Source organism: Actinomadura sp. B10D3, from assembly GCF_039871695.1.
In the GTDB taxonomy this organism is placed as follows: domain Bacteria; phylum Actinomycetota; class Actinomycetes; order Streptosporangiales; family Streptosporangiaceae; genus Spirillospora; species Spirillospora madurae.
Genome location: NZ_JBDPLY010000022.1, coordinates 113,171 through 154,822, shown reverse-complemented (window position 1 = coordinate 154,822; position 41,652 = coordinate 113,171). Strand labels below are relative to the sequence as shown.

The following is a 41,652-nucleotide window of genomic DNA, read 5'->3' as shown; positions in this document are numbered from 1 at the left end:
TTGCCCGCGACCTCCTCGCCGAACATCAACCAGGACTGTTCACCCTGAACCACAGCGAACACTGAAATTCGCCCCATCACCCAGCACAACACACAGACCAGCCGACCACTCTCAAAACTCCCTCTCAGCGCTCTCGCAGGGGACCTCGTGACCTTCGTCGTCTCACGCATCGTCCAAGGTGCGGCTGGTGCCGCGGTCATCGCGACGACGCTCGGTCTGATCGCTCAGGCGTACCCGAAGGGTCAGGCTCGTGTGCGGGCGACCGGTCTGTGGGGCGTGATGGTCGGCGCCGGGATCGCCGCCGGCCCCGTGATAGCGGGCGCGCTCTCGGCGTGGCGGTGGAACGCGTGCTACTGGCTCATTGCCCTCTCCGACGCTGGTCTCGCGATAGCGGGTGCACGCGGCTTGCACGAGTCCCGCGCGGAGGCCAAGCCCGGCGCTGACGTTCTGGGCGCGGCGGTGTGGACGGTCGCCTTGCTTGCGGCGATGACGGCACTGACCGAGAGCCGCAACGGCTGGACCGGGTCGCTCGTCGTCGTCCCCGCCGGTGTGAGCGCCGTGTGCCTCGCCGGCTTCGTCGTCCGGCAGCGCCGGGCGGCTCAGCCCTTGCTGGCCTTGCACCTTCTGCGTAGCCGGGGGTTTCTGGTGGCGACGTCCGGCGCGCTCGTCACCGGCATGTCGGTCATCGCGCTGATGAGCTATTTGCCGGCCCTGCTGCAGTCAGAGCTGGCGATGACCCCGCTGTCAGCGGCGCTGGTGCTGCTGGCGTGGTCGGCGACTTCGGCTGTGGCGGCTCTGCACATGAGCCGGCGGCCCCGCGCCATGGGTGCCACCCGCCAGCTGGTTCTCGGCCTGGTCGCCTGCGCGGCGGGGATGGCCGCACTGATGGGAACGCTGGGCTCCGGCCGGTGGGAATGGACCGCTCCCGGCCTGGTCGTCGCCGGCGTGGGCAGCGGGCTGGTCAACGCGGCCCTCCCCCGCCTCGCCGTCGACAGTGTTTCCGCAGCGCATGCCGCGATGGGCTCGGGCATCAACAACACCGCCCGCTACCTGGGGTCCGCGATCGGGTTCGCTCTCCTTGTGGGTGTGGTCGACCCCGGTGAGGCGCGGGACGCATCGCTCAACGTCAACGGCGGTGTCGTACTGGCGGTCGGCCTGGCGCTGGCCGGAGCCATGGGCATCCTGGGACTGGACCGGATGCGTTACCGACGCCACTGTGAGACGACCAGCACCGGGTCATGAGGGCAGAACGGTCGTTCGCCCCGGGCGCAGCCGCCCTCAGCGCGGCGCAGCCGACGTGAGCAGCCGCTCGACGGCCCGGGATCTGGTTCCAGCATGGCCGGCGCCGTCGTGTAGCAGACCCCATATATGTAGACAAGTCTTGTTTACGAGAAAATTCTACGCCACGGTGATGAAAGCTCGCCTCGCCTCGGTCGGTCCACTCTCGGACTCCTCCTCTGGCGTCCGAAGGCAACCCGCCGTCCAGAAGGCCCTCATGAAGAAATCGAAGTTCACCGGCGCGGCCGCTCGGTCGGTGACCGCTACCGCGGCCCGCTCAGCTGCTCATTCGCACTCCGCGCCCACCACGACGACACGTCGCCATCACGTTCTCTCCTACGTCAAGGAAGCAGTCACCGGCGACATGCCCCGGTGCCGCACTCAGCTGGACGTCAGTCCTCTTGCCGCTTTCCTCGACACCGCGCTGCGCGGCGTGAGCATGGTGGTCTTCGCGAGCAACCCGCTGACCGGGGTAGTCCTGCTGGCGGCGGTCACCCTCGCGTCGGCGTGGCTGGGCGTGACGGTCATGGTGGGAGTGTTCGCCGCGACCGCTGCAGCCAAGGCCCTTCGCCTGGAGCGCGACTCGTGCCGCCAGGGATTCTTCGGCTACAACGGGGCGATCACCGGCGCCGGGCTCGGCACGTTCCTGGCTCCGGAGTGGGACCTCGCCGCTCTGGCGCTGGTCGCGGTCGCCGCCGCGCTCACCGCCCCGGTCATGGCGGTGCTCCTCAGGGCGATGACGGACGTCTGGGGCGTCAGGCCCCTCACGCTGCCGTTCAACCTGGTCATGCTCGGATTCGTCGCCGCACTGGTCTCGGTCGAGCGCGGGCATGCCGGCCTCCTCATCGGTCACTCCTCCAAGCCAGTCGCGACAGCCGTCGACAGCACCCTGCGGTCGACGCCCGACGGTGGTGAGCTCGGCCTGGTGACGGGCGTCGCCGAAGCCGTCATCCACGGTGCCGGTCAGCTGTTCTTCCTGCCCGGCACCATGAGTGGCCTACTGGTCCTGCTGAGCCTGGCGCTGTGCTCCAGGCTGCTGGCATCGCTCGCGGTCCTCGGGTCGGTGACCGCTGTGGCGAGCGCGCAGGTAATCGGAGTCGACGGGTTCCTCACGCACTTCGGCCTGGTCGGGATGAACGGGCTTCTGGTGTGCCTGGCGGTGGGCGGCGTCTGCCTGCGGCCATCGGTCAGGTCGGTGGCTCTCGGTGTCGCGGGCGCAGCGCTCTCGCCGCTCGGGCTCGTCGCGCTCGCACCGCTCGTGGCGCTCTTCGGCATGCCCACCGCCATGTCCCTGCCGTTCTGCCTGATCGTCCCAGTACTGCTCCTGCTGCACGAGACGTCTCCCGCCCTGAAGCGAGCTTGAAATTCCCGTCGTGGCGCGCCTCTCGCGGCACGTACAAGAAGAAAGAAACGATGATGACGACCTCTGCGCTACCCGTCTCCCCGTCCCTGGGCGACCTCGTCTCTGCCTTTGCGGCGGGCACGGCGTCGCCCGTTGACTTCCTCGAGGGGGCGCTTGCGCGCATCGATCGCGACAACGGTCGGCTGCACGCCTTCGAGCACGTCGCGCGCGAGTCGGCTCGTGCCGAGGCACGTGCCTCGGCGGAGCGTTTCAGTCGCGGCGCGCACCGCGGCCCCCTCGACGGCATCCCGGTCGGCGTGAAGGATGTGCTGGCCGTGCGCGGCATGCCCCTCGGAGCCGGGTCGCCGACGTTGAAAGGGCAGATCGCATCCGCAGACTCCGCCGTGGTGGGCCGACTGCGACGAGCCGGCGCGGTGATCGTGGGGATCAACTCCTGCGATGAGTACGCCCTCAGCACGGTGGGCGCGTCGGCGGTCAACCCTGTTGATCCTGGACGGATCGCAGGCGGCTCCAGCGGTGGGTCGGCCGTGGCCGTGGCGGCGGGCATGTGCCCGGTCTCGATCGGCACCGACACCGGCGGCAGCATCCGGATCCCGGCCGCCTGCTGCGGCGTCGTGGGCTACAAGCCCTCCCGGGGCGTCCTCGACACCGAGGGCCTCATTCCGATGGCGGCGTCACTCGACCATCTGGGGGTGACCGCGCGCACCGCCGCGGACACAGCGATCGTCTACCGAACCCTCGCGAGCGGAACCGAGCACCGGCTCGAGAAAGTCGGTGGACTACGCCTGGGCGTCCCTCAGAACCTGGTCGGTGTCGCCGACGCCGAGGTGCAGGAGTCGTTCGCTGCGTTCCTGAGCAGGCTGGAGAACCTTGGGGTCCATGCGGTGCCGGTCGAACTTCCCTCGGTCGACACGGTTCGCGCGATCCACCACACCGTCGTGCCGGTGGAACTGGCCGCCTACCACCATGAGTCCAACCCGCACCTGGACCGATGTGGAGAGGTGCTGCGGATGGTGGTCGGGCTGGCGGACGGCATCAGCGGCGTCGACTATTTCCGTGCCCGCTCGGCGCGAGCCGATCTCGCGGCGCAAGTCGACTCGGCATTGGCAGGCGTCGACGCCCTTGTCATGCCGACCCTTCCCGTTCCGGTTCCCTCGACCGCTGCTCATGAGCTGACGGTTGACTCGCAGCTTGTCGATATCACTTCAGCGCTCGTTTCGTTCACAGCGCTGTTCAACCACACCGGCCACCCGGTCGCATCGCTCCCGGTTCCGGGAGCCGGCGCTGCCGCAGCGTCGGGAGCACAGATCGTCGGGCCGCTCGGCTCCGATGACGGCCTTCTCAGCATCGTCGTGGCGTTGGAGGACGCACTTCGCTGATGCCGGTCGGCGACCTTCGCCCCGGAGGGCCGCTGCAACGTTCGCAAGCGGCGAGGCGACCGAGGGCGGCTTGCCCGCGTTCTTCCTGGTCACGATCTTTGGCTTGGCGGCGATCGCCCGCGCCGGGGCGATCAGCGCGGTGTCAGCCGCCTATGTCTGGGCGGTCGGCCGCAACGGCGCTCAGCCGTCGGTCAGGCGCTGGAACGGGTCGGCGTGGAAGCTGCAGGGACGGCCCAGCCGTCCCCTAGAACGGCTGGGCCGAGTTCCATGTGTGGCGGCGCTGTCGGCGACGAACGTGTGGGCGGCCGGCGGGGTCGAGTACAGCTGCCGAGCGCTCGTGATCGAGGCGCATGCGGGCGGAGCGTCAACACCAGCATTGGGCGGCGCCGCCCTCCGGCCGGTTCGATGCGGCCCCTTCGTGCTCTCGCGCGTGGGCGCCGACCGTGCCACGGATGGCGTTGTCGATCCGGTAAATGTCGTCGACGAGGCTTTCCCAGTCTCGGTTGCCGTCCTCGTCCCACTGGAAGGGAAGCCGCCGCGGTTCCGAGTCGGCGGGCGCTTCGACGGCGGCCTCCAGTACGGTGCGCAGGATGTCGCGCTGCTGGTCGGTCCGGCCCGGCCGGCCCATGGGGCAGCCGAGGGGGAAGTCGAGGAACGTCGCGCGCGGCGGCTTCATCGCGAGTGCCGGCTTCAGCAGGGTCGTGGCGCTGATCGTGGGAAGCCCGAGCCTTTCGATCGCCCGGGCCAGAACGGCCGCGGACACATGGCATTGCGGGCAGAACGGCACGACCAGCACGAAGTCGGTCTGCATCCGCTGGAATTCCGCGACGATCTTCGGGGCGGTGACTTCCGCCAGTTCCGTGTACCTGCTGATCGAGCCGACGATCGACACCGCGTTCTCGGCATACTCGCCGATCATCCCCCAGGCTTCGAGTTCGAGCATGCGGTCCCGGGGATAGGCCACGTTCGGGTCGGCCTGCGCGAAAGCCCGCACGGGGGTCTTGTGCCCGAAGAGGACGGTGTCGAGATCGCGCTCACGGGGCAGGAGGCGGTAGGACAAGTCGTTCGTCTCGGCCATCGGCTCCTGGTCGGGGAAGTAGGCGCCGCAGGTGACGAGCAGCCCGACGGTGGCCGTTTCCAGCTCCACGGTCAAGGGGGCCAGCGCAGGCGGTGGAAGCTCGGGCGTCTCCAGCGGGCCGATGCCCAGGACGTCGGTGAGAAGGCGGTCCACATCGTAGCCCGCCTGTTCGGTGTTCAGGTTCGTGCCCATGGTTCGGCTCCTTCGGACTGCTCGTGCCGGTCAGCTGACGGTTCTCTGATCGAAGTCGCTTCTTTTCAGGTCGGCTGGATCGCCGGGTGTGCCCCAGCCGCGCGCCCGCACGGCCCCCGTGAGGGCTTCGAGCGCCGCCGGGTTCACCAGACCGTCGTGACCGGTCACGGACTCGGCGGCGGCGCCCATGAGGATCCGCTTGGTCGGGAGCTCCAGCTTCTTTCCCGATGACGTGCGCGGCAGATCGGCGACGGCGATGATGTCGTCGGGCACGTGGCGGGGCGAGCAGCCGTCGCGGATCGCCGTGGCGATCCGCGTGCGCAGCGAATCGTCGAGCCGTGTGCCGTCTGCCAGGACGGCGAACAGCAGGATCACGCCGGACGTGCCCGTATGGGGCAGGTCGATGGCCATCGAGTCGGCGATCTGGCCGAGTGGACGCAGTGCCTGGTAGATCTCGGCGGTACCGATCCGGACGCCGCCGCGGTTGATCGTCGCGTCGCTGCGTCCGCTGATGATGCCCGTGTTCCGTTCGGTGAGTCTCAGCCAGTCACCGTGCGTCCAGACGCCAGGGAAGCGTGTGAAGTAGGAGTCACGCAGGCGCCGTCCAGACGGATCGTCCCAGAACGCGATCGGCATCGACGGCATCGGCTGGGCGACGACGAGCTCACCGACCTCGCCGGTCCGCGCCGTGCCGTCTTCGGCGTAGGAACGCAGGTCCACGCCGAGTGCGGGCGGACCGATCTCCCCTCGGTACACCGGCACCGTGGGCGCCGGGCCGAGGAAGGGCGTGACGATGTCCGTCCCCCCGCTCATGGAGAACAGCCAGGTGCTGGACGGAAAGGTCTCGTAGACCCAGTCGTAGGACTCGGGAGCCAGGGGCGAACCGGTCGATCCGATGGCCCGGAGCGCGGACAGATCTCGCCCCTCGGGCGGACGGATTCCCGATCGCATGCAGGCGTCCAGGTAGGCGGGGCTCGTCCCGAAGATGGTGATACCGGTGCTCTCCGCCAGATCCCAGAGGACCTCCCCACCGGGATGGCCGTCGTAGAGCACCACCGACGCGTCCGCGAGGAGGGCGCCGGCGAGGATGTTCCACATCACCCACCCCGTCGTGGTGTACCAGAAGACGCGGTCGTGGGGACGGACACCGAGCTGGAGCACCATGGTCTTGAGGAGTTCCAGCAGCACGCCGCCCTGACCGTGCACGATCGCCTTGGGCGGTCCGGTCGTGCCGGAGCTGTAGAGCACCCACAGCGGGTGGTCGAACGGGACGGTCTCGAACTCCGGGACCGCGTCGTCCGGGCCGATGAACTCCGGGTCCCAGCCGGTGCCGTCGAGATACCCGAGCCGGACGTGGGCGGCGCCGACCCGGTGGGCGATCCGCCGGCTTCTGGCGTCCCGGTCGATGACGTTTCCCTTGTGGCGGTAGCCGTCGGCGGCGAGCAGCACGACCGGTTCGGTCTGGGCGAACCGTGCGATGACCGCCTCGGCGCCGAACTCGGGGGCGGCGGCCGTCCAGACCGCCCCGAGCGCGGTCGTCGCGAGGAACGCGGCCAGCGTTTCGGGGGCGTTGGGCAGGTACGCGGCGACCCGGTCCCCGGGGCGGACGCCGAGGCGCCGCAGCCCGGCCTGGACCCGGCCGGTCTCGCGGTAGAGATCGGCCCAGGTCCAGGCGCCGCCCGGACGAGACTCGGATGCGTGGCGGACCGCGACCTTGCCCGGGTCGCGCCCGGCGAACACGTGCTCGGCGAACGAGAGGCGCCCGCCCGGGAACCATCGCGCTCCCGGCATGGCCCTCGAACCGAGCACCTGGGCTGGACGCTCGGCCCAGCGCACACCGAGGAAGTCCGCCGCAATCGTCCAGAAGCCCTCCAGATCCCGCACCGACCAGCGCCACAGGTCCTGATACTCCGGGCCTTGCCCGGCGGCACGGGCGAATCGGGCGATCGCGCTTTCGCTCAGCTGCTCCGCCGTCGGCGTCCACATCGGCGTGCCCGGCACCGGGCTCATTTGATCACCAGGCCGCTCAGCGGTGCCCCGGACGCCCCGGTCAGCGGCAGCGGCGCGGCCACGAACAGGAACTCGTACGCGCCATCCGCGGCACAATGCTCCGACAGCCGCTCCAGATCGAAGATCTCGCCCAGGGCGAGGCCCATATGGACGAGCGCGACCGAATGCAGGGGCTGAATATGGTCGATCTCGTTGGGCCGGACCTCCACGCCCCAGGTGTCGGTCGCAACCGCCGCGACCTCTTTCGCGTGCAGCCAGGGGGCGGTGTGCAGGGACAGCCCGGGCGCCGGGCCGCCCGCGTAGTCCTCCCACCGGCCGCGCCGTGCCCCCATGAAGCCCGTTCGGACCAGCAGCGCGTCGCCGCGGCGGATCTCCACCCCGGCCGAGTCGGCCGCCGCCTGCAGTTCCTCGGCCGTGATCGCATGGCCCGGCTCCAGGCTCTCCACTCCGTGCCGGCGAGCGACGTCGAGCAGGACACCGCGCATCACGAACCGGTCGACACCCTTCTCGACGCCGTTTCGGGTCGCTCCCGTCGCGGTCACCAAGTCGGGCGAACGGCCGTTGTACATCTGCCCTTCGAAGAAGATGTGCGACAGCGAATCCCACTGCGTGCCGGACTGCGTCGGCAGGATGACCACGTCATCGGAATAGCCGAACCCACGTGCCGGACCCCAGGGGGTCTGGTCCTGCGCGCCCGCCAGATAGTCGGTACCGGATGCCGTGACCATCAACTGGGGGTTCTGCCGGAACCCGCCGTCCTGGCAGCCCCGCTCGTCATAGGGAAGGCTGACCGGAATGACCTCGCCGCGCCGCACCAGTGCGGCGGCGGCGCGGACCTGCTCGGGCCCGACGAAGTTCAGCGTGCCGATCTCGTCGTCATCGCCCCACCGGCCCCAGTTGCTGCACTGCTCGATGTAGTCGTGCAGGATCCGGGTATCCGCGTCGGGCTTCGTCGCGATCGGGCCGGAAACGGCGGTGCGGGGCTTGGCGGTCGGAGACATGAAAGGTGCTCCCTGGACGGCGGAATCGGTTTCGGCTGGGACGCTCGGCCTGCGGTCAGACCGGCGCGGGCGTCCACAGGCCCTTGTCGGGGTCGTTGAACATCGCGGGGATCATGGCGTCCGTGATCAGGCCGCCGGTGCCCCACTGGTCGGCCTCTTCCGGGGTCGCCTTGAACACCCGGGGTTCCCAGTTCTCGTCGTCCTCGATCCTCTCCAGCTCGGTGGTGTACTCCACGACGTTGCCGTTGGGATCGAGGAAGTAGGTGAAGGTGTTGTCGCCTGCACCGTGCCGGCCGGGTCCCCACAGGGGTGTGCGGCCGGAGCGGATGAGCCGGCCGCTGCCGCGCATGTACTCGTCGAGGCCGCGCATCTCGAAGGAGATGTGGTTGAGCGATGTGTGCGGCCCCCGGCCGATGGCCAGGATGTGGTGGGCCGTGCGGGTACGCAGGAAGCACATGTCGTCTTCCAGCCAGTCCGAGAGCCGGAACCCCAGGAGTGATTCGTAGAACGCCTTGGTCTTGGTGACGTTCGTACTGTTGATCACCACGTGGCTGAGGCTCTGCGGAATCGACTCGCGTGGTTCCAGCGGGCGCGCCCGGCGTTCTTCGACATCGCTGGACAGCTCGACCAGCCGGCCGTCGGGGTCGAAGAAGCGCATGCCGTAGCCGCCGCCGGGGGTGGTGAGGCGGCCCGGTTCGCTATCGATCCGCACGCCTGCCCGGGCCAAGCGCTCGGTCGTCGCGTCGACGGCCGCGGCGCTCTCGGCCGCGAAGGCGATGAGGTCCAGGCGCTTGTCCTGGGCCCGTCGCACGCGAAGGATGTACTGCTCGGGGCTGGCCTCGGCCGCGAAGAACGTGACGTCGCCGTCGTCGGCGACCGGCGTCAGCCCCCAGAGCGTGCGGTTGAACTCGACGGCGGCCGCGTAATCGGGCACGGCGATCCCGACATGGCGCAGATGTGTGATCGGCGACCTTGGTATTGAAGGCAGTGCGGACACGAGATCAACTCCTCAAGGCATGAGAAATGGAGCCGGTGCGATGGCCGGATGGCGGTCGCGGTGCGGAATCAGCCGGCGGAGCCGGCCGGGCGGCACATGGCGGATCAGAACGGCTGGTTGAGCGCGCTCTCGACCTTGCCAAGGCGCTCGGGAATCCCCGTGCGCATCTGGATGACGGCGCTGGAAAGCCGATCGGCCGTCAACGACGTCTCCTCGGCTTCGATGGCTCCGGAGACCTTCTGCACGAGGGACACTCGCTCGAACCGCCGTTTCATCAAGGCGGCCAGTGAGTCTTCGATGGGCCGGGGCACCTCGCACTCTTCGGCGAGCGCCACTGCGTCCTCAACCGCCATCGCGGCGCCCTGCGCCAGATGCGGGGCGCAGGCATGGGCGGCGTCGCCGAGGAGGACCACTCGTCCGCGATACCAGGGATCCGGCAGCCACACTTCCGAGATGGGGCTGTAAACGACGGTGGCGGAAGGCGAGATGCGATCGCGCAGCTCACCGATGAGGCCGCCATATCCGGCGAGGCGTTCGACGAGCATCCGGGGAAAGTCGGCGGGGTCGTGACGCGGATTGCCCGGCTCGAGGGAAACCAGCAGCAGGTACATGAGCTCCTCGGACAACGGAACCAGGCCCGCCTTCGTCTGGTCGCCCAGGAACAGCTTGAAGTCGGTGAGTTCCGGGGGCCGGGGCATCGTCACGCGCCAGACGGCACTACCGGTGAAGACCGGATCGTACTTTTCGGAGAAAAGATGCCCGCGGAGCGGCGAGCGTATGCCGTCGAAGCCGACGACGAGGTCGTAGTCGGCGCGCGAGCCATCGGTGAGCGTTACGCTGACTCCGGACTCGCTTTCGTCCAGCTCACTCCAGGTCACGCCATAAGCGATCTTCGCGCCCCAGCGTAGTGCCGCCGAGGACAGAATCTCGTGAAGAACGGGCCGGCCGAGCGCGTTGAAGGACGGCACATCCGTCCCGAGTACCGATGGGTACGGCGTTATCAGTTCTCCCTGCCAGTCATAAAAGCTGTTCTGCGCGAATTGGAATCCCGCCGCCAGGACCTCGTCCAGCAGCCCGAGGGAGCGAACCGCGCGCAGCGCATTGGCCGGCTGGATGATCCCGACCCCGTGGACCTCGGTGTCGGGCCTGATTTCGACCACGTCCACTTTCACGCCGCGCCGGGCGAAGGCAACGGCCGCGGCGAGCCCGCCAATCCCTGCTCCGACGACCAGGACACGCTCTACCTGCATCGCTTCCACCACCTCGTTACTCGGATGCTTCGCCGCAGAAGCTAACCCCGCGAACAGGATCGGCAGAAGTAGTTGGTATCGATGGTGGGCATCGATCCGGTCGATAACAGCGCCGCCGTAGACGTATCGGCTTCTCCTGCTTTCCGGTCACGAGCAGTACGCTGAGACGGCCGCCCGCCGGCGATCGAAGGGTCTTCGGCGCGATCGGTGTCATCGTGCGAGCGAAGGTCCGGACGGGCGCGCCGGGGAGGATTGCCATGGGGTTGGCCGGGGTCGACCTGAACCTGATGGTGGCGTTGGAGGCGTTGCTGTCAGAGCGGAACGTGACCCGCGCGGCGGAGCGGACCTCGGTCGGACAGCCCGCGATGAGCGCCTCGCTGGCCCGGCTGCGCAAGCACTTCATGGACCCGCTGCTGGTGCGTGAGGGCCGGCTGCTCGTCCTGACCCCGCTGGCGGAGTCCTTGATCGGGCCCGTCCGGGACGCGCTGAACGCCGCCGAGGTCGTCATGGGCCGCTCGGCCGCCTTCGACCCGACCCGGGACGAGCGCACGTTCACGGTGATGGCCAGCGACTACACCACGCTCGTCCTGCTCCGGCCGCTGCTGGGCGACCTCGCGTCCGAGGCGCCGAGCGTCCGGCTGAACATCGTCCCGGTGAGCGCCAACTTCGGCGACCTGCTCAGGAAAGGGCAGGCCGACATGCTGATCATGCCTGCCGAAACGGTCGGCCACGGCTTCGCCTTCCCGCACAGGCCGCTCTTCACCGACCGGTTCGTGCTGACCGCACATCAGGACAACACCCAGGTCCCGGACAGGGTCACGATCGACGAGCTCGTGAACCTGTCCTTCGTAACCTTCAGCGGCGGGCCGCTGCCCGCGATCCTGCAGACCCAGCTCGAGGCGCTGGGGGTCCGGTTGCATGTCGAGATCACCACTCAGGGTTTCGTGATCGCACCGTTCCTGCTCGCCGGCACTCCCCTGGTCAGCTTCGTTCACGAAAGACTGGCCCGGAACGTCGCGGCTGCCGCCGGAATCCGGTTCGTGGAGCACCCGCTGCCGCTACAGCCTGTCCACGAGGCGCTCTACTGGAACCCGCGTCACACCGAGGACCTCGCGCACAGGTGGCTACGCGAGCGGATCGTCACCCTGGTCGGCCAGCTGTAGCCGCGCCATGCGCGGCACCCACTGAGCATCCCGGCCGCCGGGCCGCGCGGCCCCTTTGCGGCAGCGGTATCGACACCATCGATCGCCCTCATCAATAGGAATCATTTCCGGGTCCGGCCTCGTGGTGCATAACGTCCTTACGACATCCCGCCGTGACCATCCGCGGCAGTCACCAGGCAGGCGGCCGCCCTATCGGCTGCGGCATGAACAGGAGAACAGCGGTGTTCGAGATATTCCCCGGAAACTACGTGTGGAATCTGTCGGTCAACATCGCACTGAACACCGGAGCACACATCACCGAGGTGACCGAGGCCTGTGCTCCGGTTCTGGAGGCGTCCCTGGACGGCGAGGACGCGGGCACCGAGCTTTTCTTCCAGTCTTGGACGGCCTTGGCCGACCGCCTCGTCGGACTCGCCGAAGAGGCCCAGGCCTCCGGACATTCACTGTCCGCGGGCGCCAAGTATCACCGGGCCTCGGTTTACTACTTGACGGCCGAAAGGCTGCAAAGCCGGAACTACGCCCCCCGCCGGGACGCCTACCGGAAAATGCTCGACTCCTTCGACAAGGGCATCGCCCTCGGCCGGCAGAACTGCGAACGAGTCGAGATCCCCTACGCCGACACCAGCCTGCCTGCCCTGTTCGTGCGCGCCGAAGGGGTCACCGGTCAGGCTCCGTGCATGGTGCATTACAACGGCCTGGACAGCACCAAAGAGATGATCTACGGATCGGGCATCTCCCATGAACTGGCCCGTCGGGGCATCTCCACGCTCATCGTCGACCACCCCGGCACCGGGGAGGCGCTCCGGCTACGTGGTCTGACCGGACGTCACGACAGCGAGCGTTGGTCGTCCGCCTGCGTCGACTGGCTGGAGACCCGCGAGGACGTCGATCCCGCACGCATCGGCGTGATGGGGTGGTCGCTGGGCGGCTACTACGCCCCCCGCGCTGCCGCGTTCGAGCGGCGTTTCAGCCTTTGCGTCGCCTGGGGCGCGAACTACAACTGGGGGGAACTCCAGAAGCGCAGGCTGGCCCGCGAAGGGGACCGGCCCGTCCCCCACTACTGGGACCACGTGCAGTGGGTGTTCGGCAAGAGCACCATCGAGGAATTCATGGAATTCGCTCCGTCGATGAGCCTTGTCGGCGTCACCGAGGAGATCAGGGTCCCCTTCTTGACCACGCACGGCGCAGGTGATCGGCAGATCCCACGGGAGTACGCCATCGCCCAGTACGAGACCGCGGTCAACAGCCCCAAGCGCGAACTCAAGTGGTTCACCGAGCGCGAAGGAGGCGTCGAGCACGTCAGCGCCGACAACATGCCCGCCGCCACCGGTTACATCGCCGACTGGATCGCCGACACGATCTGAACGTGCACCCCGGGCACCACTCCTGCCGGTGCCCCGCCGGAATCGCCGTCGGGCCGCCACCGCGCCACGCGGTGGCACGACCGCGGGTGCGCATCTGGTGTACCGGCATTTCGCTCTCTCGGCAGCACCGGACCCGGCGCCGGACGGCACCGAAGAGGCGTGACCGTGTAGATCCGCCCTGGTCGTTGCGGTCACGGACGCGGTGAAGGGTCGAGGTCGTGGAGAATTCCTGCCGCCCATGGGTCCGCGCCATCAACGGCTGTTTCCGGAGGTGGGTCCTCGGAGCGGATCTCGTGACCCAGGCGCGCGGAAAGCTCCCCAGCGACGGACGCGACCGGAACCGCCTCCGGACCCGTGATCGTGTAGGCCCGGCCGCGGTGCTCCTCCGGCGCGAGGAGCGCGCGATCTCGTCCGGCGGGAGCCGCGCCCCGACGACCGCCGCGCGCGGGAGATCGTCCGTACCCCGAACGGGACCGCGCTCTACGCCGCCTTCGAGGAGTCCTTCGCGTTCGCCCGGTCCGCCATCGCCAACCTGAGCGCTCCCGAACGGGACCAACTGGCCGCCCTGCTCCGGAAGGCACTCACCGGAGAAATCGCCGGTCACGTCCGGCGGGACCTGAGCGGCGCGGGCCTCCATCTGGATCGGGCATTCGGCGACACGCGGCGGACGGACCATCTCGGAAGGCTCGGGCATGAGCCCGGCGGCCTCGCTGGGCGCAAGGTTGGCCGAGCCGTCCTCGTTTTCGGTGCTCAACAAAACGACCGGGGTCCCGAGTACAAGATGCTCGGTGCAATAGACACATGGTCCGCAGCCGCCTCAGCTCGGATCCCGCCGTTTAGACTTCCGGCTGGGAGGTGCGATGGCGGTCCAGGTGTCCGGCGGGCTGGGTATGGCTGACGCGTTGGTTCGGCTGTCGCATGTGGTGCAGCACGTGTTCGCCGACGTCGCTCGGGAGCACGGCCTCACCTCACAGCAACTGCAACTGCTGTGCATGCTGCTGGCCGAGCCGCTTGGGATGACCGAGTTGAGCCGGTTGATGCATCTGGAGAGGTCCAGCATGACCGGCCTGGTGGATCGGGTGGAAAAGCGAGGACTGGTCGCCCGGGTGGCCGATCCGGCCGACCGGCGGGCCTGGCGCGTCGCGTTGACCGAGGACGGAACCAGGCTCGCCGACGTCGCCCACGACGATGTCGTCGCAAAGCTGGATTCGATGACGGGACGGCTGGAGCGGGACGACCGGGATCGGCTGGCATCCGCGGTCGCGCTGATCCTCACCGAGCACGGCTTCGCCCGGTCAGCCACCGTGACGTGAAAGCGGCTCGACGAGCATCTCCTCTTCGTAGGCCAAGTGGGCGAGCAACGCCTCGGTGAGCAGGTTGATCGCCGTCCGGAGTTCGCCTGGGTCGTGCGCGAGCGCTCGATCGACGCGTTCCAAGATCGCTTGGATGGTGCGGTGTTCCCTTTCCAAGCGATCCAGTACCCGCGCCAGGCTCGGGTCTGCGCGGCGCAGGTGCGGGAACATCACGGTGTCTTCCCGGGTGTGATGCTGAAGAAGCACCTGGCAGTGCGATCGGCAAAAGAGGTCGAATTGGCGGCGCAGGGACAGCGTGGCCTGTTGCGCTGTTCCCTGGTTGGAAGCGGGGGTTCTGCCCTCCGCCCTGGTCAGGAGCACATGTAGTTCCCGCAGTTGGCGGCGCAGATAGTCGTGCGCTTGGACTAGGTGTCGTCCATCGGGGAAGCGCTCGTCCCTGATCGCCGGGTCAGGCATGGCTGCTCACTGAGCGTTCGGCTTCGACCAGTTGCCTGACTGCCGGCGCCGTCTCCGTCGCGAGCCGCCGGATCTGGTTCACATCGTCGGTCATCAAGGTGAAGACGCTGATGCCGTGGTCGAGGGCTAGTTCCGCCAGCAGCTCAGCAGGGGCCCACTGCCCCAGGTTGAGCAAGCGGTGGATGTCCCGGGGGGAACGTCCAGCCTCGGTCGCGGCGTCGTCGATCACAGCGTTGCCCTGGGCCAGCGCGCCCGGGTGCCGGAGGCGCGGCAGTGAAGGCAGCCATCCGTCCGCGACCCGCCCGACCAGGCGGAGCATGCGCGGCTTGTACGCGCCGACCCAGATGCCGACGTCATGGGCGGGACGCGGACCGCGGGCCAGGCCGCTCACGCGGTAATGCCGTCCGTCAACGCGAATCGGGCCCGGAGAGCGGGTGTCCCAGGACGCCCGGATGATCTGGATGGCCTCCTCCAGTGCCTGGACGGCCTCGCTCGGGGGCCGGCGCGGTCCGCCCATGGCGGTGATGGCGTCCCAGAACCCGCCCGCGCCCAGGGCAAGTTCCAGTCGGCCACCGCTGAGCAGGTCCAGGGTCGCCGCCGCCTGCGCGAGTACCGCCGGCGGACGAAGCGGGATCGGGTGGACGTTGCCCGCCAGGTGGATGCGGCTGGTGGCGGCGGCGACAAAGCCGAGCAGCGTCCAGGTGTCCAGAAATGCGGGCTGGTACGGGTGGTCCTGGAAGGTGACCAAGTCCAGACCCGCGGATTCGGCCTGCTGAGCAAGGGCGACGACCTCGGCCGGGGCGTGCGCGGCCGGGATGATGTTGGCAGCGAAGCGGAGGCGGTGTCCATAGTCAGGCATACTCGCTCCCTACGACGTCGCGGGCCCGGTAGGTGTCCTCGATGGTCGGGCCTTTGTGCAGTCCCCAGCTGATGATTCGCTCAGGAATCAGGCGAATACGGGCCACCTGGCCGGGGATTGCCTCGGCTCGGCCCCGGATCTCGATCCCGCGAGGCCACCAGGGCGGGAGGACGTCATCGATGACCAGGGCCGCGCGGCCGGTGGCGGCCACATCGCGGAACTTCTTGGACCGGGCGAGGTTGCGGCCACGGATCTCGATGAGGGTCGCCCCCGGGTCGAGCGACCAGCCGACGGGGGCCACGTGCGGGTTGCCGTCCGGCCCGACCGTGGCGAGCCGCCCGAGCAGACGCACGTCGGCATTGCGGAGGTAGTCGAGCTCGGCCGTGCTGAAGACGCTCATGGTCGGTCTCACTTCGTGGTCTGCGGTTGTTCCGGTCGGACGGCGCCGGAGACCGGGTCGGCGGCGACGGTCCGGCGGCGGACGGCAAGGAATGCGGCCGCGATACCGGCGGCGCCGGTGGCCGTCGCGAGCCAGAACAGCGTGGTGTAGGTGGAGTCGGGGGTCGCACCGCGCGGGGCACGCCCCGAGGCGATCACAGCCGCCGCCACCGCGGTGCCGACAGCGCTGCCCACGGTGCGGGCGATGTTGTTCAGGCCATTGGCGGTACCAGTGCGCTCCAGCGGCACGATGTCGGCGATCAGCTTGGGCAGCACGCCGATGACCAGGCCGGTTCCGATACCGACGACGGCGTAGAACACCACGTGCTGCCATTTGCGGTCGTGCGCCGAAGCCAAGAGCACCGACCCGGCGGTGATGAGCGCGAACCCGCCTGCGATCGGCCAGCGGGGCCCCAGTGCCGAGGTGAGCCGTCCGACCGCCATCCCGGCGGGGATCACGGCGAGCGCTCCCGTCAGCATCAGCAGGCCTGCCTCGGTGACCGAGGCACCGAACCCGACGCCGGTGCCCCCGGGCCGCTGCTGCGCGTACAGCGGCAGCGCAAGATAGAAGAAATAGGAGCCGGTGCCGAACAGGAACGCCGCCAGGTGCGTCATCAGCATCGGCCGATCGGTCAGTTCGGTGACGTCGATGAGAGCATCGCGCCTGGCCCGCTCGACCCCGACGAGTGCGGCGAACAGCAGCACCCCGAGCACCAGAAGCCCCAGCACCCGCCCGGACGACCAGCCCCACGCGGGCCCCTTGGCCAGCGCGAGCAGGATCGCGACCAGGCTCCCGCCCAGCAGGACGGTGCCCGGCAGGTCGATCCCGCCCGCGGCGATGCGCCGGTCAGCGGGGACCCACAGCGCCGCCAGCACCAGACTGACCAGCGCGAGAGCGGCACCGAGGACGAACAGCCAGCGCCAGGACAGATGGTCGGCGAGCAGCCCGCCAACGATCAGCCCGGCGCCCGCCCCGGCGCCGACGACGCCCGACACCAGCCCCATCGCGAACGGCAGCCGCTGGGGCGGCAGCGCCTCCCGCAGGACCGCCATCGCCAGCGGAACCACCGCCAGCGCCGCCCCCTGAAGGACCCGCGCGGTGACCAGCTGCCCGATATTCTGCGATGCGGCCGCGCCGGCCATCCCGAGCGCATAGACCGCCAGCACCGCCAGGATCACCCGGCGCTTGCCGTACTGGTCGCCGAGCCGTCCCAGCAGCGGAGTCAGTACCGCGCTGGACAGCAAGAACGCGGTGAGGATCCAGGCCGCTGTGGCGGGCGTGGTGTGCAGGCCCGTCTCCAGCACCTTCAGCGCCGGAACCACCACGGTCTGCATCAGCGCATATCCGAACACCGCGACCACCAGCGCGACCAGGGTCCCGGTCCCGCCCGTCCCGGTGGGTTCGTCCGCGCGCACGGCACTCATCGCGCACCACCGCGCATCAGTTGCTCGACCATCGGTCCCTCATTATTCGTAGTACGAAATGTACGCAGTACGAAGTACTTTAGTTCCTACTACGAACTATCGTCAACGGGAGTCGCGATGCCCGCGCCGCCGGACCAGCCCCAACTCGCCGCCCTCGTGCGCATCTCGCATTTGGTGCGGCACGCCCTGGCCCAGGCCGGCCAGGACCAAGGCCTCACTTCGCGACAGGTCGACCTGCTGCTGTTGCTCCACGGTGACGGCCCGACCGGCATGGCCGAGCTCAGATGGGCGCTACGCGCGGGAAAGTCTGGTTTCTCGGAACTCATCGACCGCGCCGAACGCAAGGACCTGGTCACCCGCACCGGCGCACCAGCCGATCGACGTGCCTGCCAGATCGAGCTCACCGAGGCTGGTTCCCGGCTGGCGGCACTGTCCCAGCAGAACGTCGCCACACGTCTGGAGGCGCTGACCGACATGCTGTGCCCCGCCGACAAGCGCTGCGTAGCCTCATTGATCGCACAGCTCATCGCCGCAGACGACGAGCCCCCAACGAGCGATTGATCCGCCGAACCCCGCGCCAGCAGCAAACGCCTCCGGCTGAAAGCACCGGTCGCCGGTTACAGGCTGGCACCATTGGCGGCGTCCGCTGGCCTCCCGGTCGCCGTGCAGAACACCAGCCCGTTGTCCTTGCCATGCCTTCCCCGCCTTGAGGCGTTGCTCGGCCTGGCGGGTGTGATGCCTGCGCAGGGCGTCCACGGCCTGGCTCGGCAACTGCAGCGTCCGGCGGGGCGGTGATCAGTGGGTCGGTCGCGGCTGTGATCTGCGCCGGCGGTATGCGGCCACCTTGTGCCGGCTCAGGCAGGTCGACGAGCAGAAGCGCCGCCGGCCGGCCGGTGATTCGTCCGCGTACACGTCCACGCAGTTCGAACCATGGCACGTCCCGAGGCGGGTTTGATCGTGGTTCCCGAGCCAGTCCAGCAGGGACGTCCCCAACGCAGCGGGGAGGATCGCGCTCGCCGTCTCGACCGTCCAGCGCAGGCCCGACTCGGACGCGACGGGTGTGGGACGGGCGGTTCGCAGAAGGCCGTTCAACTCCTCGAAAGCGCGCCCGTCGTGTGCGGCGGAGAACACGCCGAAGGTCGCGTTCGCGGCCGCGGTGAGTTCGCTGGTCGTCGGAAGGGGCGCACGATCGGGCCACTCCAGGAGGTCGGCCGCCTCGGCGTAGGGCATCTCCTGTTCGCCCGCGGCCGCGCGCGGCCGGTCGGCGTACTCGTTCACGAACTCGACGACGCGGCTCATGTCGAGCACAGGTACGGCAAGCACGAGCACAGTGTAACTCTTACTGGACCGCCATCGGGTTACATCGATGGTAACCTTCACTTTCGTGTCTATGGGTTACACATGGGTGGACCTCAGCGTACTGCCCGCCTTCATCGCCGCGGTCGCCGTCTTCTTGCTGGCGCCTGGGCCCGACATGCTCTTCATGGTCGCCACGGGACTGCGAGACGGCCGGAGAGGCGCGACCCGAGCGGCCTTCGGCATCACCGCGGGAGTCAGCGTCTACGTCGTCCTCACCGCTCTCGGCCTCGGCGTGTTCTTCGAGGCCGTGCCCGGCGCCGGCGACGTGATCCAGGTCGGCGGCGCCGCGTATCTCGCCTATCTCGCGTGGACGACCTGGAAGGCCGGCAGGTCGCCGCTGGAGGCTTCGACCGCCGATTCCGCGAACGTGTTCCGGCGCGGCTTCATGGTAAACATCGCCAACCCGAAGATCATGCTGTTCTTCGCCGCGTTCCTGCCGCAGTTCCTCGGCGACGCCACCGAGAAGCCCGTCCTCCAACTCCTGATGCTGGGCCTGATCCTGCAGCTACTGGGCCTGCTCGCCGATCTCGCCATCGGATACGCGGCAGGTGCCGTCCGCGACCGGGTGCTGCGTCGCACCAGAGCCCGGAAGCTTCTGCAGCGGTTGTCGGCAGGCGTCTACGGAGTGCTCGCGACGGTCTTGCTCGCCGATGCCGTCCACTGAGGACACCGCGCCCCTGATCAGCGCAGGCCCCGCCATCGTCGGCCCAGGGCGGCCCGACTGCGGTCACGGGATCTGCTTCGTGAGGTCCTCGATGAGTGTCGGGCGGCTCGGGCGCCAGCCGAGCGCCTCTCGCGTCCGCGCGCTGCTGATCACCTGGTCCAAGGCCAGCCACCGGGCGGCGGGCGTGCCGACGTAGCGGCGATTCCGTACTCGCGTGCCCAGCCGGTCATTTGCGCGGGGATTCCGCCGCCGCACCCGTACACGATGGCCGGCCGGATCACCACCGTACGGACGCGGTCGGCGGCGGACAGCAGCGCCCTTTCGACCTGGGCGCGTGGTGCGTCGCCCTGTGGAGGGTCCTCGGAGAAGGGTGTTTCGCCCACCGCCCCCATCCACCAGATACCGCTGGTGTAGATCAGCGGAACGCCCGGTTCGAGCAGTGCGGCGATCGATGCCAGGTCTACCTCGACGTCCCCGCTGGGGTTGCCGGCGTGGACGATGACGTCCGGGCTCGCGGTGCCGACCGCACGGGGTGTCCACCCGAGGCGAGCGACTCGGCGACGGCCGAACCGATGTATCCGGTCGTGCCGATGACCATCACCTTCATCAGGAACTCCGGCCGGTCGGAGAATCGTCGAGTATCGCGGAGCGCAGCACGTCCAGGCCGACGCTGCCCACGTCCAGGGCCCTGCGATGGAATCGCTTGAGATCGAACGCGGCGCCTTCCGCACTGCGGACCTCGTCCCGCAGGCTCCACGACGACCCCCGAGCCCGCGACCTCGGTCGCCACGGTGTCGGTGAACCGCATCAGCGCTCCTTTGAAGACGCAGTAGGCGGCCGAGGTGTCCCCGCCCCGCGCCCCTTGCAGGCTGTTGATGTTGATGATGTACCCGCGGCCCCGCCGCACCATGGCCGGCAGGACGCGCCTGGTGTAGAGCGCCGGGCCTCGGACGTTGGCCGCGCAGCCGGTCAACCGGCACATCTTCGCCATCACCCGGCACGGCGGCGACCGCCACCCCGCGGTCAGCGTGATCCTCGACCACCTCCGAACGGCCACTCAGCGGTTCGATGACCACGTCCGGAAGGGCGATCACGACGCCTCTTAGCCACGTCAAGGCCACCCGGCGAGTGTCACGGTGCGGCTCCGACGTGGCGGGCGCCCCTGAGTGGGCGTTCTCCGCTGTCGGGCTTCCGCTGCTCGACCAACGGTCGGCGAGGGCCAGGACGAGCGTGCTGTCCAGGATGAGGCAGCCCGCCCCGTACGGCAGGGCGCCGGCACCGGCCAGCACAGGGAAGACCAGGGGGCTGGCGGCCATCTCCGCGAAGCCTGCTGTCAGCACGGTCCGGCTGGGAAATCGGTCGGCGAGGCGAGCGTGAGGCCGCGGAGGTGGGCGAACTCACGTGCGGCCCCGGCGACCTGCCGATCGCCAAGTCCACGCTCTCCGCCCCTTGGCGAGTGCTCCGCGAAGCCGGCCTCATACACGCCCGCGTCGACGGGGTACGGCGGTGGGTCGCACTGCGCCGCGAGGAGCTGGGCACCCGCCCCCCGGCTTGCTCGATTCTGGTCTGCCAGGCGCCGGCCCTGCCGGATGGCGCCCTGGCTCAAGGGCATCGAGAGGACGCATCGAGCCGGACCCGACAGCCGGCACCACTACCTGCCGGGCTATCGAGTGAGTTCCTGCGCGGCTCCCAGTTCGAAGTCGAGCCGGTTCTTGGTGATCTCGGGTTGGTGTTCCTGAACCCAGCGGACGACACCGTCGATGGACTCACTGAACGATCGCCCCAGGGACGTGAGGGAGTATTCCACGCGCGGCGGAGCTTCGGCGTAGACCGTCCTCGTCACCAGGCCGTCCTTGGTCAGGAGCCGCAGTGTCTGGCTGAGCATCCGCGCAGAGACACCGGCCAACCGCTTGTGCAGGGCGCCGAACCGCAGCGGCTCGGATGCGAGCGCGTTGATCACCAGGACGGTCCATCTGTCGCCTACGCGGGCGAGCACGTCACGCGTGAGCACGATGGTCTCTATGCATTCCGGGGTGATCCCCTGGTCCCCCAGATGGGAGCGGAGGGCCGCGTCCATGCGATGCTTCCTTCTGCGTAAGTAAGTGATGGAAAGTGCGTGACCTCCTTTGGATTAATCTCGGAGACCGCGCCGTTACCTCCTGATAGTACTTGTGCCAGGAGGAGACGTTATGACCGAGACAGCCGACCAGGCGGCGCGGGGAACCCGCAACGCACCCACCGAGCAGGTTCCCGGGGACGTCCGGCACGACACGTTCACGGTGTCGCTGCAGCTCCCCGCCCCTCCCGGCGACGTGTTCCGCGCCTTCGCCGACTCCGGCGTCCGGCGGCGATGGGTCAAGCTTCCCGGCAGCGAAACGGCATACGCACACGAATTCAGGGTCGGCGGGGGTGAGACCGCACGCAGCGCCTTCCCAAATCGCAAGGCTCCGCAAGAGCACCTCAAGTATGAGTCGAACTATATCGACATCATTCCAGACGGCCGAATCGTCTATGTCTACAAGGCTTACGTCGACGATATTCTGCGCTGGACTTCGCTCGTGACAATCGAGCTTCGCGTCCAGGACGAGGGGACGGAACTGTCCTGGACCGAACAGGCAGCGTTCGTCAGACCGACGAGCGATGGTGACGACGATCTGCGGCATCTCCGCGGAGGCACACGCCTGCGGTTGAACGGTCTGGTAGCGGCACTCGACGTGCAGCCCCGCCCCTGAGCCATTAATCAGCGGACAGTGCCCTCAACGCGCTGGTCCCGTTCGGTCTTGTTGCCGCCTTCCCGGATGCCGTTCCACGCGGCGTAACCCTTCGCGACGAAGCCCGCCACGCCCGCCGCTTCGGCGGCGGCCAGCAGATGGCCGGTCCCCTGGGGTGCGCCAGCCGGTCGTCTGTGCCTCGGCGGGCCGCCTTGACCGCTGCGCAGTGATGTAACTACTTTGGTTACGTCAGGAGGCGCCCAGTGAGCGCGAACAGCCGGTTCACCGTCGCGATCCACATCCTGTCGTGGATGGCACTGGTGGCCCGCAACGGCGAGGACGTGGTGACCTCGGACCGGATCGCGGGAAGCGTGAACACGAATCCCGTGGTGATCCGGCGCACCCTCGGCCGGCTGCGCGAGGCCGGGCTCGTGCAGTCCCAGCGGGGGAACGGGGCGGGCTGGAGCCTGACCAGGCCGGCCGCGTCGACCTTGCTGCTGGACGTCTACGAGGCGATGGAACCGGGCGAGCTGTTCAGGTTGCATTCAACCCTCCCGAACCAGGAATGCCCGGTGGGGAGGGGCATCCAGCCCGCGCTCCGCCGGGTGTACGGCGATGTCGACGAAGCGGTGAGGCGACGACTGGCGGGCACCTCGATCGAGGACGTGCTGGCCGAGACGCTGAGCAACGCCGACTGAGGTCACCAGGGCCCGCCGCGGCGGGCCCGTTCTCATGGCCTCAATCGTAACTGGAGTGATTACAACTGAGTGGAACGGGAGGACCTGTGCGTGCGATCCAGTACGAACGGTTCGGAGGGTACGAGGAACTGCGACCGGTGAAAGTCCCGTCGCCCAAGGGCGGCGACGCCAAGGCGGTCGTCCGGATGAGCGTGGCCGGAGTCTCGCCGCTGGACGACACGGTGCGATCAGGGAAGCTGGCCGCCGAGATGCTCAAGCCGCTGCCGATCGTCCCGGGCGCGAGCGGCGTCGGCACGGTGACCGACCCCGGTGCGTCGAGGCTCGCCCCGGGCACCCGCGTCCTGGTGACCGGATTCGGGTACTGCGTCGGACGCGACGGGACCTGGCGCGACTTCGTCGAGGCCGACCCGGATCATCTGATTCCGCTGCCGGACGGCGTCGATGACACGGCCGCCGCGGCCCTGTCCACCGGCGCCGGCTATCTGACCGCCTACCTTGCGCTGACCGAGATCGTGAAACTGCGGCCCGGCCAGAGCGTGCTGGCACCCGGCATCGGCGGATCGGTCGGCCTGGGCGGTGTCGAGGTCGCCAGGCTCCTCGGGGCGTCAACGGCGATCTCCACCGCCGGCTCCACCACCAAGGCCGAGGCTGGCCGCGCCGCCGGCCACCAGGTCATCGACCTGTCCCGGGAGTCCTTGCGGGACGGCGTCGCACGGCTGACCGGCGGCACGGGCGTGGACATCGTCCTGGACGGCGTCGGCGGCCCGATCACCGGAGCGGCGCTCGGGGCGCTGGCCAAGGACGGGTCATTGATCAGCATCGGCTATTCCGGCGGGATGCACACCACGATCAACGTCACCGACCTCATCTGGAAGACGGCGCACGTCCACGCGCCGAACTCGCCGAGCGCTACGGCTGGATCAACCGCGTCTTCCCCGGCGACGAGATCGGCCCCTTCGTCGATGCTCTCGCCCGCCGGATCGCCTCCTTCCCGCCGCACGCCGTCCTGCTGGCGAAGCGAGGTAGGACGCGGCCCGCCTGCCCGCCCACGAAGGCCTCCTTGAGGAGGCGCACCTGTTCGATCAGGCACTGGCCGACCCTGGCACCAGGGAGCGCATGCAGGCGTTCCTCGCGGCCGGCGGCCAGACGGCCGACGGTGAACTCGACATCGAGTCGCTCATCGACCGCCTCTGACCGCTGATGCGCAGCCGTCATCATTATGTGCATAATAATGATGCGCATAACTATCTCGTCGAGGAGGGCTCATGGACTTCGACCGAGCCGACACCGTCAACCGGGCCGTCCGCCTGCTGAGCCTGCGGCACCGGGCCAGGATGTCGGCGCTGCTGGATCCGCTCGACCTGCATCCCGGCCAGGAGGCGCTGCTGCTCGAACTCGCCCGGACGGGCCCGATGATCCAGGCCGAGCTGGGCGACGCGCTCGGCACCGAACCGCCCAGCGTCACGCTCATGGTCGGCAAACTCGAAGCGTCCGGTCGCGTGCGGCGCGGCCCCGCACCGTCCGACGGGCGCGCCAGTGTCGTCGAACTCACGGACCGCGGCAGAGCGGTCACCGAATGGGTCAAGGAGCTCTGGTGCACCCTGGCCGAGGAGACCATGGCAGGCCTTCCGGCCGAAACCGCGTCTGAATTGCCCGGTCTCCTCGGAACCTTGACCGCCAATGTCGATGGCCGGCGCCCCCACAAACCGCAGCCCCGCACCAATAGCGCGGTCACGGAATCGCGACCGGCCGGATTTGATCAGGGTATGGCACTGAATGGCGAATACGAGCCGAGCGCGTTGGGTTGGGTCCGCGATCACGTCGAGCTGATCATCCGCACCGGCACCACCGGCAGCGTCACGATGAAAGGGCGGCCCACCGTGCTGATGACCTACCGGGGCGCCAAGACCGGCAAGATCCGCAAGACGCCGCTGATGCGCGTCGAGCACGAGGGGCACTATGCGGCCGTCGCCTCCCAGGGCGGTGAGCCTGCCGACCCGAAATGGTATGCCGCGCTGGTCGCCCGGCCGGCCGTCGAACTCCAGGACGGCTCGGAAACCCGGCGGTACGCGGCGCGGGAGGTGTTCGGGGACGAGAAGGCCCTCTGGTGGCAACGGGCGGTGGACGCGTTCCCTGACTACGCCGCCTACCAGCACAGAACAGAACGCCAGATCCCCGTCTTCGTACTCACCCCCGTAACCGGCGGCTGACGACTTGATGCTGCGACGATTCCGAGGGGACTCGGACGGCGTTTTCCAGGACTGTCATAACCGATGGCTCAGACGCCCGCGATCCGTCCAGAGCCGCAGATGTCGCCCCGCGAACAAGTCATGGAAGACCAGTTGCGCACGACGACGGGTCCAACGCCCGGCCTCGGGGTCAAGGACGCCGTGGCGCCGACCTCTGGTCTGACTGGACGGTCGGCCGCAACGGCGCTCAGCCGTCGGTCATGCGCTGGAACGGGTCGGCGTGACATCGGCACTTGTGAACTCCTCCCGCCATCCATCGTCCCAAGCGATCAGGTGTCCACACGGCCGGGGCACCTTCAGCGTCGTTCTCTAGTCCCTGAGGGGGATCACGTTGGCCCGTGCGGGCGAGGGCGACCCCGGGCATGAGCTGTGATCATGCAACGACCAGCCGACATCCGTGTCGTGGAACCCGAGGGAGACAGCCATGCCAAGTGCCAGGACGCGGACGATCCTCATCGCCGCCGTCGTGATCATGGCGGCCGGTGGTGTCACCACCGCTTACGCCGCCGGCCCGCAGGACGGGCCGGGGACCAGGCCCGCGGCCGGAGCCAAGGAGGCGAGCGTCCGTGGGGCCGCCGACTTCCAGATGCCGTTCGCGCCAGACAAGGACGTCCGCCACTTCGAGTTCGAGGCACGCGCCGCCCCCTACACGCGACCGTTCCCGGCGGCGCCGCACGGACTGCCGTCCGACGCCGCGGGCACCGTGAAGGTCAGCCATTACCTCGCGCGGCAGAACACCACCGTCCATTTCGAGGCCGCCGTGGACTGCATGATCACCAGCCCTGGATACGCGGCGCTCACCGCCAAGGTGGTACGCGTGGACGACTTGGTCCAGGACTGGCTCGGCAAGCGATTGGGCTTCAGCATCCAGGACGCCGGCGCGGACACCCCTGGACGCACCCGGGACCGGGTCGGCTTCTCCTGGCTCTTCGGCAACGTCGAAGAAGATCAGGACGGCAACGCGATCGAAGGCAAAGTCGGCACCTGCCAGGCACCGGCCCCCTTCGCTTCCGTGACAAAGGGCGGCTACACCGTCAAGCACGCAGAACTCACCCCGCCCCCGCCGGGTGCCGGCTAAAGGCACCTCTCTGTGTCAAGCGGCGGCAAGCAGAGAGGTGTTCGCGTACGGCCCGGAACCGGCTGCCGTCGGGCGGGCGTCGTATCGATCATGCTGAGAGCTGAGGACTTCATGGCGTCGGCCGACGTGGACACCGACGTGGCGGCCAACGTGCTCGCCTATGTGGCCGAGTTGGAGCGGCGTGGTGTCGTCGTCTCCGATGTGGAACACGAGCCGGACGCCGACGGCACGGAGGAGTGGTCCTTCCGCCTCAAGATCGCGGATCGGTGGCTGGTGCGCGTCATGATGCCGGTCTGGCCGCTGGAATGGATACAGCGACCCGGGGACTTTGAGGAGCAGAGGGCGAACACCGAGTGGCAGGGCGACATTTACGTCGACGGCGGCCTGGACGGCCCGGACGACTTCGACGGTGAGTACCCGACCTGGGAGGAGGCCGTCGAAGCGGGCGTCCGCATCGCCCAAGGCGCCGAGCAGGAGGTCTGACGGCCGACCCGAACCACAAGCGGCGGCTCGCCGAGCCCTCGCCGCGCGGGCCGAGGGCGTCGGCGGTGTCATGAGCACCGTCCTCCGCTACGCCGAGGACACCGTCACGGACATGCTGGGCGTCCCCGCGGAGCAGGGGTGGCGGACGGCGGCGATGCTGGCCTTCGGCTACCCGCTCGGCCGATGGGGCGTCGCCGCCAACCGCCGCCCCGTGTACGAGGTGGCCTCCCGCAACCACTGGAGCGGCCCATTCGGCGCCGAGGTCCCTGAACCCTTGTGGAGCGACCCGGCGGAGAACTCTGCGAGCTGACCGGAGCCGTCCGGCGGCACCGCGCCGGCCCGGCCGGCAAGGCCGGGGCGCTGGTCACCGGGCGGCCAGGCGCCCACCGCCCTCGTGGACGCCGGCGGTGAAGTCCCGCACGGCCGTGACGCACTGTCGAGCGCCTACTGATCGCCGCGCAGGTACCGGGTCACCATGTCCACCAGTTCGTTCTCGAACGTCTCGACGGGAACGGTCCGCGGGTGGGCCATGAACTTGTGGGTGTTCAGTTCCACGGTGGTCACGATCAGGTCCGCAGCCGTGTCGAGGTCTCGTACGCGGACGTCAGGGTGGCGGGCGAGCAGATCGCGCACCTGACCGACGCGCGTCTTCTCGTGTCGGCCGATCGTGTCGAGCAGTTCCCGCGAAAGGGGCACCTCCTCGAGCATGATGCGCAGCAGGTGCGGATCGTCACGGTGGTTGTCGATCGCGTCGCGGACCAATGTCCGCACCGTCGCCTCCAAGCCTCCGGCCGACAGATCGAACTGGTCGGCCCGCGTCCAGGTGCCGCGGTCGAGGTGCCGCACCGCCAGCTCGGCGAGGATGGCGTCCTTGTTCGGGAAGTACTGGTACAGCGAACCGATGGAGATGCGGGCGCGTTCGGCGATGCGGTTCGTGGTGCCGGCGGCGTAGCCGTACTCGGCGAAAACGTGAGCAGCGGCGGTGAGGATGCGCTCGCGGGTGAGCTCGGCGCGCACCTGGCGGGGCGTGCGACGTGGTTGAAGACGGCGGTCGGCCGACGGCATCCGGGGTCCTCCTGGGGCACGGAAATGCGAGTAGCCAAAGACCTGAGCTATTGCTCACAATAGCCTTATGAGCTGCGTAAACAAAGCCCTAACCGATATGGGGCAGGTGCCGTGATCTCGACCGTGTACCTGCCCGACGCGAGGTGCGGCGCGTCGTCCGGCCCCTCCGATAAGGGGGTCGCCAGCGAGTCCGGGCCGACCACGGCGGTGCGGCTGCCTCTGGTCAAGGGCCCTGGCGTACCCCAGCGCGACATCTTCTTCTCCGGCCACCGGCGCCTGTGCCGGTCCCTCCCCGGCTGAAAGGTCTTCCCGTGCAGCAGGAAAGCCAGTTGAACGTCCCGGACCGGGTGACGACCGTGGAGGAGGTCGAGGCCATCGTCGGCCGCCCGGCATCGGCGATCATGCTCAAGCAGATCAGCGCCCTTGACGAGGGCTGCCGGACCATCCTCGCCCAGTGCCCGATCGCGGCCTTCGGCTACCGGGATGCCGCAGGAACCGGGAGGACGACCTTCATCGGCGGGACTCCGGGGTTCGCGCGCGTCCACTCCCCCACGCGGATCTCGTTCACCCTGCCCGAGCCGGGCGAGCCGCACGGCCCGGTCTCCTTCTTCTTCCTCCTGCCGGGCGTCGGGGAGATCCTGCGCGTCAACGGTTCGGTGGCCGGGCGCAGGGCCGCCGAGACGACCGTCGATATCGAGGAGGCGTACGTGCACTGCGCGCAAGCCGTCCTCCGCTCACGGCTGTGGCAGCCGCCCGCCCCGGCCGATCCCGCCGCCGGGATCACCGGTGACGGGCCCCTGTGCCGTCCCGGCGTCGCCGACTTCCTCGCCGCGGCGCCGTTCCTCGCGCTGTCCTCCTGGGACTCCTCCGGCGGGAGCGACACCAGCCCGCGCGGCGACCGGCAGGCGGTGGCGCGGATCCTGGACGGCCGCACGCTCGTCATCCCGGACCGCAGGGGCAACAAGCGCGCCGACACGCTCCACAACCTCCTGGAGGACGACCGGCTCTCGCTGGCCGCGCTCGTCCCGGGACGCACCGGAGTGCTGCACGTCCGCGGCCGCGGCGCGATCACCACCGATCCCGCGCTGCTGGAGACGATGGCGCTGCGCGGGATGTCCCCGCACGCGGCACTGCTCATCGACGTCGAACACGCCGAACTGACCGGCAACGACGCCGTGGCACGCTCGCGGCTGTGGACCCCCGGCGCGCACCTCGACCGCGACGCCATGCCGGACCTGATCGGGCTGGCGCGAGAACACCTCACCGCCAACTCCGCCAGCACCGACGGCGGCCCACCGGCGTTCCCCCTCAGAGTCGTCGGGGCGATCCCTGGGATCAATCGGCTGCTCAGGCTGGTGATCAACCGTGCCTACCGGTCCGGGCTGCGAAAGGAAGGCTACGAGGACATCGAGGACGGCGCGGGCGATCGGCGCCGCGGCTCCACCCACGCGCACCGTGATCTCCGCGCCGGAGACCGCCTCGCCGTCCGCGGCCCGTCCGGCTCATTCCACATCGAGCCGCAGTTCCCCGAGGAGATCGTGCTGGTCGCCGCGCATCGCGATCGGCTGTCGGTCACCCACGTACTGACCAGCAGGGACGGCCGACTCGACGCCGCCGGTGTAGGCCGCTGGATCAACGACCTGCAACCGAGCCGGAACGCCCATTACTACATCTGCGGCCCCGAACCACTCATGGAAACCGTGCGAGACGTCCTCGCGGGTCTCGCAGTCCCGGACACCCAGGTGCACCACGAGCGCTACACCAGCGGAGCCGACGCCACATGGCCACCATCGCGATGGTCGCGGCGACCGGATACTTCACGGAAGCCACGATCAGCCCGCACCTGAGCTTCGACATCGCCTGGTACTGGTACACGTTCGCCGCTCTCGGCGTGGTCTGCCTTCGCTCGCCACCATCTATGTGATGGCCGGGTGCTGCCTGAGCGTGATCGTGTCCTCTCTGCGGGGCACCGTGTCGGGCTCGATGTGGTCGACCAGGATCGCACCGGCCATCGCCGGCACCGGACTCGTCATCATCGGCGGAATCATCGTGGCCCACTATCAGGACGTCACCGGAAGCGACTCCCCGTACATCTTCGCGATGCCGCTGATCCTCGTCGCCGGCGCGGCATACGGAGCACTCGCCATACGCCGAGACCCTGACATCAGGCTCGAGAACTACGTCACCGAATGACCGTTGCCGTCCGATCCTCTCGTGGAGGACAGCGCCCGGGGGTGTATCTACCATCGCTGCGCTTTCCAGTGCTCGCCCCAGTCGTGGCCGCAGCCCCCGGGCCGTCCCTGGGTTGTAGATCTGGTCGTCAGTCGTCGCGGGTCAGGCCGACGAACATCGTCTGGTGGAGTTGGACGACGTGATCGTGGGCTATGTCGACCGCCGCCGCGTCGTGCCGGCGGATCGCTTCGACCAGGGCCCGGTGCTCGTCGTTGGACCGCCGCAGCGTCTCGAGCGGGTACGGCAGGTAGTAGTGGTACAGATCGCGCAGCACCGCGCCGTACGGCTCGACGGCCGCCGGGGCGCCGGTCGCAGCGGCGACGGCGAGGTGGAACCGCTCGTCGCAGCCGTGAAACTCCGCCCAGTTCGCCGCCCGGTCCATGTCGGCGACGAGGTCGTCGAGGGCTGCGACGGCCGCATCGTCGGCGTGGCGGGAGGCGAGGTAGGCGATGCCGCATTCGAGGGCCAGGCGGTGGTCGATCAGCCGGTGCACGTCGGCGGCGGCGGACCGGTAGGCGTTCATGGCCTTGACGGCCTGCCGGCTGGGGTGCTCGGCGACGAGGGTCCCGCCGTTCCGCCCGCGGCGCCGTTCGAGTAGGCCGTCCTCGCAGAGCGAGACGAGCGCCCGCCGCACGGTGATCTCCGCGACGTCGAGGGCCCGGGCGATCTGGTCATTGGCGGGAAGGCGCTCCCCGGGCGCCAGCAGCCCGAGGTCGACCGCGAGTGCGATCCGGGCCCGCACCGTCTCCAGCGCCGAGAGCCGCCGGATGCCGCTGAGCGCCGGTGCGCGAAGCCTTTCGGTGGTCGCGCTGCCGCCCGGCTCGGGCGCGTCGGGAGGGACGGCCATGCGCCCACTCTAGCGATGCCGAGGAAGGTCCTCAGGTCCGACCCCTTGGATAACTGCTCATTTTGCTCTATTTTCTCCTCAGGCCCAGAGAGAGGCGGACGACCGTGGCCCGACCACTGCCCATCACGCTCGCGCAGGTACCGCCGCGCCTGTTCACGGCGCCTTTCGCCGACTTCGCCGCCCAGGCCCGGGACCTGCTCGACCGGTATCGGGCAACGCGAGTCCTGGTGTACCCGGAGCTGCACCTGTGCGGCGTGGACACCTCGCGCGGGCATGTGCGGCAGCAGGTGCGGGACGCCGCCGAGCCGCTGGACGGGCCGCGAAGTGCGGAGCTCGCCGAGCTGGCGCGCGAGCTCGGGATCTGGCTGCTGCCGGGCAGCGTCGTCGAGCGCGGCACGAACGGCGAGCTCTTCAACACGGCGCTCGCCTTCTCTCCCGAGGGCCGCCTCGCCGCGTCGTACCGGAAGGTCTTCCCCTGGCGGCCGTACGAGCCGTACGACCCCGGCGAGCGGTTCGTCGTCTTCGATCTCGACGGCGGCGGCCGGGTCGGGTTCGCGATCTGCTACGACATCTGGTTCCCCGAGGTCGCCCGCCACCTGGCCTGGATGGGCGCCGAGCTGATCGTCAACCCGGTGATGACCACGACCAAGGACCGAGCGCAGGAACTGGTGCTCGTACGTGCCGCCGCCATCGCCAACCAGGTCTTCGTCGCGAGCGTCAACACCGCCGGACCGACCGGTACCGGGCACTCCCTGGTGGTCGACCCGGAGGGCGCCGTACGTGCCGAGGCCCCCGGCGACGCCCCCGCCGTCCTCACGGACCTGCTGGACCTGGACGAGGTCACCCGCGTCCGTACGCACGGCACGGCCGGCGTGAACCGCATGTGGGACCAGTTCAACGACGCAGACTCCCCCATCGAACTGCCGCTGTACGAAGGCCGCATCGACCCTCGGCGGTGGCGCCCGGCGGGCCATCACCCTTCCGCGACCAACTGAGCCTGTCCCTCGCACCACCCCAGGGAGCCGTCCATGGACACCCATCCCCGTACGCTCAAGCGCAGCCTGACCCTGAGATCGGTCGTCCTGTTCGGCCTGGCGTACATGACACCGCTGATCGTCCTCGGCACGTTCGGGGTCGTGGCGACCACGACGAACGGCGTCGTGCCGACGGCCTATCTGCTCGCGCTCGTCGCGATGCTCTTCACCGCTTACAGCTACGGACGCATGGCGACGGCGTACCCGGTGGCCGGCTCGGCGTACACGTACGTACGGCGCGCGATCGAGCCCCGGCTCGGGTTCCTCGTGGGCTGGGCGACGCTACTGGACTACTTCTTCCTGCCGATGGTCATCTGGCTGATCGGCGGGGCCTACCTGCAGGCCAGATTCCCCGGCGTGCCAGGCTGGACGTGGATCCTCGCCTACATCGTCGTGACCACTGTGTTGAACCTGCTGGGAATCAAGACCGCAGAACGCACCAACAACCTGTTCATGGTCTTCCAGATCCTGGTCATCGCAATCTTCGTGCTGCTGTCACTGCGGCACGCCGTCCACGTGGACGGCGCCTCGGCGCTCGCCTCGGGGACTCCGTTCTTCCACGACGGGACGACCTTCGCCGGCATCTCGGGCGGGGCGGCCATCGCGGCGTACTCCTTCCTCGGCTTCGACGCGGTCACCACGCTCACCGAGGAGACCGTCGATCCCGAACGCACGATGCCGCGCGCGATCCTTCTGATCGCGCTGATAGGCGGGGCCATCTTCGTCACGGTCGCCTACACCACGCAGCTGGCCCATCCAGGCAGCGCATTCGAGGACTCCAGTTCCGCGGCCTTCGAGATCGCCGTGACGATCGGCGGTGACCTGTTCTCCTCGATCTTCCTGGCAGGTCTGGTCGTGGCGCAGTCCGCCTCCGGGATCGCGGCCCAGGCCAGCGGGTCACGCCTGCTGTTCGCGATGGGACGTGACTCGGTCCTGCCGCGCCGGCTGTTCGGCTACGTCCACCCGCGTTTCCGAACCCCGGCCTTCAACATCCTGCTCACCGGCGCGGTCGGCCTCATCGCGCTCCGGCTGAGCGTCGCCACCTCGACGTCGTTCATCAACTTCGGTGCCTTCGTGGCATTCACGTTCGTGAACCTGAGCGTCATCGCGATGTTCGTCCGCGACCGCCGCTCCGGCGCGGGCGGCCGCGTCCTGACCGGCATCCTGGTCCCCGCGGTCGGCGCGCTGGTCGACCTTTGGCTGCTGTTCCACCTCGATGGAAGAGCCCTGATCCTCGGCCTGATCTGGCTCGCGCTCGGCGTCGCCTACCTGGCGTACCTGACGAGATTCTTCCGGCTCGCACCCCCGGAGCTGGAGTTCACCGAGGACAAGCGTCCTGCCGAGCCGGTACCCACCGAATAGACCCGGAACGGCCGGCCGGTCGAGGAACAGGTCGCGCCGGGAAGGTCACGCTGCCGGTGCCGCTTGGCCAACGAGGTGGCGCGGCGGATGGTGGAGGACGACGTCTGATGAGCCTCATCGACGCCGCGGCGGCCTGCGCGGGATCCGGTCGGTGCGCATGGTGCCGGTCTGTTGCCGTTCAGGGGCGGGCGGGTGTCCGTTACCTGGGGTGGACGGCGTCGAAGATCCTGCGGAGGTCCTCGGGGGTGACGCCCTCCCGGAGTTCGGCCGGGTCGTCCACGACATGTTCCAGGTGGCCGCGGGCCGCCTCCAGATCACCGCGGCGTGCGGCGATCCGCGCGGCGACGCGGTTCGCGACCCGATGCCTGGGGTGCCGCTCGAGGAGGGCGTCCACCAGGGGGCTCGCCTCGTCGTCGAGTTCCAGGTCGCAGAGAAGATCGGCCAGGTCCGAGCGCGGGTCGAACAGTGAGGTGGCCGTGAAACCGCTGTAGCCCTTCCGCACCGACGGGTGCACCTCGACCGCCGTGCGCAGCCAGTCGGCCGCCTCGTCCAGCCGTCCCTGACCGCGCAGGGACAGGCCCAGCCAGTACGCCGCCTCGTGCAGCGGCTCCTTCTCCTCGCGGCCTTCCCAGGCGATCCGCAGCACCGGCTCGGCTTCGGCGTACGCCCCGCGCCGGACCATGCTCCGTCCGGCGAGCCAGCCGCACCAGGCGACACCCCCCTGGACCGCGAGCACCCACATGCGCTCGGCCTCCTGCCGGTCGCCGTACTCGTCCGAACGCGACCCGGCCCACCAGGCGGCCTCGCCGTGGCCGAGCCGGCCGGCGCGCCGCAGCCACTTCTCGGCCTTGAACTCGTCCTTGGCGTACAGATAGAACCGCCCGACGCGTTCGATCAACTCCACGTCCGCGGGATCGGCGACCGGAGCTGCGCCGGCACGTTCATAGGCGGCCTCGGCCGCGGGCAGGAACCACTCGATCACATACTCCGAGTCGGCGTTGCAGACGTCGTACAGGAACTCGCCCAGTTCCAGCTTCGTCTGCGGATCGCCGTCCTCGGCCGCCAGGCGGAACCACTTCACAGCCTCCGGGAGTGCGCGCTTGTGCCGGAGCAGCCGAGCCAGTTCGGCCGCCGCCGCGCGGTCGCCGGCCTCCGCGGCGGTGCGCAGGTCCGGCAGCCGCGCCTCATCCACCTCGTCGAGCAGGTTGTCGGGCTGCCGGCGATACTCCTCGACACGCTCCAGCCCGGCCGCGTAGTCCTTGTCGTTGTCCTCATCCGCTCGTTCGCCGTACGCCGTATACCAGCGCTGCGCCTCATCGAGCCGCCGTTGGTTCAGGTAGAGGACGGCCAAGTTCCACATCGCCTCGGGCCGGCCGAGGTCCGCCGCGCGCCGCAGCCACGTCTCGGCCTTGTCCAGGTCACCGTGCTCGCGCTGCAGAAGGCCGTAGACATACGGGACGAATCCCGACTCCGGGAATCGTTCCGCCGCCTTCTCCATAGCGCTCTGCGCGTCCTCCCAACGGTCGAGCTGGACCAGCAGCAGTGCCTTCCAGACCAGAGGAGCGTCGTCCTGCGCCACTTCGGCGGCCTTGTCGTATACCAACAGCGCATCGTCGAGGTACCAGGGGTACGTCCTGAAGTTCTCGGCCCGGTCACGCAGGTCGTGGACGGCTTCCAACGCCCACTCCAGGTCGTCCTTGTCCTCCTCCGCCTGATCCAGAAGGTCGTCGCACCTGAATATCTCGCTGGAGAGGCCGTCCATCAGGCCCAGAGCGTCACCGGCAACGTGATCGCCCTCCCGCTGCGCCTCCTCCAGCCGTGCCCTGGCCTCGTCCTCCCTGTACTGACTGGCGAGCAGGACCGCACCGTTGGTCTTGCACTCCAGACTGCCCAGGGCGGCGCCCCTGTCGTACCACTCGGCCGCCCCGGCGAGGTCGCCGGATTTCTCCAGCAGTGTCGCCAGGCCGAACGCGCAGCCGCCGTCGTGATCCGCCGCGGCCCGGTACCAGCGCTCCGCCTGGTCGTACTCGCCCCTGTCACGCAGGATGATCGCGAGCGTCCGGGCGGCGTGCCCGTCGCCCGCGAGGGCGGCGGGCTCCAGCCACGGCATGGCCCCGTCCACGTCCTTGACCGAACCGCCCATCAGGAACGTGGCGTACTCCACGCCGGCCTGCGGATCTCCCGCCTCGGCAGCGGCGCGGAACTCGGATCCGGTGGGTTCCTGCGGGGAGTTCGTGGACATCCGCCAGTCATACCAGAGATCGTTCAGCGCTCGTCCGACAAGATCAAAAAGAACACGACCTGTCGCCTTTACTTTGTAGATCACTGCGTCCGGGCCCTTGACCGTCCGCGAGACGCTGGACGCACTCAATGAGAACCGGACCCCGCCGCTGGCCTACACCACCGTGCTCACCGTGATGAGCCGGCCGGCCGAGAAGGGCGCCCTCACCCGCAGCACCCAGGGGAGGCGGACCTGTTTCGGAGGTGTCCGCCTCCCCGCCGGGTCAAACCGGAGTGGGCTGGTCGGCGCCGGTCGCGATGGCGGCGCGGAGACGGTTCAGTTCCTTGGGGTAGTTGACGGTGGCCGCGCCCACCAGGACGCCGTCCCGCGAGAACGCGACCGCGAACTTCGACTCCTCGACCGAGCCGGCGACGATCGTGCTCTGGTCGGCGAGACGCGGAAAGCCGGCCCACTGGATGCGCTTGCCGTGCACGCGCGTGCCGAGCCCGGCCACCTCGACGAAGGGTTCGGCGCCGGAAGGCCCGCGCAGCAGATTGCGCGCGGCCAAGGCTCCCTGCTCGTTGGCGTTCGCCCAGTGCTCGACGCGGACCGGCTCGTCGCCGAAGAGCCGATGAGGCCAGCGGGCGACGTCGCCCGCGGCGACGACGTCCGCGAACCCGAGCGCGAACAGCCTGTCGTCGGTGAGGACGCCGTCCTGGACCTGGACGCCACTGCCGTCCAGCCACTCGGTGTTGGGGGCGACTCCCATCCCGGCGATGACCAGGTCCGCCGGGATCGACCGTCCGTCGCTCAGGTGGACGGCCGCGACCCGGCCGTCGGGGCCGCCTTCCAGACGGTCCGCCCGGACGTCGGTCACCAGGTCGACGCCGTTGCGCCGATGGTGCTCGGCGAGCCAGTCCGCCACCTGCCGGCCGACCACGCCGATCATGGGGAGCGGCCCGCTCTCGATGAGCGTCACGTCCATGCCCTGGGCGCGTACCGCGGAGGCCACCTCGCCTCCGATGAACCCGCCGCCGATGACGACGACCTGCCGAGGCCTGTGCGCGAGAGCCGTCCGAAGTTCCTTGGCGTCATCGATGGTGCGCAGGACGTGCACTCCGGTCAGCGCCATCTGGTCCTCGGGCAACCGCCGCGGACGGGCACCGGTCGCTATGACCAGGCCGTCGTAGGCGAGTTCGGAGCCGTCGTCCAGGACGACCACCCGATCCGCGGTGTCGAGCCGGACCGCGCGGCGACCGCCCAGCCATGTGGCGTCGAACTCGTCGCCCCCGGGTAGGGCGACGTCATCATCGCCGGTGAGAACGTTCTTGGACAGCGGCGGCCGGTTGTACGGAAGGTGTGGTTCGGCTCCGACCAGCGTGAGTTCGCCGGCATACCCCTCGCTCCGAAGCGTCTGGACGGCGCGGACGCCCGCCAGCGAAGCCCCTGCGACAACGATCCGAGTGTGGTCACCCATGGCAGCGCTCCTCTCATATGCCCTACCCCCCTAGGGTATATGGACGCCTCCGGCGCTTGGCAAGCTGAAGGCACCGAAGCCTGATCTCCAAACGCCCGCCACTCCCCGGCCGGCCGCCCACGGCGACCTCGCGGAGCGCTCCAGGCTTCAGCCGCCGACCAGGGCCGCTCCCTCTCCTCGCCCTCGGCTTCGCAGCTGCGCCCGACCTCCCCTTCGACACTCCGAGCCTCGTGTCGATCGACTCACCACGTGGAACCGGCGACTACACCATCAAAGAGTGGGGGAACGGCCCCGTCCCACACCACGTCGCCACAGCGCGAAGCGATCGCCATCGCCGTCGACCGGAGACAAGGGCCACTCCAGCTCACCCGTGCACCGCCGCGCACAGCCCGTCTCGGGGATTCGCCCGGTTAGCGGGCGGTCTTCAGCGCGTCCCCGCCGTCTCCGCCGGGGCCGCGTCCGGTGGCGCCGGGACGGCCGCGGCGGCGTGGGCGGCCGAGTCGTCGCCCGGGAGGCGGCGCAGCCAGCCCGGCATCGACCAGGTGGCGCGGCCGAGCAGGGTCATGATCGCCGGAAGCAGCACGCCGCGCACGATCGTGGCGTCGAGCAGGATCGCGACCGACATCCCCACGCCGAACATCTTGTACTCGATGGCCGACAGCGTGGTGAAGATCGTGAAGACGCCGACCATCACCACCGCCGCGCTGGTCACCACCCCGGCACTGCCGGCGATCCCGCCGACGATCGAGTCGCGGTGCGCGGCGCCGCCGAGGCGCCGCTCGCGGATCCGGCTGAGGATGAAGATGTGGTAGTCCATGCTCAGCCCGAACAGCATGACGAACATGAACAGCGGCAGCCAGCTCAGCACCGCTCCGTAGGAGGTGAAGGCGAGCACCGAGGTGAGGTGGCCGTCCTGGAAGACCCAGGTCACCACCCCGTAGGCCGCGCCGACCGACAGCAGGTTCAGCGCGATCGACACCAGCGGGATCGCCACCGACCGGAACGCCGCGAGCAGCAGCACGAACGCCAGCGCGAGCACGGACGCGAACACGATCGGCGTGCGGCCGTGCAGGCGGGCGGCGAAGTCGTGCGGACCGGCCGTCGTACCCGTGACCGCGTAGTGGATCCCGTCGACCTCGCCGAGCGTCGCCGGCAGCGCCTTCTCCCGGAGCACCTCCAGCGCCCGCATGGACGCGGCGTCCGAACCCGAGCCCGCCAGCGGCACGTTCACCACCAGCACGTTCCCGACCTCGTCGACCTGGATCGGCTCGCCCAGCGCGCCGCCGCTCGCCGCGACCTCCCGGTGGAGCCCGTCGACGGCCTTCGCCACCGCCGGGTCGTGCACCCGGCCGCCCCAGACGACGACCTCGGCCGGGGACGGCCCGCCGGGGAACTCCTCCTGGATGCGCGCCGCCGCGTCCACCGTGGCGTTGCTGCGCGGCAGGTCGTTGGTGAGCGCCGGGTCCTGCAGCCGCATCCCGAACGCGGGAACCGACAGCACGGCGAGCAGCACCGCCGCGACGCCGCCCAGGAGCACGGGACGCCGGACGACCGCACGCGCGATCGCCGCCCAGAGCCGGGACTCGCCGGCCGCCGTGCGGCGCCTGCCGAGCCACGGCACCCGGCCCCTGTCCACCCAGCGGCCGAGCGCGGCCAGAAGCGCCGGCAGCACCGTCACCGAGCCGACCACGGTGAGACCCACCACCAGGATCGTGCCGACCGCCATGCCGCGGAAGACGTCGATGCCGGTGACGAACAGCCCGGACAGGCAGAGCATCACCGTGACGCCCGACATCACGACCGCACGGCCCGAGGTGCGGGCGGTGATCCGCAGCGCCTCCCCCACGGTCCGCCCCGCGGCCCGCTCCTCGCGCTCGCGGCGCAGGTAGAACAGGGAGTAGTCGACGCCGACCGCCATCCCGATCAGCAGCACCATCGAGGCCACGGTGCTGTTGATCGGCATGACCTGCTTGATGACCTGGACCAGGCTGACGGTGGCGACCACCGCCGACAGCGACAGCAGGACGGGGATCCCGGCGGCGACCAGCGCGCCGAAGACCACGACGAGGATGAGCAGGGTGAGCGGCAGCGACAGCATCTCCGAGCGCTTGTAGTCGTCGCCGTAGACCTCGTCGGTCGCCTTGGCGATGCTGCGGTCGCCTGCCTGCGCGATCCGCAGGTCCGGGTACTTCTCGCGGACGGAGTCGACGGCCTTCGCCGAGGCGGCGAACGCGGCGTCCTTCTCGTCGTCGGTGCCCGTCATCTCGAAGACGACCAGGCCCGACCTCCCGTCGGCGGAGATCAGCCGCTTGCCGGAGCCGGGGTCGAGCGGCGACAGGATCCCCGACACAGGTGCCGTCTTCAGCGCCGCCACGAGGTCCTGGACGGCCTGCCGCAGCTCCGGGTCGGAGGCGAAGGGCCCGCCCGGCGTCCTCTCCTGGACGAGCACGTTCTCGCGCGCCGTTCCGTCCACGTCCTGCTCGTTCAGGATCCGCTGCCCGCGCCCGGCCTCACCCGGACCGGTGGTGTGCGCCTGGTCGCCGGTGACCAGCCCGCTGAGCACGAACGCGATCACGACCAGTCCGAACCACGCGGCGATCACCGGCCACTTGTGCCGCGCGGACCAGGCCGCGACCCGTTCCACCACCGGCCCGCGCGCCGGCGGCGCCCCGGAGGCGGAAACGGGTTCGGGCCCGGCGCCGGAAGCGGAATCGGGGTCCCCGGACGATATGGGGGCGTTCTCGGACATGGTCGTCTCTCCTCGATCAGCTCGTCGACGTCCGCGCGGCACGAGGCCCGCGCGGCGGATCACGCCGCCATGACCCGCGCGGTCGCCTGGACCCGGCCGGCCCGGACGGTGACCGACCGGCATGCCAGGCCGACCTCGGCCACCCAGAAGCGGTCCAGCAGGACGGTCGGGCGGGCGTGCATGGACTGCTGCCGCCTCCGGAACACCACCTCGACGGCGTCCGCGCTCAGCGGGATCTGCCCCCATGCCAGGGACCAGGACCGCCCGAGCCTGCGGCCCCGGCGAGCCCCGCGCAGCAGGGCGGGGCCCGTGACCGCGGCCACCGAGACGTCCTCGAAGCCGCTCACGGAGTAGACCTCCAGGGCGGGGCGCCGCCCGGTCCCCCGGGCGCTGCGCAGCAGCCAGCCGCTCAGCGGGAGAGAGAGTTCATGCGGATCGGAGTCGCCGGCACCGTCACTGATCGACTTGCCATGGAGCAGCATGAGCTGCTCTCCTTTCCATGAAGGCGCGTTCTCTGTGCGACCTCGCCCGCGGGCGAGAGGATGGTACGTCTTCCATCGCTGGGTCGCCGAGTTGCCGCTCGGCGGCCCAGATCACGCGAGGGTCGTTACTCGACCTCCTTGAGGATGCGTTCCAGCGATTCCACCCGGGTGCTGATGTCGGCGAGGTGGACGGCGATCTCGCGGAGCTGGAGCTCGGTGTTCTCCTGAACGAGCAGGGCGGCCTCGGCCAGCTTGCGGTGGTCCTGGTCGCGCTCGGCCTCCGCCCTGGCCCGCTTGACGGCCGCGTACTGCCGGATGCCCACCGTGATGACGGTCGTGAGCAGGACGAACACCCCGATGACCGAGACGACGTCCTCGACGATCCACGCGTCACCCATCGCGGGGCTCCTTCCGCGCGTCCCCGTCCCCGTCGCGCGGCGCCAGCGTCTCGGCCGCCGCCGCGCAGGCCTCCGGAGTGAGGTTCAGCGCGAAGGGCACGACCTCGTAGTACTTCATGGCCTTCCCGTCCTCCGACAACTCGAGGGTGGCCGTCACCAGCCCGACCGCTTCCAGCTTGCGCAGGTGGACCTGCAAGAGGGCCCGGCTGATGCCCAGGTCCCGGGCCAGCTGGCTCACATAGTTCCGCTGCTTCGACAGGACACCGATCACCCGTATCCGGTGCGGATTGGCGAGCACCGCCAGCACCTTCACCAGGTCATCTCCCGTCAGGTCCCCGATGCCCATGTCAACCTCTTGCACATGCCAACAAACGTTAGCGGGTGGCGTGCGGAGGGACCAGGCCTCCCGAGGTGAACCAGGGTCCCCCTGGGGAAAGATCAGGGGGACCCTGAGACGCGCGGCGGCCCCGGGCGCCGGCTCAGCGGGACGCGGGCACGCCGGTCACCTGCCGTGCAGCCTGCGCAGGTACTCGTAGTTGCCGGGCAGCGACGCGACCAGCTCCCGCTGCTCCTGCTTGACCCGCCCGAACAGCGGGAGCGCGCCCCTGATGGACTCGGGCTTGTGCGCCAGCAGCGGCAGCGGATGGTCGGGGGTCAGGCCGAGGCCGGCGAAGATGCAGTAGTAGCTGCCGTTGGTCCAGAAGTTGCGGAACTCCGCCTCGAAGTTCCCGTAGTAGGTGCTCTCGTCGGTCACCGGCGCGTTGATCGGCAGCCCCGCCTTGTACATCTCGACCTTCCGGCGGATGTTCTCCGGCAGGTGGATGTCCTTGGTCGCCCGCCAGAACGGGGTGTCCACGCGCGGCGACAGGAAGAAGTGCGCCTGGATGAAGTCGCGGGTGTCGTCGAACATGACCGCGATCTCCTCGTTGAACGAGTCGATGAGGGCCTGGTCGAACCCGGTGTCGGGGAAGTGCTTG

The 41,652-nt window shown here is 69.4% G+C and carries 40 protein-coding genes and 1 pseudogene (1 of these 41 running past the window's edge); 21 read left to right on the top strand and 20 right to left on the bottom strand.

The window, feature by feature from the left end; genetic code table 11:
- Positions 1 to 66: 66 nt before the first annotated feature.
- From ABGB11_RS28790 to ABGB11_RS28780, 3 genes are all read left to right on the top strand, one after another.
- Complete coding sequence (locus tag ABGB11_RS28790) at positions 67 to 1,242, top strand: MFS transporter (RefSeq protein ID WP_347637751.1); 1,176 nt, start codon at positions 67 to 69, stop codon at positions 1,240 to 1,242.
- A 253-nt stretch (positions 1,243 to 1,495) separates the two neighbouring features.
- Positions 1,496 to 2,641, top strand: coding sequence for an urea transporter (locus ABGB11_RS28785; RefSeq protein WP_347637741.1), 1,146 nt, complete (start codon positions 1,496 to 1,498; stop codon positions 2,639 to 2,641).
- Positions 2,638 to 4,020 carry an amidase gene (locus ABGB11_RS28780; RefSeq protein ID WP_347637739.1) on the top strand — a complete coding sequence of 461 codons (1,383 nt, stop codon included), beginning with the start codon at positions 2,638 to 2,640 and terminating at the stop codon, positions 4,018 to 4,020. Before ABGB11_RS28785 ends, ABGB11_RS28780 begins: the two co-directional genes overlap by 4 nt.
- Before the next feature lie 364 nt (positions 4,021 to 4,384).
- Here the strand turns inward: ABGB11_RS28780 and ABGB11_RS28775 are convergent, their stop codons facing one another.
- The 5 genes from ABGB11_RS28775 to ABGB11_RS28755 form a co-directional block, all read right to left on the bottom strand.
- Positions 4,385 to 5,290 carry a hypothetical protein gene (locus tag ABGB11_RS28775; RefSeq protein WP_347637737.1) on the bottom strand — a complete coding sequence of 302 codons (906 nt, stop codon included), beginning with the start codon at positions 5,288 to 5,290 and terminating at the stop codon, positions 4,385 to 4,387.
- Between the two features lie 30 nt (positions 5,291 to 5,320).
- Positions 5,321 to 7,300: an acetoacetate--CoA ligase gene (locus tag ABGB11_RS28770; protein ID WP_347637735.1), complete on the bottom strand. Its 1,980-nt coding sequence runs from the start codon at positions 7,298 to 7,300 to the stop codon at positions 5,321 to 5,323.
- Complete coding sequence (locus ABGB11_RS28765) at positions 7,297 to 8,301, bottom strand: cyclase family protein (RefSeq protein WP_347637733.1); 1,005 nt, start codon at positions 8,299 to 8,301, stop codon at positions 7,297 to 7,299. The genes ABGB11_RS28770 and ABGB11_RS28765 overlap by 4 nt, the downstream gene beginning before the upstream one ends.
- 55 nt (positions 8,302 to 8,356) lie before the next feature.
- Positions 8,357 to 9,298: a VOC family protein gene (locus tag ABGB11_RS28760; protein ID WP_347637731.1), complete on the bottom strand. Its 942-nt coding sequence runs from the start codon at positions 9,296 to 9,298 to the stop codon at positions 8,357 to 8,359.
- Between the two features lie 104 nt (positions 9,299 to 9,402).
- Positions 9,403 to 10,548: an FAD-dependent monooxygenase gene (locus tag ABGB11_RS28755; protein ID WP_347637749.1), complete on the bottom strand. Its 1,146-nt coding sequence runs from the start codon at positions 10,546 to 10,548 to the stop codon at positions 9,403 to 9,405.
- Between the two features lie 257 nt (positions 10,549 to 10,805).
- Here ABGB11_RS28755 and ABGB11_RS28750 point away from each other — a divergent pair, with 257 nt between their 5' ends.
- The 3 genes from ABGB11_RS28750 to ABGB11_RS28740 all read left to right on the top strand — a co-directional run bounded on the left by ABGB11_RS28750 (position 10,806) and on the right by ABGB11_RS28740 (position 14,388).
- Positions 10,806 to 11,711 carry a LysR substrate-binding domain-containing protein gene (locus ABGB11_RS28750; protein ID WP_347637729.1) on the top strand — a complete coding sequence of 302 codons (906 nt, stop codon included), beginning with the start codon at positions 10,806 to 10,808 and terminating at the stop codon, positions 11,709 to 11,711.
- A 221-nt stretch (positions 11,712 to 11,932) separates the two neighbouring features.
- Positions 11,933 to 13,075, top strand: coding sequence for an alpha/beta fold hydrolase (locus ABGB11_RS28745; protein ID WP_347637727.1), 1,143 nt, complete (start codon positions 11,933 to 11,935; stop codon positions 13,073 to 13,075).
- 860 nt (positions 13,076 to 13,935) lie between these two features.
- A complete protein-coding gene (locus tag ABGB11_RS28740) occupies positions 13,936 to 14,388 on the top strand; it encodes a MarR family transcriptional regulator (RefSeq protein WP_347637725.1) in 453 nt (150 codons plus the stop codon).
- Here ABGB11_RS28740 and ABGB11_RS28735 read toward each other — a convergent pair.
- The 4 genes from ABGB11_RS28735 to ABGB11_RS28720 are packed head-to-tail and all read right to left on the bottom strand — an operon-like array spanning position 14,371 to position 17,566.
- Positions 14,371 to 14,844, bottom strand: a complete 474-nt coding sequence (locus tag ABGB11_RS28735) for a hemerythrin domain-containing protein (protein ID WP_347637723.1) — start codon at positions 14,842 to 14,844, stop codon at positions 14,371 to 14,373. The two genes, ABGB11_RS28740 and ABGB11_RS28735, sit on opposite strands and share 18 nt — an antisense overlap.
- Positions 14,837 to 15,703 carry an LLM class flavin-dependent oxidoreductase gene (locus ABGB11_RS28730; RefSeq protein WP_347637721.1) on the bottom strand — a complete coding sequence of 289 codons (867 nt, stop codon included), beginning with the start codon at positions 15,701 to 15,703 and terminating at the stop codon, positions 14,837 to 14,839. The genes ABGB11_RS28735 and ABGB11_RS28730 overlap by 8 nt, the downstream gene beginning before the upstream one ends.
- Positions 15,696 to 16,103, bottom strand: a complete 408-nt coding sequence (locus tag ABGB11_RS28725; protein WP_347637720.1) for a PPOX class F420-dependent oxidoreductase — start codon at positions 16,101 to 16,103, stop codon at positions 15,696 to 15,698. The genes ABGB11_RS28730 and ABGB11_RS28725 overlap by 8 nt, the downstream gene beginning before the upstream one ends.
- An 8-nt stretch (positions 16,104 to 16,111) precedes the next feature.
- Positions 16,112 to 17,566 (bottom strand): MFS transporter, encoded by a 1,455-nt coding sequence (locus tag ABGB11_RS28720; RefSeq protein ID WP_347637718.1) that lies wholly within the window; start codon positions 17,564 to 17,566, stop codon positions 16,112 to 16,114.
- Between the two features lie 117 nt (positions 17,567 to 17,683).
- Here ABGB11_RS28720 and ABGB11_RS28715 point away from each other — a divergent pair, with 117 nt between their 5' ends.
- A complete protein-coding gene (locus ABGB11_RS28715; protein WP_347637716.1) occupies positions 17,684 to 18,127 on the top strand; it encodes a MarR family winged helix-turn-helix transcriptional regulator in 444 nt (147 codons plus the stop codon).
- 234 nt (positions 18,128 to 18,361) lie between these two features.
- On the opposite strand, the gene ABGB11_RS28710 is transcribed toward ABGB11_RS28715, so the two are convergent.
- Positions 18,362 to 18,889 (bottom strand): CGNR zinc finger domain-containing protein, encoded by a 528-nt coding sequence (locus ABGB11_RS28710; protein WP_347637714.1) that lies wholly within the window; start codon positions 18,887 to 18,889, stop codon positions 18,362 to 18,364.
- Between the two features lie 67 nt (positions 18,890 to 18,956).
- Here ABGB11_RS28710 and ABGB11_RS28705 point away from each other — a divergent pair, with 67 nt between their 5' ends.
- On the top strand, positions 18,957 to 19,589 hold the full coding sequence (locus ABGB11_RS28705; protein WP_347637712.1) for a LysE family translocator: 633 nt from the start codon (positions 18,957 to 18,959) through the stop codon (positions 19,587 to 19,589).
- A gap of 1,663 nt (positions 19,590 to 21,252) precedes the next feature.
- Here ABGB11_RS28705 and ABGB11_RS28700 read toward each other — a convergent pair.
- Positions 21,253 to 21,666 (bottom strand): helix-turn-helix domain-containing protein, encoded by a 414-nt coding sequence (locus tag ABGB11_RS28700; protein ID WP_347637710.1) that lies wholly within the window; start codon positions 21,664 to 21,666, stop codon positions 21,253 to 21,255.
- A 112-nt stretch (positions 21,667 to 21,778) separates the two neighbouring features.
- On the opposite strand from ABGB11_RS28700, the gene ABGB11_RS28695 reads away from it, so the two are divergent.
- From ABGB11_RS28695 to ABGB11_RS28665, 7 genes are all read left to right on the top strand, one after another.
- Positions 21,779 to 22,321: an SRPBCC domain-containing protein gene (locus ABGB11_RS28695; RefSeq protein ID WP_347637708.1), complete on the top strand. Its 543-nt coding sequence runs from the start codon at positions 21,779 to 21,781 to the stop codon at positions 22,319 to 22,321.
- A 242-nt stretch (positions 22,322 to 22,563) separates the two neighbouring features.
- Positions 22,564 to 22,998: an Rrf2 family transcriptional regulator gene (locus tag ABGB11_RS28690; protein ID WP_347637706.1), complete on the top strand. Its 435-nt coding sequence runs from the start codon at positions 22,564 to 22,566 to the stop codon at positions 22,996 to 22,998.
- Positions 22,999 to 23,084: 86 nt separating this feature from the next.
- The gene (locus ABGB11_RS28685; RefSeq protein ID WP_347637704.1) at positions 23,085 to 24,062 is read left to right on the top strand and encodes a zinc-binding alcohol dehydrogenase family protein; all 978 of its coding nucleotides are present in this window, start codon (positions 23,085 to 23,087) and stop codon (positions 24,060 to 24,062) included.
- Between the two features lie 201 nt (positions 24,063 to 24,263).
- Entirely contained in the window at positions 24,264 to 25,208 is a 945-nt protein-coding gene (locus ABGB11_RS28680) for a nitroreductase/quinone reductase family protein (protein WP_347637702.1), read from the top strand.
- A 463-nt stretch (positions 25,209 to 25,671) separates the two neighbouring features.
- The gene (locus ABGB11_RS28675; protein WP_347637700.1) at positions 25,672 to 26,325 is read left to right on the top strand and encodes a hypothetical protein; all 654 of its coding nucleotides are present in this window, start codon (positions 25,672 to 25,674) and stop codon (positions 26,323 to 26,325) included.
- Positions 26,326 to 26,436: 111 nt separating this feature from the next.
- Positions 26,437 to 26,808 carry a hypothetical protein gene (locus tag ABGB11_RS28670; RefSeq protein ID WP_347637698.1) on the top strand — a complete coding sequence of 124 codons (372 nt, stop codon included), beginning with the start codon at positions 26,437 to 26,439 and terminating at the stop codon, positions 26,806 to 26,808.
- Between the two features lie 70 nt (positions 26,809 to 26,878).
- Positions 26,879 to 27,118, top strand: coding sequence for a hypothetical protein (locus ABGB11_RS28665; protein WP_347637696.1), 240 nt, complete (start codon positions 26,879 to 26,881; stop codon positions 27,116 to 27,118).
- Between the two features lie 134 nt (positions 27,119 to 27,252).
- On the opposite strand, the gene ABGB11_RS28660 is transcribed toward ABGB11_RS28665, so the two are convergent.
- Positions 27,253 to 27,873: a TetR/AcrR family transcriptional regulator gene (locus tag ABGB11_RS28660; protein ID WP_347637694.1), complete on the bottom strand. Its 621-nt coding sequence runs from the start codon at positions 27,871 to 27,873 to the stop codon at positions 27,253 to 27,255.
- Between the two features lie 111 nt (positions 27,874 to 27,984).
- Between ABGB11_RS28660 and ABGB11_RS28655 the strand changes: the two genes are divergently transcribed.
- The 3 genes from ABGB11_RS28655 to ABGB11_RS28645 all read left to right on the top strand — a co-directional run bounded on the left by ABGB11_RS28655 (position 27,985) and on the right by ABGB11_RS28645 (position 30,066).
- Entirely contained in the window at positions 27,985 to 28,173 is a 189-nt protein-coding gene (locus ABGB11_RS28655) for a hypothetical protein (protein WP_347637692.1), read from the top strand.
- An 11-nt stretch (positions 28,174 to 28,184) separates the two neighbouring features.
- On the top strand, positions 28,185 to 29,720 hold the full coding sequence (locus ABGB11_RS28650; RefSeq protein WP_347637690.1) for a pyridoxamine 5'-phosphate oxidase family protein: 1,536 nt from the start codon (positions 28,185 to 28,187) through the stop codon (positions 29,718 to 29,720).
- A gap of 76 nt (positions 29,721 to 29,796) precedes the next feature.
- The gene (locus ABGB11_RS28645; protein WP_347637688.1) at positions 29,797 to 30,066 is read left to right on the top strand and encodes a hypothetical protein; all 270 of its coding nucleotides are present in this window, start codon (positions 29,797 to 29,799) and stop codon (positions 30,064 to 30,066) included.
- Positions 30,067 to 30,193: 127 nt separating this feature from the next.
- Here the strand turns inward: ABGB11_RS28645 and ABGB11_RS28640 are convergent, their stop codons facing one another.
- Positions 30,194 to 30,952, bottom strand: a complete 759-nt coding sequence (locus tag ABGB11_RS28640; protein WP_347637686.1) for an FCD domain-containing protein — start codon at positions 30,950 to 30,952, stop codon at positions 30,194 to 30,196.
- Positions 30,953 to 31,056: 104 nt separating this feature from the next.
- Between ABGB11_RS28640 and ABGB11_RS28635 the strand changes: the two genes are divergently transcribed.
- The gene (locus ABGB11_RS28635; protein ID WP_347637684.1) at positions 31,057 to 31,947 is read left to right on the top strand and encodes a carbon-nitrogen hydrolase family protein; all 891 of its coding nucleotides are present in this window, start codon (positions 31,057 to 31,059) and stop codon (positions 31,945 to 31,947) included.
- A gap of 33 nt (positions 31,948 to 31,980) precedes the next feature.
- A complete protein-coding gene (locus ABGB11_RS28630; protein ID WP_347637682.1) occupies positions 31,981 to 33,348 on the top strand; it encodes an APC family permease in 1,368 nt (455 codons plus the stop codon).
- Between the two features lie 199 nt (positions 33,349 to 33,547).
- On the opposite strand, the gene ABGB11_RS28625 is transcribed toward ABGB11_RS28630, so the two are convergent.
- The gene (locus ABGB11_RS28625; protein ID WP_347637680.1) at positions 33,548 to 35,590 is read right to left on the bottom strand and encodes a tetratricopeptide repeat protein; all 2,043 of its coding nucleotides are present in this window, start codon (positions 35,588 to 35,590) and stop codon (positions 33,548 to 33,550) included.
- Positions 35,591 to 35,687: 97 nt separating this feature from the next.
- Between ABGB11_RS28625 and ABGB11_RS28620 the strand changes: the two are divergent.
- Positions 35,688 to 35,816 (top strand): annotated as a pseudogene (locus ABGB11_RS28620) (BlaI/MecI/CopY family transcriptional regulator); the annotation flags it as partial.
- A 36-nt stretch (positions 35,817 to 35,852) separates the two neighbouring features.
- Here ABGB11_RS28620 and ABGB11_RS28615 read toward each other — a convergent pair.
- The 6 genes from ABGB11_RS28615 to ABGB11_RS28590 all read right to left on the bottom strand — a co-directional run.
- Positions 35,853 to 37,046, bottom strand: a complete 1,194-nt coding sequence (locus ABGB11_RS28615; RefSeq protein ID WP_347637678.1) for an FAD-dependent oxidoreductase — start codon at positions 37,044 to 37,046, stop codon at positions 35,853 to 35,855.
- Between the two features lie 424 nt (positions 37,047 to 37,470).
- The gene (locus ABGB11_RS28610) at positions 37,471 to 39,795 is read right to left on the bottom strand and encodes an MMPL family transporter (RefSeq protein ID WP_347637676.1); all 2,325 of its coding nucleotides are present in this window, start codon (positions 39,793 to 39,795) and stop codon (positions 37,471 to 37,473) included.
- A 59-nt stretch (positions 39,796 to 39,854) separates the two neighbouring features.
- Positions 39,855 to 40,277, bottom strand: coding sequence for a hypothetical protein (locus ABGB11_RS28605; RefSeq protein ID WP_347637674.1), 423 nt, complete (start codon positions 40,275 to 40,277; stop codon positions 39,855 to 39,857).
- 125 nt (positions 40,278 to 40,402) lie between these two features.
- Positions 40,403 to 40,675 (bottom strand): hypothetical protein, encoded by a 273-nt coding sequence (locus ABGB11_RS28600; RefSeq protein WP_347637672.1) that lies wholly within the window; start codon positions 40,673 to 40,675, stop codon positions 40,403 to 40,405.
- On the bottom strand, positions 40,668 to 41,021 hold the full coding sequence (locus ABGB11_RS28595) for an ArsR family transcriptional regulator (protein ID WP_347637670.1): 354 nt from the start codon (positions 41,019 to 41,021) through the stop codon (positions 40,668 to 40,670). The genes ABGB11_RS28600 and ABGB11_RS28595 overlap by 8 nt, the downstream gene beginning before the upstream one ends.
- A 156-nt stretch (positions 41,022 to 41,177) precedes the next feature.
- On the bottom strand, positions 41,178 to 41,652 hold the 3' end of the coding sequence (locus ABGB11_RS28590; protein WP_347637668.1) for a tryptophan halogenase family protein. It continues 1,118 nt past the right edge of the window; only the last 475 of its 1,593 coding nucleotides appear in the window; its start codon lies off the right edge, out of view; it ends in the stop codon at positions 41,178 to 41,180.

Bases quoted from the DNA above. Each gene is read 5' to 3' on its own strand.
- ABGB11_RS28705 (WP_347637712.1), top strand. From the start codon at position 18,957: ATGGGTTACACATGGGTGGACCTCAGCGTACTGCCCGCCTTCATCGCC.
- ABGB11_RS28625 (WP_347637680.1), bottom strand. From the start codon at position 35,590: ATGTCCACGAACTCCCCGCAGGAACCCACCGGATCCGAGTTCCGCGCC.
- ABGB11_RS28785 (WP_347637741.1), top strand. From the start codon at position 1,496: ATGAAGAAATCGAAGTTCACCGGCGCGGCCGCTCGGTCGGTGACCGCT.
- ABGB11_RS28660 (WP_347637694.1), bottom strand. From the start codon at position 27,873: ATGCCGTCGGCCGACCGCCGTCTTCAACCACGTCGCACGCCCCGCCAG.
- ABGB11_RS28730 (WP_347637721.1), bottom strand. From the start codon at position 15,703: ATGCCTGACTATGGACACCGCCTCCGCTTCGCTGCCAACATCATCCCG.
- ABGB11_RS28630 (WP_347637682.1), top strand. From the start codon at position 31,981: ATGGACACCCATCCCCGTACGCTCAAGCGCAGCCTGACCCTGAGATCG.
- ABGB11_RS28680 (WP_347637702.1), top strand. From the start codon at position 24,264: ATGGACTTCGACCGAGCCGACACCGTCAACCGGGCCGTCCGCCTGCTG.
- ABGB11_RS28770 (WP_347637735.1), bottom strand. From the start codon at position 7,300: ATGAGCCCGGTGCCGGGCACGCCGATGTGGACGCCGACGGCGGAGCAG.
- ABGB11_RS28715 (WP_347637716.1), top strand. From the start codon at position 17,684: ATGCCCGCGCCGCCGGACCAGCCCCAACTCGCCGCCCTCGTGCGCATC.
- ABGB11_RS28720 (WP_347637718.1), bottom strand. From the start codon at position 17,566: ATGAGTGCCGTGCGCGCGGACGAACCCACCGGGACGGGCGGGACCGGG.
- ABGB11_RS28775 (WP_347637737.1), bottom strand. From the start codon at position 5,290: ATGGGCACGAACCTGAACACCGAACAGGCGGGCTACGATGTGGACCGC.
- ABGB11_RS28765 (WP_347637733.1), bottom strand. From the start codon at position 8,301: ATGTCTCCGACCGCCAAGCCCCGCACCGCCGTTTCCGGCCCGATCGCG.
- ABGB11_RS28735 (WP_347637723.1), bottom strand. From the start codon at position 14,844: ATGCCTGACCCGGCGATCAGGGACGAGCGCTTCCCCGATGGACGACAC.
- ABGB11_RS28670 (WP_347637698.1), top strand. From the start codon at position 26,437: ATGGCGTCGGCCGACGTGGACACCGACGTGGCGGCCAACGTGCTCGCC.
- ABGB11_RS28750 (WP_347637729.1), top strand. From the start codon at position 10,806: ATGGGGTTGGCCGGGGTCGACCTGAACCTGATGGTGGCGTTGGAGGCG.
- ABGB11_RS28645 (WP_347637688.1), top strand. From the start codon at position 29,797: ATGGCCGGGTGCTGCCTGAGCGTGATCGTGTCCTCTCTGCGGGGCACC.
- ABGB11_RS28675 (WP_347637700.1), top strand. From the start codon at position 25,672: ATGCCAAGTGCCAGGACGCGGACGATCCTCATCGCCGCCGTCGTGATC.
- ABGB11_RS28665 (WP_347637696.1), top strand. From the start codon at position 26,879: ATGAGCACCGTCCTCCGCTACGCCGAGGACACCGTCACGGACATGCTG.
- ABGB11_RS28740 (WP_347637725.1), top strand. From the start codon at position 13,936: ATGGCGGTCCAGGTGTCCGGCGGGCTGGGTATGGCTGACGCGTTGGTT.
- ABGB11_RS28615 (WP_347637678.1), bottom strand. From the start codon at position 37,046: ATGGGTGACCACACTCGGATCGTTGTCGCAGGGGCTTCGCTGGCGGGC.
- ABGB11_RS28605 (WP_347637674.1), bottom strand. From the start codon at position 40,277: ATGCTGCTCCATGGCAAGTCGATCAGTGACGGTGCCGGCGACTCCGAT.
- ABGB11_RS28700 (WP_347637710.1), bottom strand. From the start codon at position 21,666: ATGGACGCGGCCCTCCGCTCCCATCTGGGGGACCAGGGGATCACCCCG.
- ABGB11_RS28610 (WP_347637676.1), bottom strand. From the start codon at position 39,795: ATGTCCGAGAACGCCCCCATATCGTCCGGGGACCCCGATTCCGCTTCC.
- ABGB11_RS28755 (WP_347637749.1), bottom strand. From the start codon at position 10,548: ATGCAGGTAGAGCGTGTCCTGGTCGTCGGAGCAGGGATTGGCGGGCTC.
- ABGB11_RS28640 (WP_347637686.1), bottom strand. From the start codon at position 30,952: ATGGCCGTCCCTCCCGACGCGCCCGAGCCGGGCGGCAGCGCGACCACC.
- ABGB11_RS28695 (WP_347637708.1), top strand. From the start codon at position 21,779: ATGACCGAGACAGCCGACCAGGCGGCGCGGGGAACCCGCAACGCACCC.
- ABGB11_RS28600 (WP_347637672.1), bottom strand. From the start codon at position 40,675: ATGGGTGACGCGTGGATCGTCGAGGACGTCGTCTCGGTCATCGGGGTG.
- ABGB11_RS28595 (WP_347637670.1), bottom strand. From the start codon at position 41,021: ATGGGCATCGGGGACCTGACGGGAGATGACCTGGTGAAGGTGCTGGCG.
- ABGB11_RS28725 (WP_347637720.1), bottom strand. From the start codon at position 16,103: ATGAGCGTCTTCAGCACGGCCGAGCTCGACTACCTCCGCAATGCCGAC.